Origin of the sequence: Ciceribacter lividus, from assembly GCF_003337715.1 — a bacterium.
Classification (GTDB): Bacteria; Pseudomonadota; Alphaproteobacteria; order Rhizobiales; family Rhizobiaceae; genus Allorhizobium; species Allorhizobium lividum.
Window position 1 is genome coordinate 111,542 of the sequence record NZ_QPIX01000010.1, and the last position, 53,691, is coordinate 165,232.

The 53,691-nt window shown below is 65.5% G+C and carries 57 protein-coding genes, 2 tRNA genes and 1 pseudogene (2 of these 60 only partly in view); 36 read left to right on the forward strand and 24 right to left on the reverse strand.

Features of this window, described 5'->3' with window-relative positions:
• Positions 1-567, forward strand: the final stretch of a protein-coding gene (ppdK, locus tag DFR48_RS17340) for a pyruvate, phosphate dikinase (protein WP_114364472.1). 2,109 nt of this gene lie to the left of the window's left edge; 567 of the gene's 2,676 nt are visible here — the last part of the coding sequence; the start codon falls outside the window, past its left edge; the stop codon is at positions 565-567.
• Between the two features lie 5 nt (positions 568-572).
• Here the strand turns inward: ppdK and DFR48_RS17345 are convergent, their stop codons facing one another.
• Positions 573-899 (reverse strand): hypothetical protein, encoded by a 327-nt coding sequence (locus tag DFR48_RS17345; RefSeq protein ID WP_114364473.1) that lies wholly within the window; start codon positions 897-899, stop codon positions 573-575.
• Between the two features lie 87 nt (positions 900-986).
• Here DFR48_RS17345 and DFR48_RS17350 point away from each other — a divergent pair, with 87 nt between their 5' ends.
• Together DFR48_RS17350 and DFR48_RS17355 are read left to right on the forward strand one after the other, a co-directional pair.
• Positions 987-1,892 (forward strand): hypothetical protein, encoded by a 906-nt coding sequence (locus tag DFR48_RS17350; protein WP_114364474.1) that lies wholly within the window; start codon positions 987-989, stop codon positions 1,890-1,892.
• Positions 1,893-1,969: 77 nt separating this feature from the next.
• Entirely contained in the window at positions 1,970-2,884 is a 915-nt protein-coding gene (locus DFR48_RS17355; protein WP_114364475.1) for a DUF1499 domain-containing protein, read from the forward strand.
• A 15-nt stretch (positions 2,885-2,899) separates the two neighbouring features.
• Here the strand turns inward: DFR48_RS17355 and DFR48_RS17360 are convergent, their stop codons facing one another.
• Both DFR48_RS17360 and DFR48_RS17365 read right to left on the reverse strand, forming a co-directional pair.
• A complete protein-coding gene (locus DFR48_RS17360; protein WP_114364476.1) occupies positions 2,900-3,829 on the reverse strand; it encodes an MBL fold metallo-hydrolase in 930 nt (309 codons plus the stop codon).
• Complete coding sequence (locus tag DFR48_RS17365) at positions 3,826-4,122, reverse strand: cupin domain-containing protein (RefSeq protein ID WP_114364477.1); 297 nt, start codon at positions 4,120-4,122, stop codon at positions 3,826-3,828. The genes DFR48_RS17360 and DFR48_RS17365 overlap by 4 nt, the downstream gene beginning before the upstream one ends.
• A 230-nt stretch (positions 4,123-4,352) precedes the next feature.
• Between DFR48_RS17365 and DFR48_RS17370 the strand changes: the two genes are divergently transcribed.
• Positions 4,353-4,427: transfer RNA gene (locus DFR48_RS17370), tRNA-Gln, on the forward strand.
• A 46-nt stretch (positions 4,428-4,473) separates the two neighbouring features.
• Here the strand turns inward: DFR48_RS17370 and DFR48_RS17375 are convergent.
• From DFR48_RS17375 to DFR48_RS17395, 4 genes are all read right to left on the reverse strand, one after another.
• Positions 4,474-4,890 carry a type II toxin-antitoxin system VapC family toxin gene (locus DFR48_RS17375; protein ID WP_114364478.1) on the reverse strand — a complete coding sequence of 139 codons (417 nt, stop codon included), beginning with the start codon at positions 4,888-4,890 and terminating at the stop codon, positions 4,474-4,476.
• Positions 4,887-5,135: a type II toxin-antitoxin system VapB family antitoxin gene (gene vapB, locus DFR48_RS17380; RefSeq protein WP_114364479.1), complete on the reverse strand. Its 249-nt coding sequence runs from the start codon at positions 5,133-5,135 to the stop codon at positions 4,887-4,889. Before vapB ends, DFR48_RS17375 begins: the two co-directional genes overlap by 4 nt.
• A 71-nt stretch (positions 5,136-5,206) precedes the next feature.
• Positions 5,207-5,461: a hypothetical protein gene (locus DFR48_RS17385; protein WP_114364480.1), complete on the reverse strand. Its 255-nt coding sequence runs from the start codon at positions 5,459-5,461 to the stop codon at positions 5,207-5,209.
• 364 nt (positions 5,462-5,825) lie between these two features.
• Positions 5,826-6,224 carry a hypothetical protein gene (locus DFR48_RS17395; protein WP_114364482.1) on the reverse strand — a complete coding sequence of 133 codons (399 nt, stop codon included), beginning with the start codon at positions 6,222-6,224 and terminating at the stop codon, positions 5,826-5,828.
• A gap of 321 nt (positions 6,225-6,545) precedes the next feature.
• On the opposite strand from DFR48_RS17395, the gene DFR48_RS17400 reads away from it, so the two are divergent.
• Together DFR48_RS17400 and DFR48_RS17405 are read left to right on the forward strand one after the other, a co-directional pair.
• Positions 6,546-6,622: transfer RNA gene (locus tag DFR48_RS17400), tRNA-Pro, on the forward strand.
• 147 nt (positions 6,623-6,769) lie between these two features.
• Entirely contained in the window at positions 6,770-7,198 is a 429-nt protein-coding gene (locus DFR48_RS17405) for an acyl-CoA thioesterase (RefSeq protein ID WP_114364483.1), read from the forward strand.
• A 22-nt stretch (positions 7,199-7,220) separates the two neighbouring features.
• Here the strand turns inward: DFR48_RS17405 and DFR48_RS17410 are convergent, their stop codons facing one another.
• On the reverse strand, positions 7,221-8,177 hold the full coding sequence (locus DFR48_RS17410; protein ID WP_114364484.1) for a LysR family transcriptional regulator: 957 nt from the start codon (positions 8,175-8,177) through the stop codon (positions 7,221-7,223).
• A gap of 127 nt (positions 8,178-8,304) precedes the next feature.
• Here DFR48_RS17410 and DFR48_RS17415 point away from each other — a divergent pair, with 127 nt between their 5' ends.
• From DFR48_RS17415 to DFR48_RS17440, 7 genes are all read left to right on the forward strand, one after another.
• Entirely contained in the window at positions 8,305-9,669 is a 1,365-nt protein-coding gene (locus tag DFR48_RS17415; RefSeq protein WP_114364485.1) for an aminotransferase family protein, read from the forward strand.
• An 11-nt stretch (positions 9,670-9,680) separates the two neighbouring features.
• Positions 9,681-10,631, forward strand: a complete 951-nt coding sequence (kce, locus tag DFR48_RS17420; protein WP_245415641.1) for a 3,5-dioxohexanoate:acetyl-CoA acetone transferase — start codon at positions 9,681-9,683, stop codon at positions 10,629-10,631.
• A 54-nt stretch (positions 10,632-10,685) separates the two neighbouring features.
• Complete coding sequence (locus DFR48_RS17425) at positions 10,686-11,216, forward strand: GNAT family N-acetyltransferase (protein WP_114364486.1); 531 nt, start codon at positions 10,686-10,688, stop codon at positions 11,214-11,216.
• Complete coding sequence (locus DFR48_RS17430; protein WP_114364487.1) at positions 11,213-12,244, forward strand: histone deacetylase family protein; 1,032 nt, start codon at positions 11,213-11,215, stop codon at positions 12,242-12,244. Before DFR48_RS17425 ends, DFR48_RS17430 begins: the two co-directional genes overlap by 4 nt.
• A 249-nt stretch (positions 12,245-12,493) precedes the next feature.
• Entirely contained in the window at positions 12,494-12,670 is a 177-nt protein-coding gene (locus tag DFR48_RS22015) for a hypothetical protein (RefSeq protein ID WP_170141915.1), read from the forward strand.
• 81 nt (positions 12,671-12,751) lie between these two features.
• Entirely contained in the window at positions 12,752-13,009 is a 258-nt protein-coding gene (locus tag DFR48_RS17435) for a DUF4167 domain-containing protein (RefSeq protein WP_114364488.1), read from the forward strand.
• Positions 13,010-13,207: 198 nt separating this feature from the next.
• Entirely contained in the window at positions 13,208-14,452 is a 1,245-nt protein-coding gene (locus DFR48_RS17440; protein ID WP_147273554.1) for a GGDEF domain-containing protein, read from the forward strand.
• 140 nt (positions 14,453-14,592) lie between these two features.
• Here the strand turns inward: DFR48_RS17440 and cysN are convergent, their stop codons facing one another.
• The 3 genes from cysN to DFR48_RS17455 form a co-directional block, all read right to left on the reverse strand.
• Entirely contained in the window at positions 14,593-16,074 is a 1,482-nt protein-coding gene (gene cysN, locus DFR48_RS17445; RefSeq protein WP_114364490.1) for a sulfate adenylyltransferase subunit CysN, read from the reverse strand.
• Between the two features lie 294 nt (positions 16,075-16,368).
• Positions 16,369-17,325, reverse strand: coding sequence for a sulfate adenylyltransferase subunit CysD (gene cysD / locus DFR48_RS17450; RefSeq protein WP_114364491.1), 957 nt, complete (start codon positions 17,323-17,325; stop codon positions 16,369-16,371).
• Positions 17,326-17,528: 203 nt separating this feature from the next.
• Positions 17,529-18,281, reverse strand: a complete 753-nt coding sequence (locus DFR48_RS17455; RefSeq protein WP_114364492.1) for a phosphoadenylyl-sulfate reductase — start codon at positions 18,279-18,281, stop codon at positions 17,529-17,531.
• 289 nt (positions 18,282-18,570) lie between these two features.
• Between DFR48_RS17455 and DFR48_RS17460 the strand changes: the two genes are divergently transcribed.
• The 5 genes from DFR48_RS17460 (at position 18,571) to DFR48_RS17480 (ending at position 23,158) form a co-directional block, all read left to right on the forward strand.
• Positions 18,571-19,005 carry an RrF2 family transcriptional regulator gene (locus tag DFR48_RS17460; protein WP_114364563.1) on the forward strand — a complete coding sequence of 145 codons (435 nt, stop codon included), beginning with the start codon at positions 18,571-18,573 and terminating at the stop codon, positions 19,003-19,005.
• 273 nt (positions 19,006-19,278) lie between these two features.
• The gene (locus DFR48_RS17465; RefSeq protein ID WP_114364493.1) at positions 19,279-20,301 is read left to right on the forward strand and encodes a sulfate ABC transporter substrate-binding protein; all 1,023 of its coding nucleotides are present in this window, start codon (positions 19,279-19,281) and stop codon (positions 20,299-20,301) included.
• Between the two features lie 110 nt (positions 20,302-20,411).
• Positions 20,412-21,248 carry a sulfate ABC transporter permease subunit CysT gene (gene cysT / locus DFR48_RS17470; protein ID WP_170141916.1) on the forward strand — a complete coding sequence of 279 codons (837 nt, stop codon included), beginning with the start codon at positions 20,412-20,414 and terminating at the stop codon, positions 21,246-21,248.
• Positions 21,238-22,110, forward strand: a complete 873-nt coding sequence (cysW, locus tag DFR48_RS17475) for a sulfate ABC transporter permease subunit CysW (RefSeq protein WP_114364495.1) — start codon at positions 21,238-21,240, stop codon at positions 22,108-22,110. Before cysT ends, cysW begins: the two co-directional genes overlap by 11 nt.
• Before the next feature lie 13 nt (positions 22,111-22,123).
• Positions 22,124-23,158, forward strand: coding sequence for a sulfate/molybdate ABC transporter ATP-binding protein (locus DFR48_RS17480; protein WP_114364496.1), 1,035 nt, complete (start codon positions 22,124-22,126; stop codon positions 23,156-23,158).
• Positions 23,159-23,182: 24 nt separating this feature from the next.
• On the opposite strand, the gene DFR48_RS17485 is transcribed toward DFR48_RS17480, so the two are convergent.
• From DFR48_RS17485 to DFR48_RS17500, 4 genes are all read right to left on the reverse strand, one after another.
• On the reverse strand, positions 23,183-24,493 hold the full coding sequence (locus tag DFR48_RS17485) for a TRAP transporter large permease (RefSeq protein ID WP_114364497.1): 1,311 nt from the start codon (positions 24,491-24,493) through the stop codon (positions 23,183-23,185).
• On the reverse strand, positions 24,493-25,032 hold the full coding sequence (locus DFR48_RS17490) for a TRAP transporter small permease (protein WP_114364498.1): 540 nt from the start codon (positions 25,030-25,032) through the stop codon (positions 24,493-24,495). The genes DFR48_RS17485 and DFR48_RS17490 overlap by 1 nt, the downstream gene beginning before the upstream one ends.
• A gap of 91 nt (positions 25,033-25,123) precedes the next feature.
• On the reverse strand, positions 25,124-26,158 hold the full coding sequence (locus tag DFR48_RS17495; RefSeq protein WP_114364564.1) for a TRAP transporter substrate-binding protein: 1,035 nt from the start codon (positions 26,156-26,158) through the stop codon (positions 25,124-25,126).
• A 221-nt stretch (positions 26,159-26,379) separates the two neighbouring features.
• Positions 26,380-27,738: a chloride channel protein gene (locus DFR48_RS17500; protein WP_114364565.1), complete on the reverse strand. Its 1,359-nt coding sequence runs from the start codon at positions 27,736-27,738 to the stop codon at positions 26,380-26,382.
• A gap of 280 nt (positions 27,739-28,018) precedes the next feature.
• Between DFR48_RS17500 and DFR48_RS17505 the strand changes: the two genes are divergently transcribed.
• Entirely contained in the window at positions 28,019-29,098 is a 1,080-nt protein-coding gene (locus DFR48_RS17505) for an endonuclease/exonuclease/phosphatase family protein (protein WP_114364499.1), read from the forward strand.
• A 33-nt stretch (positions 29,099-29,131) separates the two neighbouring features.
• Here DFR48_RS17505 and betA read toward each other — a convergent pair whose 3' ends face one another.
• From betA to betI, 3 genes are all read right to left on the reverse strand, one after another.
• Positions 29,132-30,784 (reverse strand): choline dehydrogenase, encoded by a 1,653-nt coding sequence (gene betA, locus DFR48_RS17510; protein WP_114364500.1) that lies wholly within the window; start codon positions 30,782-30,784, stop codon positions 29,132-29,134.
• A gap of 242 nt (positions 30,785-31,026) precedes the next feature.
• Positions 31,027-32,490 (reverse strand): betaine-aldehyde dehydrogenase, encoded by a 1,464-nt coding sequence (gene betB, locus DFR48_RS17515; protein WP_114364501.1) that lies wholly within the window; start codon positions 32,488-32,490, stop codon positions 31,027-31,029.
• Positions 32,491-32,543: 53 nt separating this feature from the next.
• Positions 32,544-33,248, reverse strand: coding sequence for a transcriptional regulator BetI (gene betI / locus DFR48_RS17520; protein WP_114364502.1), 705 nt, complete (start codon positions 33,246-33,248; stop codon positions 32,544-32,546).
• A 207-nt stretch (positions 33,249-33,455) separates the two neighbouring features.
• On the opposite strand from betI, the gene DFR48_RS17525 reads away from it, so the two are divergent.
• The 7 genes from DFR48_RS17525 (at position 33,456) to DFR48_RS17555 (ending at position 41,490) form a co-directional block, all read left to right on the forward strand.
• Entirely contained in the window at positions 33,456-34,004 is a 549-nt protein-coding gene (locus DFR48_RS17525; RefSeq protein ID WP_114364503.1) for an HdeD family acid-resistance protein, read from the forward strand.
• Positions 34,005-34,110: 106 nt separating this feature from the next.
• Positions 34,111-35,934, forward strand: coding sequence for an EAL domain-containing protein (locus DFR48_RS17530; RefSeq protein WP_114364504.1), 1,824 nt, complete (start codon positions 34,111-34,113; stop codon positions 35,932-35,934).
• 107 nt (positions 35,935-36,041) lie between these two features.
• Positions 36,042-36,455 (forward strand): GNAT family N-acetyltransferase, encoded by a 414-nt coding sequence (locus tag DFR48_RS17535; RefSeq protein ID WP_245415642.1) that lies wholly within the window; start codon positions 36,042-36,044, stop codon positions 36,453-36,455.
• Positions 36,456-36,558: 103 nt separating this feature from the next.
• A complete protein-coding gene (locus DFR48_RS17540) occupies positions 36,559-37,560 on the forward strand; it encodes an NAD(P)H-quinone oxidoreductase (RefSeq protein ID WP_170141917.1) in 1,002 nt (333 codons plus the stop codon).
• Positions 37,561-37,690: 130 nt separating this feature from the next.
• On the forward strand, positions 37,691-39,619 hold the full coding sequence (locus DFR48_RS17545) for an O-linked N-acetylglucosamine transferase, SPINDLY family protein (RefSeq protein WP_114364506.1): 1,929 nt from the start codon (positions 37,691-37,693) through the stop codon (positions 39,617-39,619).
• 341 nt (positions 39,620-39,960) lie between these two features.
• Complete coding sequence (locus tag DFR48_RS17550) at positions 39,961-40,968, forward strand: asparaginase (protein ID WP_114364507.1); 1,008 nt, start codon at positions 39,961-39,963, stop codon at positions 40,966-40,968.
• Between the two features lie 231 nt (positions 40,969-41,199).
• Positions 41,200-41,490, forward strand: coding sequence for a GIY-YIG nuclease family protein (locus DFR48_RS17555; protein WP_114364567.1), 291 nt, complete (start codon positions 41,200-41,202; stop codon positions 41,488-41,490).
• Positions 41,491-41,816: 326 nt separating this feature from the next.
• On the opposite strand, the gene DFR48_RS17560 is transcribed toward DFR48_RS17555, so the two are convergent.
• Complete coding sequence (locus DFR48_RS17560) at positions 41,817-42,236, reverse strand: VOC family protein (protein WP_114364508.1); 420 nt, start codon at positions 42,234-42,236, stop codon at positions 41,817-41,819.
• Positions 42,237-42,315: 79 nt separating this feature from the next.
• Positions 42,316-42,972, reverse strand: coding sequence for a glutathione S-transferase family protein (locus DFR48_RS17565; RefSeq protein ID WP_114364509.1), 657 nt, complete (start codon positions 42,970-42,972; stop codon positions 42,316-42,318).
• Between the two features lie 292 nt (positions 42,973-43,264).
• Between DFR48_RS17565 and DFR48_RS17570 the strand changes: the two genes are divergently transcribed.
• Positions 43,265-43,828, forward strand: a complete 564-nt coding sequence (locus DFR48_RS17570; protein WP_114364510.1) for a DUF2087 domain-containing protein — start codon at positions 43,265-43,267, stop codon at positions 43,826-43,828.
• A gap of 29 nt (positions 43,829-43,857) precedes the next feature.
• Here the strand turns inward: DFR48_RS17570 and DFR48_RS17575 are convergent, their stop codons facing one another.
• Positions 43,858-45,228 carry a TIGR03808 family TAT-translocated repetitive protein gene (locus DFR48_RS17575; RefSeq protein ID WP_114364511.1) on the reverse strand — a complete coding sequence of 457 codons (1,371 nt, stop codon included), beginning with the start codon at positions 45,226-45,228 and terminating at the stop codon, positions 43,858-43,860.
• Positions 45,229-45,417: 189 nt separating this feature from the next.
• Between DFR48_RS17575 and DFR48_RS17580 the strand changes: the two genes are divergently transcribed.
• The 3 genes from DFR48_RS17580 (at position 45,418) to DFR48_RS17590 (ending at position 47,603) form a co-directional block, all read left to right on the forward strand.
• Positions 45,418-45,618 (forward strand): hypothetical protein, encoded by a 201-nt coding sequence (locus tag DFR48_RS17580; protein WP_114364512.1) that lies wholly within the window; start codon positions 45,418-45,420, stop codon positions 45,616-45,618.
• A gap of 346 nt (positions 45,619-45,964) precedes the next feature.
• Positions 45,965-46,705: a L,D-transpeptidase gene (locus DFR48_RS17585; protein ID WP_425359267.1), complete on the forward strand. Its 741-nt coding sequence runs from the start codon at positions 45,965-45,967 to the stop codon at positions 46,703-46,705.
• Positions 46,706-46,880: 175 nt separating this feature from the next.
• Positions 46,881-47,603 carry a L,D-transpeptidase gene (locus tag DFR48_RS17590; RefSeq protein WP_114364513.1) on the forward strand — a complete coding sequence of 241 codons (723 nt, stop codon included), beginning with the start codon at positions 46,881-46,883 and terminating at the stop codon, positions 47,601-47,603.
• Positions 47,604-47,663: 60 nt separating this feature from the next.
• Here the strand turns inward: DFR48_RS17590 and DFR48_RS17595 are convergent, their stop codons facing one another.
• Complete coding sequence (locus DFR48_RS17595) at positions 47,664-48,371, reverse strand: SDR family NAD(P)-dependent oxidoreductase (protein ID WP_114364514.1); 708 nt, start codon at positions 48,369-48,371, stop codon at positions 47,664-47,666.
• Positions 48,372-48,428: 57 nt separating this feature from the next.
• Between DFR48_RS17595 and DFR48_RS17600 the strand changes: the two genes are divergently transcribed.
• From DFR48_RS17600 to DFR48_RS22400, 3 genes and pseudogenes are all read left to right on the forward strand, one after another.
• On the forward strand, positions 48,429-49,058 hold the full coding sequence (locus tag DFR48_RS17600) for a Crp/Fnr family transcriptional regulator (RefSeq protein ID WP_170141918.1): 630 nt from the start codon (positions 48,429-48,431) through the stop codon (positions 49,056-49,058).
• 57 nt (positions 49,059-49,115) lie between these two features.
• On the forward strand, positions 49,116-49,682 hold the full coding sequence (locus DFR48_RS17605) for a class I SAM-dependent methyltransferase (RefSeq protein WP_114364516.1): 567 nt from the start codon (positions 49,116-49,118) through the stop codon (positions 49,680-49,682).
• 15 nt (positions 49,683-49,697) lie between these two features.
• A pseudogene (locus DFR48_RS22400) lies at positions 49,698-49,814 on the forward strand (RES domain-containing protein); the annotation flags it as partial.
• A 397-nt stretch (positions 49,815-50,211) separates the two neighbouring features.
• On the opposite strand, the gene DFR48_RS17620 reads toward DFR48_RS22400, so the two are convergent.
• Together DFR48_RS17620 and DFR48_RS17625 are read right to left on the reverse strand one after the other, a co-directional pair.
• On the reverse strand, positions 50,212-51,330 hold the full coding sequence (locus tag DFR48_RS17620; RefSeq protein WP_114364518.1) for a hypothetical protein: 1,119 nt from the start codon (positions 51,328-51,330) through the stop codon (positions 50,212-50,214).
• 313 nt (positions 51,331-51,643) lie between these two features.
• Entirely contained in the window at positions 51,644-52,093 is a 450-nt protein-coding gene (locus tag DFR48_RS17625) for a MarR family winged helix-turn-helix transcriptional regulator (protein WP_114364519.1), read from the reverse strand.
• A 148-nt stretch (positions 52,094-52,241) separates the two neighbouring features.
• Between DFR48_RS17625 and DFR48_RS17630 the strand changes: the two genes are divergently transcribed.
• From DFR48_RS17630 to DFR48_RS17640, 3 genes are all read left to right on the forward strand, one after another.
• Positions 52,242-52,664, forward strand: coding sequence for an organic hydroperoxide resistance protein (locus DFR48_RS17630; protein ID WP_114364520.1), 423 nt, complete (start codon positions 52,242-52,244; stop codon positions 52,662-52,664).
• A 162-nt stretch (positions 52,665-52,826) separates the two neighbouring features.
• Positions 52,827-53,210 (forward strand): MbcA/ParS/Xre antitoxin family protein, encoded by a 384-nt coding sequence (locus DFR48_RS17635; RefSeq protein WP_114364521.1) that lies wholly within the window; start codon positions 52,827-52,829, stop codon positions 53,208-53,210.
• Positions 53,170-53,691 carry the 5' portion of an RES family NAD+ phosphorylase gene (locus DFR48_RS17640; protein ID WP_114364522.1) on the forward strand. It continues 240 nt past the right edge of the window, so 522 of the gene's 762 nt are visible here — the first part of the coding sequence; the start codon lies at positions 53,170-53,172; the stop codon falls past the right edge of the window. The genes DFR48_RS17635 and DFR48_RS17640 overlap by 41 nt, the downstream gene beginning before the upstream one ends.

The following is a 53,691-nucleotide window of genomic DNA, read 5'->3' on the forward strand; positions in this document are numbered from 1 at the left end:
GCCGCCCGCGAGACGGGTGCCGCCGTCGTGCCGGAGATCATGGTGCCGCTCGTCGGCCTGAAGTCCGAGCTCGACTACGTGAAGGCCTCGATCGACCGCGTCGCCCGGGAGGTGATGACCGAGGCCGGCCTGCAGATCGGCTATCTCGTCGGCACGATGATCGAGCTGCCGCGCGCTGCCCTGCGCGCCCATGTCATCGCCGAGGTGGCGGAGTTCTTTTCCTTCGGCACCAACGACCTGACGCAGACGACCTTCGGGATCTCGCGCGACGACGCCTCGTCCTTCATCGCCACCTACCAGCGCAAGGGCATCATCGAGCACGACCCCTTCATCTCGCTCGATTTCGACGGTGTGGGCGAACTGATCCGGATTGCCGCCGAGCGCGGCCGCCAGACCCGGCCCGACATGAAGCTCGGCATCTGCGGCGAGCACGGCGGCGACCCGGCCTCGATCCACTTCTGCGAAGGCGCCGGCCTCGACTACGTCTCCTGCTCGCCCTTCCGCGTGCCTATCGCCAGACTCTCCGCCGCGCAGGCGGCGATCAAGGCCAACGGCCGAAGGGGCTGATTGCGTCAGCCCGGAACGGCGGGGATTTCGCGCCTCAGATCCGGTTCGTCGTGAACGAAGCTGAGCTGAAGGGTTGCCTTCCTCTCCGTGTGGTCGTCCGGCGCGAACCGCTCGGCCGGGGCGTCGAGGCGGATGCCGTAGTCCGAGAGCGCGGCCAGGAAAGGCTCGATCTCCCTGGCCTCCAGCACGAACCGGATGTTGGTCATCTTGTTGGAATACATGTGAACGTCATCGACCCAGCCACCACGGGCGTTTATGCTGTCGAAGACGAAGCTGGTGGCCGCGTTGCGCTCGCGCCGGGTAACGGCGTTCAGCATCAGGATCGATCTCATCGCTCTCGTCTTTCATCGGTCTTGAATGATGACCTCGGCATCATTTATGGACAATTCTCCACACCGGTCCAAGGGACAAGGCGACGCATGGTCTCGAAAACGCATGGCGCAACGGGCGACGCCAAACCGGCACTGTCGCGTGCCGAGCGCCGCCGCAGGCAGCGCCAGGGTCTTCCCCTCGTCGAGGCGCCGAGCACCGGCCTTGCTGCGATCCGCGCCAGAACCCGCACCGCCGGTTTCCGCTGGTCGCTCGGGCTCGTCCTCCTCGGCTTCGTGGCGCTCGGCCTTTCGCAGGCGATCACTCACGACTACGGCTTCCTGGAGCTCGGCTTCCTCTTCACGCTTTCGGTCTACGATCTCGTGCTGGCGATGCTCGGCCTTGCGGTCGCCGCCGCCGTCGCGCCGAGCGCGCGCGGGATGCGCATCATCTTTCTCACCTTCCTCGCCGTTCTGGTGGTGATGCTCTCCTTCTTCGATCCGATCTTCCGCGGGATCATGGCCTCGCCGCTCGGCGAGGTGCTCTATCTCGTGGCGCCGGCCGCGGTGATCTCCACCGGGGCGGCACTCTGGGTGCCGGGACGATGGGCCGTCCTTGCTGCGGCTGTCGCGGCGGCGATCGTCGCCTTCTCCTTCTCGCTCTTCGTCGGCCTCGACGATCTCGGCATCGGCATTCTCGATTTCACCACCGGCACGGTGCTCTGTGCGCTCTGGCTCGTCGTGGCACCCGCGCTTCTGCTGCGACAGTTCCGCGGCCCCTGGCTCGTGATCCCCTCGCGCATCGTCGGAAGCTGGCTCGTGGTCATCGGCTTCATCGTCCTCGGCTCGCTCTACATGCCGCAACCGGAAAATGCCGCGCCTCCGGCGCCGCCGGGCGACCTGCAACTCATCATCCCCGACGACGGCTCGGCGCCGACCCTGAACGGCGAGGAACTGCCGCTCGACGACGGCAGCCAGATGGACGGGGGCCCAGGGGGTGATACGTCACGGCCCTGACTGCGCTTGTCGCCCGCCGGGCGAGAGGATAAACAGGAAGCACCTGATCCGAACTCGCGAGCGCCGGTGACGCATCGATGACCATTCGCTATGACCGGCCCGTCTCCCGTTCGGCCTTTCTGGCGCGACGGCTCGGGCGTGCGGCCGCCATCCTTCTCGTCCTCGTCGTCCTTCTCCACCGCTTCGGGCCGCTCACCACGCCGGATTTCGTGGCGCTCGTGCTTGCTTCGGCGGTTCCTGCCGCCCTTGCCGTGCCGCTCGCGCTCTTCGGCCTCTGGCGGCTCTGGAAGGTGGGGGCGCTCGGCGGTGTCGCGGCGGCGAAGGCGCTCCTCTATGCCGCGCTGCCGCTCGGCCTCGTCGGCTTTTCCGCCTTCCAGTACATGACGCGGCCGATGCTCTACGACGTCTCGACCGATCCCGTCGACCCACCGGCATGGATCACGGTGCCGGCGGCGAAGCAGCAATGGCTCGAACGCCCGCCGGTCACGCCGGCGATGCGGCAGGCGCAGGCGGGCGCCTATCCCGGCCTCACCGGGCGACGCTACGAAGGCGCGCTCGACCGCGTCCACCAGGCGGTGCTGAAGGTCGCCGAGCTCACCGGCCTCACCGTGACGGCGTCGCGCGGCCACGAGCTTCTCGAGCCGGAGCTCGCGCCGCTGCCGCAGGGCAGGGATGCGCAGGCCACGGCGCCGGCAGAGACGATCCCGGACGTCGGTCCGGTGCCGCTGCCGCGGCCCGCGCCGCAGGAGCTTGCCGTCGCCGAGCCGCCGGAGCCTGTCGGCACTGCGCGCGTCCAGGCGGAGACGCGCACGCTGGTGCTCGGCCTTGCCTTCGACATGATGGTCAGGCTGCGGGAGGAGGCCGAGACGACGCTGGTCGACATCCGCGTCTCCAGCCGCTACGGCCCGCATGATCTCGGCATCGGCGACCTGATCGCCGAACATTACCTCCACGAACTCGATGCCGAGCTTCTGGGGGTGGCCGGCGACTGACGGCGCAGTTTCACCTCAGGCGATCGTGTAGACGCCGGTGAGCCGCGGTGGGCCCTCGGTCGCGACGATTCCCTTCTCGACGAGATCCTCGATATGCGCGAGCACGGAAAGCGCGGCTGCACCGTGAAGCCGCGGATCGGTGTCGCGGTAGATTGCCTTCACCATGTCGGGGATCAGCCGGTCGCCCGCCCGGATGCGTTCGAGCACGGCGCGCTCGCGCATCCTCCGGTGTGTGCGGAGCCCGCGCAGGAAGGCCGACGGGTCCTTCACCGGCCCGCCATGGCCGGGAAAGTAGATGCGGTCGTCGCGCGACAGCAGTCTTTCGAGCGAGGCCATGTAGTCGCCCATGGCGCCGTCGGGCGGCGCGACGATGCTCGTCGCCCAGGCCATCACATGATCGGCGGAAAAGACGATGCCGCTCTCTTCGAGCGCGAAGGCGAGATGGTTGGCGGTGTGGCCGGGGGTCGCGATCGCCGAAAGCGTCCAGCCATCGCCCTCGACCCTGTCGCCGTCGGCGAGCGCGATGTCGGGGGAAAATTCCATGTCGGAACTCTCCGCGAAGGGGTTGGTCTCGCCGGCATGGAGAGGCCGTGCCGCGCGGTGCGGCCCTTCGGCGACGATTGTCGCCCCGGTCGCCGCCTTCAGCCGCCTTGCGAGCGACGAGTGGTCCTTGTGGGTGTGGCTGACGGCGATATGGGTGACCTCGCGGCCCTCGAGCGCCTGCATCAGCGCGGAAAAATGCGCGTCGTCGTCGGGGCCGGGGTCGATCACCGCGACAGAACCACGGCCGACGATGTAGGTATTCGTGCCGTGGAAGGTGAAGGGGCCGGGATTGTTGACGGTGATCCGCTCCACGCCGGCCGCGACTGGCACCGCCCGGCCGTGGGCCGGCTCGAAGGCAAGGTCGAATTCGGGGCTCTTCGGCGCGGTGCGCGGCTCGCTCATTTGTACTCGATCTCGATGAAGGACATCGGCGCATCGCCGCCGTTGACGACATTATGCTCGACGCCCGCCTCGCGGCGATAGACCTCGCCGGCCCGGCTCGTCACCCGCCGCTCGCCGGCGGCGTCCTCGATGAGAAAGTGGCAATCGGTCATCGGCACCACCACATAGCCGAGGCCATGCACGTGATGGCCTGTCGCCGCGCCGGGCTCGAAATCCCAGCGGGTGACGCGCACGACTGCATCGTCGAGAAGGATCGTCGGCAGGGCAGGCGGGCGGGCGGAAAAGCCGGGCATCGGGCACTCCTCGTTCGGATGCGGTGAAGTCTCGATCGGACCCTAAGGGGTGGGAGCGCCGCGTCCAATGAAAAATTCGGATGCGGGCGATGAGGACTGCTGATATGGGAAGCCGCCGGGCCGGGCGATCAGTTTTTTGTCACGAAACCGTTGCCCCGCCATGCCGCTTTTGCTAAGGGGCAACGGCCGGCGACGGAGCCCTCCTCCCCGCCGAGACGATCCGCACGTGTTGGGGCGTAGCCAAGCGGTAAGGCAGCGGTTTTTGGTACCGCCATCCCCTGGTTCGAATCCAGGCGCCCCAGCCAATTCTCTAGTTTCCCTTAAAGCAGCCTGGCATCTCGCGAGACGGCCTCAGACGGCCCAGTCCTCAACACGCAGTCTCGTGACACGCGAAAACTCGCGCATGTTATTCGTCACCAGCACGCATTCCGCGGCGAGCGCATGTCCGGCGATCATCGTGTCGTTGCCGCCGATCGGGGTTCCCCTGCTCTCCAGATCCTTGCGGATGCGCATGGCTTCCTCTGCAGCACCACGTTCCCAGGGCAAAATGGCGGACAGGCGCGAGACAAACGCCTCGACGAGTGGTCCGTGTCTGGCCGAAGCGTTCCGGCCGATCGTGCCGAGCAGCATCTCGTAATAGGTGATGACCGAGATTACGATGCTGTTCTGCGCCTCGACGGCAGCCTGAAGCCGTTCGAGTACCGAGGCCGGGCGCTCGCGCATGATGAACGAGCAGATATTGGTGTCGAGCATATAGACGATGCTCATTTGCCGGACTCGTCTTCATCCAGAGAGAAGCGCCCCTCCTCGATCAGGTCGGGGCGATCGCGTAGGAAGTCGGCGTCCGCCGGCGGCTCGTTACGGAAGGAGGTCCAGCTCGGACGGACGGGACGCAGCACGATCGTGTCGCCCTGTTTTTCTATGGTGAGTTCACTCACCCCCGGAAACTCGAAATCCTTCGGCAGGCGGATTGCCTGGTTCCGGTTGTTGCGGAATACGGAAACGGTACGCATGGAAGGTCTCCTGCCAACAATTTAATAATAACATATGTCAGGCATATGTCAAAATTGTGCTGTGATTGTCCCTACCTCCGCCCCTTCGTCGGCCGCCAGATGATGGTGTCGGGCTTGCGGTCGAAGGGCAGGCCCATCAGCCGGACTTCGCAGTCCTTGGCATCGCAGGTGGTGCATTTGAAGGGCAGGGTGTGCGGGTCTCGGCCACTGCCGTAGACGCGGGCGAGGTCTTCGGCGACAAATTTCGCTTGGCGACCGCAGCGCCGGCAGGTTGCGGTGACGAGCATCTGGTGGAGGGCGGCCTTGCCGAGGGTGTCGAACGTCATGGTCATTGCATGGAAAACATGGAACATAGCATGAACAAAGTCAAGAAAATCCCCGACTTTTGGGGGTGAGAGCCCGCGGATTCCCAGAAGTCGGCGGTCTTTGCCGCCATGCGCGTCGCTCCGGCGGCCGTCGCATTCTTGACGATAAGCATTTGCTGAATAAGGCAAAAATTAACCTTGGCGCGGCTATAAGGACCTTGCCTCGCGATTGGTAGTGCGTAGCGAGGCTCTTCGATCTTCCCTGATCGCCCGTTCGGCCCACATTCTTCCCGCCCAGCCGACGTCCTCCTTGCAAACACAGGCCGAAAACGAAAACGGGCCCCGCGAAGGAGCCCGTTCCGGATCATATCCATCGACGCCGCCGTCATTCGGCGCCCAGGAATTCCTCGCAATAGCTCTTGCCGTCGGCGCCGCGCTTGTCGACCACGGTACGGATGCCACGGATGACGTAATCCGGGGAGACCGTGAGCTGCACTTCGCAGCGCAGGTATTCAGTGCGGGCGCTCTGCAGCAGCTTGCCCTTCTTGCCGTTGAGGTCTTCATAGACCGCCGGCACCACGCGGGTCTTGTAGCCACCGCGCCAGCTGTAGAGCGTGTTGCCGCCGGCGGCCGTGTCGCTGATCGGCGGGCCGAACTTGGCGAAGAAGGCGCCGGCCTGCTTCCCGTTCCAGCGCGCCTCGACGCTGTTTCTGGCGACCCCTGTTGTCGTGCATGCGGCAAGGGCCAGCGCGAGGCCAGCCACTGTAATCACGCGGAAATTCATCTGTCCCGTCCTTCGCTTCGATCGGTGGGGCCGGCGGCCGCGCCTCTGCGCAGCCCCCGCACCGGCAGACCTCACCTCTGGCGGCTTTATCTCCAATTGCCTGCGGAGAAAATCGGTTCCATGCGCCGGCCGGTTTATTTTCTCGTCTGTATCTCTCCTGCCACGCTCCCCCTGCAAAACAAGGGCTCCGGGCGCCTGCCGCCGCGCGTCGTTCCGGAAGTCGCGGCGGGCCGTCACAATTTTTTCGCATTGCCCCGGCGCTTTTTTCAAAACACTGCTTGTGCAACAAAAACGGCTGGTCTATAGAGGCGCCGCTGGTCACGGAGTGTAGCGCAGTCTGGTAGCGCACCACGTTCGGGACGTGGGGGTCGCGTGTTCGAATCACGCCACTCCGACCAGCCGAAAAGCCCGCGGAAGCGGGCTTTTTTCATTTCCGGGGCCGGTTTTCCTCCCGTCCTCACCATCCGCCGCACCTTGCCGCTTTACAGCCGCGCCCTTGCTCCGCTAAGCGCGGGGGAGGCCAAGGCACCGGGGGAGAGACAATCATGACCGAGCGTTCCATCGTCACTTTCGTCGGCGTTGCGCATCCGTGGATGTGCGACACCATGGGCCACATGAACGTCCGCCATTATGCGGCGATGTTCGACGATGCGAGCTTCCAGCTTCTCGGCCATATCGCCGGGGCGGAAGCGGCCGATGATACGGGCAAGGGCTGGGCGGATGTCCGCACCGAGATCGAATACAAGCACGAGACGACGCCCGGCGCGCTTCTGACCATCCGCTCGCACGTGGTGAAGGTCGGCCGTTCCTCGATCACCTTCGTGCAGGAGATGCGGGGCAGCCTCGACGGCGTGCTCCATGCCCGTGCCCGCACCGTCAGCGCCCGCTTCGACCTCGTCGCCCGCGCTGCGATCGCGCTCGATCCGGCCGCCCGCGCCCGTGCTGAGGCGCTCATGGTGGAGGATGCCGGCTGACCTCCGGCAGGGTTTCGGCCATTCACGGTCCGTAGATGCGCGCCTCGACCGGCGTCGCGGCGATCTCGGCCTCCAGTGCGTCGACGAGCGCCTTTTCCGCCCGGTTCATCCGCTTTTCCGGATTGGTGACGAGATAGATGTCGACAGCCGGCGGATTGTCGTAGGGCGGCAGCCGCCAGAGAAAACCATCGTCGACGTCGCGGCGCGCGACATGCAGCGGCAGCGGCCCGATGCCGAGGCCCGCGACGATCATCCGGCGCACCTCTTCGAGGCTCGAGGAGGTGCCGACGACGTTGCCGCGCAGCTTCGCCTCGCTGCGCAGCAGCGCCACGGGCCGCAGCGCATCGGAGATGTTGTCGGTCTGGAAGGACACCGAGGATTCCTCGCGCAGGTCGGCGAGCGTCAGCTCCTCGCGGCCGTAGAGCCGGTGGCCGGGGCCGCAGAAGAAGCCGAAATGCTCGCGATAGACCATGGTGTAGGAAAGCGCCGGATCGCGCTCGCGCATGAGGCAGATGCCGAAGGAGGCGCGCCGCTCGCGCACCCGCTGCACCACCTCCAGGCTCTCGGCGACCGAGATGGTGAGGTTCGCCCGCGGATGGGCCCTGTGGAAGCCCGAAAGTGCCCGGTCGAAGATCGGCGAGACGACGTGGCTCGCAAGCGCGATCGACACGTGCCCGGTTACCGCCCCGGTCATGCCGTGCATCAGGTCGGGAAGCTGCGAGATCGTGCCGAACACCTCCACCGCCTGCTCGTAGAGCATCAGGCCTGCCTCGGTGAGTTCGAAGCGGGTGGCGTCGCGGTCGACGAGCCGCGTCCCGATCCGGTCTTCGAGTCGCTTCAGCGCGTTGCTGACGCTCGGCTGCTTCAGCGCCAGCCGCTCGGCCGCACGGGTGATGCTCTTGCCCTCGGCAATCACGACGAAGGTGCGCAGCAGGTTCCAGTCGAGGTCGAAGACCAGCTTGTCGGCGCGGGGCGGCATACATTCTCCAGAGCTATAATGTTCATTTGCATTATCTATTTGCGGAATACATCGGCAAGGACAATCATGCGTGCCTGCCGACCGTGGCTCTGCCGGCCGCCGGTCCCGCCCACCGACAGGAACGCCCATGCCGAACCAGCCCGCCGCCGGACGCCCGGCCTCTCACCTCTTCTACCAGAGCCGCCTGCGCCGGCCGCTCGCGAGCCACGCCGAGGGCATCTACATCTGGGATGAGACCGGCCGGAAGGTCATCGACGGGTCGAGCGGCGCGATGGTCGTCAACATCGGCCATGGCAATCCCCGCGTCCTCGAGGCGATGAAGCGGCAGATGGACAAGGTGACCTTCGCCTACCGCCTGCATTTCGAGAACGAGCCGGCCGAGGAACTGGCCCGCCGCCTCGCCGGCCTGATGCCGGAGGGCATGGACAAGGTCTTCTTCGTCTCCGGCGGATCGGAGGCGGTGGAATCCTGCCTGAAGCTCGCCCGCCAGTGGGCCGTGGCCGTCGGGCAGGCGAGCCGCTACAAGGTGATCTCGCGCTTCCCCTCCTATCACGGCTCGACGCTCGGGGCGCTCGCCGTCACTGGCTATGATGCACTGACCGCCCCCTTCCTGCCGATGATGCAGGCGATGCCGAAGATCAAGGCGCCGACCGCCTATCTCGACCGCGACAACCTCTCGATGGAGGAGCGCGGGCTGAAATATGCCGACATGCTGGAGGAGAAGGTCCTCGCCGAAGGCCCGGAAAGCGTGCTCGCCTTCATCATGGAGCCGATCGGCGGCGCCTCGACCGGCGCGCTCACCGCGCCCGACAGCTACTATCCGCGCATCCGCGAGATCTGCGACCGCTACGGCATCCTGCTGATCCACGACGAGGTGATGAGCGGGGCGGGCCGCACGGGCAAATATCTCGGCGGCGACCACTGGAACTGCAACCCGGACCTGATCGCCCTCTCCAAGGGGCTCGGCGCCGGCTATTGCCCGCTCGGCGCGATGATCGCCCCCTCGCGCCTCGTCCAACCGGTACTCGATGCCGGCGGCTTCGCCCACGGCTATACCTATGCCGGCAATCCGCTCGCCTGTGCGGCCGGGCTCGCCGTCCTCGACGAGATCGAGAACCACGACCTGCTCGGCAATGCGACACGCGTCGGCAATCTCCTGCGGCAGGAACTCGAAGGGCTTGCGGAACGCTTCCCCTTCATCGGTGACGTGCGCGGCAAGGGCCTGCTGCTCGCCGCCGAATTCATTGCCGACCGCGAGACGATGGCGCCGCTGCCGAAGGAAATGAACGCCTACCAGCGGGTGGTCGACATCGCTTATGAGCGCGGCCTCATCATCTATTCGCGGCGCACCCGTGGCGGCACCGAGGGCGACCATTTCCTCGTCTGCCCGCCGATGATCATCACGCCGGAAGAGATCGCCGAGACGGTCGGCATCCTCGAAAGCACGCTCGCCGAGCTCGCCGCCGAACTCGGCCTGCCCGTGAACCGCTGAAGGAGAGGCCGATGACCACGAAGACCGACCCCATGCGCAACAAGGTGATCATCACCTGCGCCGTCACCGGTTCGGTGCACACGCCGACCATGTCGCCCTACCTGCCGGTGACGCCGGACGAGATCGCCTCCGAGGCGATCGCCGCTGCCGAGGCCGGTGCCGCGATCCTGCACCTGCACGCCCGTGATCCGGAGAACGGTCGCCCGAGCGCCGATCCGGCGGTCTTCCGACAGTTCCTGCCGCGCATCAAGCAGGCGACCGACGCGGTGGTCAACATCTCGACCGGAGGCTCCTCGCTGATGGCGCTCGAAGCGCGTCTCGCTCCCGCGCTCGATGCGCGCCCCGAGATGGCTTCCTTCAACATGGGTTCGATGAATTTCGCGCTCTTTCCCGCCCTCGACAAACCGATGGAATGGAAGCACGCCTGGGAGCCACAGCTTCTGGAGGCGACCCGCGGCACGATCTTCAAGAACACCTTCGAGGACATGGAGTTCATCCTCGACAGGCTCGGTCGGGGATGCGGCACCCGCTTTGAGTTCGAGTGCTACGATGTCGGGCATCTCTACTCGCTCGCCCATCTGCGCGACCGCGGCCTCGTCTCGGGCCGGTTGTTCATCCAGTTCGTCTTCGGCGTGCTCGGCGGCATCGGCGCCGACCCGGAAAACCTCACCCATATGAAGCGCATCGCCGACAAGCTCTTCGGCGCGGACTACAGCTTCTCGGTGCTGGCCGCCGGCCGCCACCAGATGCCGATGATCACCATGGCCGCCGCCATGGGCGGCCATGTCCGCGTCGGGCTGGAGGACAGCCTCTACAGCGGCCGCGGCCGTCTCGCGCGCAGCAATGCCGAACAAGTCGAGCGCATCCGCACCGTTCTCGACGCCCTGTCGCTCGAGGTCGCCACCCCCGCCGAGGCGCGCGCCCATCTCGGGCTCAAGGGCGCCGATGCGGTGGCCTTTTGACGGATGGCGGCTATCATCCGGCGGCGACGGCATCATGAAGAGGACGGGCAGGCCATGAGCGACGAAGGAAACGAGGCGGCGGCACTGCGCATCCGCCCGGCGGAGCCGCAGGATGCCGAAGCGATGCACGCGGCGATCCTGAGCCTGGCCGGTCATCTCGGCCAGCAGGCGAAGATCCGGAGCACGGCCGAGGATTTTCGCCGCTACGGCTTCGGCCCGGAGGCGGCCTTTTCCGGCTTGATCGCCGAGGTGGACGGCGAGTTCGCCGGGCTCTGCCTGTTCTTCCCGATCTTCTCGACTTGGCTCGGCCGGCCGGGCGTCTACGTGCAGGACCTTTTCGTCGACGAGCGTTTCCGCGGCCGGCGGATCGGCGAAAGCCTCCTGCGCGCGGTCGCCTCCTGGTCGCGAAAACGCGGCGGCGTCTACCTGCGACTTGCCGTCGACACCGAAAACGTCTCCGCTCACGGCTTCTACGAGCGCGTGGGTCTCGCCTGGCTCCAGACCGACCGCGAGCACGGCGCCTATGGCGAGGCCTTCCTGGCGCTCGCCGGTCCCGACGAAACCCGACACGAGGAAATGCGATGAAAGCCTTCTACGCCGACGAGCAGAAGCGGCACGACCCGAAGATGTTCCTGTCGAGCGGCGCGCCGCACCCCAATCCGGAACAGCCCGAACGGGTTGAACGCCTGCTCCTTGGCGCGAAGGCCGCCGGCTGCGAGATCGTCCGGCCGCGCGCCCACGGGCTCGGCCCGATCGCCGCCGTTCACACGCCCGAGTACCTCGAATTCCTGGAGCATATCTTCGAGCGCTGGCAACGCATTGCCGGCGCCTCGGAGGAGGTGATCCCGAACATCCATCCGCTTGCCCGCACCGGGCGCTATCCCGCATCCGCCGTCGGGCAGGCCGGCTACCACATGGCCGATACCGCCTGTCCGATCTCCGCGGAAACGTGGCAGAGCGTGTGCTGGAGCGCCTGGAGCGCGGTGGAGGCGGCAGAGGCGGTGCTCGCCGGCGCGCCGGCGGCCTATGCGCTCTGCCGGCCGCCGGGCCACCACGCTTTCGCCGATGTCGCCGGCGGCTTCTGCTTCGTCAACAATTCGGCGGTCGCCGCGCAGCATTTGCGCGGGACGGCGGCACGCGTCGTGATCCTCGACGTCGACCTCCATCACGGCAACGGCACGCAAGGCATCTTCTATGCCCGCTCCGACGTGCTGACGATCTCGCTCCATGCCGATCCGGTGCGCTTCTATCCGTTCTTCTGGGGGCATGCGGACGAACGCGGGGAGGGTGCCGGGCTCGGCTATAACCTCAATCTGCCGCTGCCGCGCCAGTCCGGCGACGAGGAGTTCCTGCTCGCGCTCGGCGCCGCCTTCCGCCGCATCCGCGCCTTTTCTCCCGATGCGCTCGTCGTGGCGCTCGGGCTCGACGCCTTCGAGGGCGATCCCTTCGGCGGGCTTTCGGTGACGACGCCCGGCTTTTCGAGGATCGGCGAGGCGATCGCCGGCCTCGGCCTGCCGACCGTCATCGTCCAGGAGGGCGGTTATCTCTGCGACGCGCTTTCCGACAATCTTACCGCCTTCCTCACCGCCTTCGGGACAGGCGCCGGCGGTTGATCAGCACGCGGCCGGACGCTTCTCGCATCGTTGCGTCCGACTGCATCTTGAAACCGACACAATGCATAGTCATCTATAGGTTCGGTATCGGGCTTGATGCGGCTGGCGCTCCAGGGAGAGCGCCTCTTGAATGCACGCATCGGACATCGGCTCTCAACACGAGCCTTGAGCTTTCCCCTGCAGCCTGAAGACTCTTCCCAAGAAATAATCGCGGCCGGTCCGATCTGAGGACCGCCGCTTAGGAAACCTATGCAAAAGATACAAAAACTGACAACCAAGAACCTGAATGCCGTCTCGCCGCCGCGGCGCATGCCGATCGCGACAGCAGCCGCAAGGCGCATCGCCGGACCCGCACTGTGGCGACCGGCAGTCGTGCGCTTCAGCCGCGAGGAAATGCGCGCGATCGTCGCCGAACAGATCGACTGACGGCGCGGCACTTCCTGCCGATCCATTCATAACCAATCTTCCACCAAGGAGAGGCCGGCGAGACCGGCCTGAACACCAAGAATGAGCAAACGACAGACCCGCGCGCCTCGCCAGAAGAGCCAGGCAAGCAACCGCGCCCGCAATAGCGGCGCGCGCGGCCCGGCGACTTCGCCCAAGGCCGCGATGGACCGCTACGAGCACTATCTTGCGCTTGCGCAGGAGACGGCGCGCTCCGGCGACCGCATCGAAGCGGAAAACTACTACCAGCACGCCGAACACTATTTCCGCAGCGCCGCGGCCATCGCCGCCGCAGCCGCCGAGAAGTCCCACCACGCCTGAGGCGTGGACATCCCGGTCCGGGGTATTCCAGATCGTGAATTGATCGGAATACCCCGAAGTGCGTGACCGTTCCGCTTCTTCTTCCTGGTCAGGACCATATTTTCGAGGCCGTTACCCGTGTCATAGGCGAGGATTTAACGGAATTTCCATTCATCATGTGCAAAATGTCGCTTATTTGCATAAGTGCGGATTGCAGTATTGGAGCAATTTCTACATCTTCCGACCATCATGATCGTCTATGCCCTGGGCACGCTCGTCGTCGCCGTCATATCGCTGGGCATCTGGTGGCATGACCGCAGCAACAAGGCTTCTGCCTTGCTCGGGTTTGCCTGCGTCGCGGGAATCGTCGGCGCAATCCTGCACGGGCTCCGCCTCGTCCTGCCCTTCTGGCTCTCCACCGGGCTTGGTTTTCCGATCGCCTTCGTCGGCATAGGCTTGTTCTGGAGCGCCTTTGCGGCCTTCGACAACCGCCGGCCGAACTACCTCATGGTCTTCGCCGGTGCGCTCCTGAGCCTTGCCATCTATCCGCTGTCGCTCTTCCAGGACTCGACGGTGTTCCGCGCGGTCATTGCCGCCATGGTCTTCGGCGTCTACAACGGGCTTGCCGCCTGGGAGGTCTATCGCGGCGGGCTCCGCGAGCCGCTGCCGTCCCGCCCGCTCGCCTGTGCGATCAATCTCGGCCACGCGCTGCTCTGGCTCGCGCGCATTCCCTTCGCCCTTTTCGTGGCGCCTCCGGTCGATGCGCAGGAACACTACGCAGCCTGGTTCGTAACCCTGTCGCTGCTGTCGGCGCTCTCCAACATGTTCGGCATGTTCTCGGTCGCCATGCTCGCCAAGGACCGCTCCGAGCGCCGCTACAAGATCGCGGCGGAAACCGATGCGCTGACGGGACTCGACAACCGCCGCTCCTTCATCGCGAAGACGGAGGAGATGCTTGCGCGACCGGCTGAAGCGGCCGCGATGCTGGTCTGCGATCTCGATTACTTCAAGCAGGTCAACGATACCGACGGACATCTGGCCGGCGACCGCGTACTGGTGACGTTCGCGGAACTGTTGCGGCGGCACATGCCGGAAAACGCCGCCGTCGCACGGTTCGGCGGCGAGGAGTTCGCCTGCCTCCTCCCGGGAGCGAGGCTCGAACAGGCACGCGCCGTCGCCGATGCCTTCCGACAGGCGGTCGAGCGGCAGGCGATCCCCTTCGAAGGGCGAACGCTCTCCGTCACCGTCAGCATCGGCGTGGCGGTGAAGGGCGAGGGGCGCGCGCCGCTCGATCTTCTTCTCGCCTCGGCCGACACCATGCTCTATCTGGCCAAGGCCGAGGGGCGCAATTGCGTCCGCGCCATGCAACTGCCGGCTGCCCTGGCCGCATCCGCAGGGCGGGGCGGTGCCAGCGACCAGGCGGGCGCCGTCGCCGGCCGCACCCTGAATTCCCGTCCCGCCTGAGCCGGAACCGCCGCCTGCCGGAGGCGGAGCGTAGCCGCGCGCATTTTCACTCAGTTGTTACTTCCGCGTCGTGCAGAGTGCCGCCATGTCGGGCGGGCAAGTCCGATCGGAGCGGGAACCCCGATCGGCAAGTGCGGCTGTCAGCCGTCGATGCCGTCGATGAGATCGCGGGCGGCGGCGGTCGTCAGCCGGCGGCTTTCGACCTCGTCGCGGCGGCTTGCGAGAAGCTCGGTCGCCATCAGCTGGTCGGCGAGGTCGGCCGGCAGCGACAGGATCACCCGCGCCTCGCCGGCATTGAGGCCGGAGAGATCCGCGCGCTTTGCCGTGATCATGCCGCCGGCCACCGTGTTGTTGGTGTCCGGATCGATCAGGATGAAGGCGCCGGTGGCACGGTTCTGCTCGTAGGGGTCGAACATCGCCAGCTCGTCGAAGGCGAGATGCACCTTGCCGATGGCGTTCATCGAGAGGCTTTCGACCGGGTTCCACTTGCCGCTGTGGAGGTCGAGCTGGCTCACCGGCTGCACCTGCACGCGCTGGCGGCGCGCGCCCGCCTTCAGCCAGTAGCGCTTGCCGGGCTGGATGCCTTCCGGCTGCAGCGCCACGAGCTGGGCATCGAAGGCAAGCCCCGTCTGCGGCTGCGCATCGACCGAGACGATCAGGTCGCCGCGCGAGACGTCGACCTGCCGGTCGAGCACCAGCGTAATCGCATCGCCCGAGACCGCAGCATTGCGCACGAGGTCGAAGGTGACGATCTGCTTGACGTTGGCGACCTGGCCGGAGGGCAGGATCGCCACGCTGTCGCCGGGCTTCACCGAACCGCCGGCGACCGTGCCCTGATAGCCGCGGAAGCTCTCGCCGGGGCGGCAGACGCGCTGCACCGGAAGGCGGAAGCCGGTCGTCTGGTTGGAGCGCTGGGTCGCAAGCTCGAGCGTTTCGATCAGCGTCGGGCCGTCATACCAGGGCATTACCGCCTGGCCGGAATAGACGACGTTCTCGCCCTTCAGCGCCGACATCGGGATCGCCGTCACCTGGCGCACGCCGAGCGAGAGCGCCAGCGCCTTGAAGTCGTGGGCGATTTGCTCGAAGCCGGCCTTGTCGTAGTCGGTGAGGTCGATCTTGTTGACTGCCAGCACGAACTGTTTGATGCCCATCAGCGAGGCGATGGTGGCGTGCCGGCGGGTCTGTTCGAGAAGGCCGGCGCGCGCGTCGACGAGCAGCACGGCGAGATCGGCGGTCGAGGCGCCGGTCGCCATGTTGCGGGTATACTGTTCGTGGCCGGGGGTGTCGGCGACGATGAAGGAGCGCTTCTCCGAGGAGAAGTAGCGATAGGCGACGTCGATGGTGATCCCCTGTTCGCGCTCGGCCTGAAGGCCGTCGAGAAGCAGCGCGAAGTCGGGCAGGCCGAGGTCGTTCTGCTTGCCGGAGTCGCGGTGGAGCGTCGCCGCCTGGTCTTCCTTGACCGCTTTGGTATCCCAGAGAAGCCGGCCGATCAGCGTCGACTTGCCGTCGTCCACCGAGCCGCAGGTGATGAGGCGCAGCGGGCGCGTGTCCCGCCGGACGGCCGGGGCGGCGTCTGCGAGCGGGGCCTCGGTTATGACGGCAAGGGTAGCGGTCTGGGTCATGTCAGATACCTTCGGGCAGTGGCAGCAGGCGCTGTGCGGCTGGTGCATAAACGGTGTGCAGGGCGGCAGCGGCGAACCCGCTCTCCCCCCTTGTGGGGGAGATGTCACGAAGTGACAAAGGGGGGTAAGCCGGCGACGAAAGTCGGCGGCGGAGCGATAGGTTTGACCCCCTCTGGCTGCCGCCATCTCCCCCACAAGGGGGGAGACGGAATGCGGCGAGCGCTGCGGGCTCCTCTCCCTCCCCCTTGTGGGGAGAGTTGGGGAGGGGTCTTCGCGTAAGCGAAGAAAAAGCCATCAGAAATATCCTTCGCGTTTCTTCTTTTCCATCGATCCCGACTGGTCGCGGTCGATGGCCCGGCCCTGACGCTCGGACACGGTTGCGATTTCAAGCTCGGCGATCACGTCTTCGAGGGTGGTCGCGTGGCTGCGGATGGCACCCGTCAGCGGGAAGCAGCCGAGCGTGCGGAAACGGATCATGCCTTCCTGGCGGACTTCGCCGGGCAGCAGTTCGAGGCGCGGGTCCTCGGCGAGGATCATCATGCCGTCGCGCTCGACGAAGGGGCGCTTCTTGGCAAAGTAGAGCGGCACCAGCGGAATGTTCTCCGCCTGGATGTAGCGCCAGATGTCGACCTCGGTCCAGTTGGAGAGCGGGAAGGCGCGCACGCTCTCGCCGCGGCGGATCATGCCGTTGTAGAGGTTCCAGAGCTCCGGCCGCTGGTTGCGCGGGTCCCAGCGATGGTCCGGCGTGCGGAAGGAATAGATGCGTTCCTTGGCGCGCGAGGCTTCCTCGTCGCGCCGCGCGCCGCCGAAGGCGGCGTCATACTTGCCGGCGTCGAGCGCCTGGCGCAGCGCCTCGGTCTTCATGATGTCGGTGTAGAGCGCCGAGCCGTGGGCGAAGGGCGAGATGCCTTCGGCCGCGCCACGCGGATTGATGTGCTCGATCAAGTCGAGGTCGTAGCGCTCCACCATCTCGTCGCGGAAGGCGATCATTTCCGCGAACTTCCAGCCGGTGTTGACGTGCAGCAGCGGGAAGGGCACGCGGCCGGGATAGAAGGCCTTGCGGGCGAGATGCAGCAGGACAGAGGAATCCTTGCCGATCGAATAGAGCATGACCGGCTTTTCGAACTCTGCCGCGACCTCGCGGAAGATGTGGATCGCCTCGTTCTCCAGCGCCTTCAGATGCGGATCGAGCGGCGGCTTGGTGACGGGGTCCTTCGAATGCGGATCGAACTCGGATGTATGTACGTGCATTGCCTATCTGCCTTTATGGCCGCTGACGGCGGCATTTTCTGGCACCCCCCTCTGCCCTGCCGGGCATCTCTCCCTCAAGGGGGGAGATCGCTTCCCGCTGCCGTTTCCAGATTGCGGTACGGCGGTGGTCTGGCGCCCCGATCTCCCCCCTTGAGGGGGAGATGTCACAAAGTGACAGAGGGGGGTGAATTCCTTGTTTCGGTTCAGGCCTGTGTCTGCGCGAGCGGGGAGGCCTCCGCCGCTTCCGGCACATGCAGCCCGCATTCGCGCTTCTCGTCGTTTTCCCACCACCAGCGGCCGGCGCGCTCCGGCTCGCCGGGCTTGATCGCCCGGGTGCACGGCTCGCAGCCGATCGAGGGATAACCGCGGGCGTGCAGCGGATTGACCGGCACCGCCTGTTCCTCGACGAAGGCCTTGATCTCCTCGATCGACCAGTCGGCGAGCGGGTTCACCTTGATGAGGTTGCGCTCGGCGTCGTATTCGGCAAAGGCCGTCGCGGCGCGGTTGCCGGACTGGCCGCGGCGAAGCCCGGTCACCCAGACGGCGGCCCCTTCGAGCGCACGGGCGAGCGGCTTCAGCTTGCGCACGTGACAGCAGGCATGGCGCGCCTCGACGCTCTCGTAGAAGCCGTTCAGGCCGTATTTTTCCGCATAGGCGTCGATGTCGTCCTGTTCGGGATGGAAGCGCCTGATCTCGATGCCAAAGCGCTCTTCCGTCTCGGCGATCAGCGCCACCGTCTCGGGAAAGAGACGGCCGGTCTCGAGCGTCGAAACCTCGATCGGCAGGCGCTCGGCGCCGATCACGGCGGTGATCACCTGATCCTCGATGCCGAGGCTGGTGGTGAAGACGGCGCGGCCGCCCAGCTGCCCGACGAGTGCAAGCCGCCCGGCGAGATCGAGGGCGGCGAGTTCCTGGTCGAGGCTGCGGGCCTGGTCTTCCTGGTGGCGGGTCGTCATCTCGCAATCCTGCTGTTCTAATTGCCGGCAGTATCTCAGGAATTCACGGGCGCGGACAGAAACATGCATTTCGAATGATGCGCAGGCGGGAGCAAATATCTCTCTGCGCGGCACGATCCGCAGAAAAGCCGCCGCTCGGCGTGATCATGCGCCCGTTCGCCCGGTCTGACAAATCTTGATGGCGAAATTGTATTTTACGCCATTGTGGTTTAGTGACCGCGAGGACCGTAAGGCCGGCGTTTCGAAAGGCGGCGCGCCGCCGGATGCGGATGACGGGAAGCGGCATGCGATGATCTCGCAAAGGGCGAAATATGCGTTGAGGGCGCTATCGATGCTGGCGCATGCGCCGGCCGGTGAGCCCGTGCAGATTTCCGAGATCGCCGAACAGCAGAACATTCCGAAGAAGTTCCTCGAGCAGATCCTGCTCGAGCTGAAGCGCAGCGGCATCGTCATCAGCCGCCGGGGCAAGCAGGGCGGCTACCTGCTCCTGAAGCCCGCGGGCGAGGTGACCTACGGCGAGGTCCTGCGACTGGTCGACGGGCCGATCGCGCCGCTGCCGTGCCTGTCGATCACCGCCTACCGCAAGTGTGAGGATTGCAACGGCGAGGCCGATTGCGAGATCCGCCGCGTCTTCGCCCGCGTCGCCGACGCCACCCGCCGCATCCTGTTCGAGGCGACGCTCGCCGATGGCGTGAGCGTGGACGAGATCGCCGAAGCCGTCTGACGGTCGACGGCCCGCGCCGACGTGCCGGCGCGCACATCGGTATCCCTCTTGATCCCCGTCATTGCCTCCCCCGAACACCGGTGGCATCGTTCGTTCATTTCACCGGAAGCGCTTGCGGCAGACGATTTGCCGTTCGCGAGCGGCTTTCGGCAGCACGGCTTTTGCGTCGGAAATGGCGGGAGGGAAAGACTTTTGCGAGTCTCTCCGGACATGTTGACTAAGTCTACTGACTAAGTAGTCTTAAACCGCAATCACATGAGAGGGACAGCTGTGATGACCACATTCCTGAAGCATTTGAGCGGTTTTCTGATCGGCCTGTCGTTGACGGCCGGCTTGGCCGCCCCGGCCTTTGCCGACACGAAGCTGCTGAATGTCTCCTATGATCCGACGCGGGAGTTCTACAAGGAATACAACGCCGCCTTCGCCAGGCACTGGAAGGCCGAGACCGGCGAAGACGTCACCGTCCAGCAGTCCCACGGTGGTTCGGGCAAGCAGGCCCGCTCGGTCATCGACGGCCTCGACGCCGACGTCGTGACGCTGGCGCTCGAAGGCGACATCGACGCGATCGCCAAGGCGACGGGCAAGATCCCGTCCGACTGGCGCAAGCGCCTGCCGAACAATTCCTCGCCCTATACCTCGACGATCGTCTTCCTGGTCCGCAAGGGCAATCCGAAGGGCATCCACGACTGGGGTGATCTCGTAAAGGGGGATGTCCAGATCGTCACCCCGAACCCGAAGACCTCGGGCGGCGCCCGCTGGAACTATCTCGCCGCCTGGGCCTGGGCCCACAAGGAATTCGGCGGCGACGAAGCCAAAATCCGCGAATACGTCGGCGAGATCTTCCGCCGCACACCGGTCCTCGACACCGGCGCCCGTGGTTCGACCGTGACTTTCGCCCAGCGCGAGATCGGTGACGTGCTGATTGCCTGGGAAAACGAGGCCTATCTCGCCGGCAAGGAATTCGGTGACGATGCCTTCGACATCGTCGTGCCGAAGCTCTCGATCCTCGCCGAGCCGCCGGTCACCGTCGTCGACGGAAACGTCGACGCCAAGGGCACCCGCAAGGTCGCCGAGGCCTATCTCGAATACCTCTATTCGCCCGAAGGCCAGGCGCTCGCCGCCAAGCACTTCTACCGTCCCGCCAAGCCCGAGCTCGTGCCCGCCGACCAGCCGACGCTGCCGAAGCTCGACCTGGTCACGATCGACGACCCGATCTTCGGCGGCTGGGCCAAGGCGCAGCCGACCCACTTCGGCGATGGCGGCATCTTCGACCAGATCTACAAGCCCGCCAGATAACCGGCGATCCTCCCCAATCGGCAAGCCCCGGCCTTCCGAAGGCCGGGGCTTGCCGCGGAATGATTTGAAGGCATGATAGAAGACGCGACGGGGCGATGACGGGAACATTCATGAAGAACTGGCGACAGCCGAGCATTCTGCCGGGCTTCGGCCTGACGCTCGGCTATACGATCTTTTACCTGACGGCGATCATCCTGATCCCGCTCGCCGCTCTCGTCTGGCGCTCGGCCTCGCTCGGCTGGGACGAGTTCGTCGCGATCGCGCTCGACGAGCGCACGCTGCAGGCGCTGAAGGTGAGCTTCGGCTGCTCGCTCATCGCCGCGTCGATCAACGCCGTCTTCGGCGTCGTCACCGCCTGGGTGCTGGTCCGCTATCATTTTCCGGGCCGCCGCCTGCTCGACGCGATCATCGACCTGCCGTTCGCACTGCCGACGGCGGTCGCCGGCATCTCGCTCGCCGCGCTCTACGCGCCGAAGGGCTGGATCGGTTCGCTGTTTGCGCCGCTCGGCATCAAGATCGCCTTCACGCCCCTCGGCATCGTCGTGGCGCTCGTCTTCGTCGGCCTGCCGTTCGTCGTGCGCACGGTCCAGCCCGTCATGCAGGAGATCGACCGCGAGGTCGAGGAGGTCGCAGCAACCCTCGGGGCGAACCGCTTCCAGACGATCGTCCATGTCATCCTGCCGGGCCTCGTGCCGGCGATCCTCACCGGCTTCGCGCTCGCCTTCGCGCGTGCCGTCGGCGAATACGGTTCCGTCATCTTCATTGCCGGCAACATTCCCTATGTGTCGGAAATCGCGCCGCTCCTGATCGTCATCCGGCTGGAGGAGTTCAACTATGCCGGAGCCACCTCGATCGCCTGCATTATGCTGATCATCTCCTTCGCAATGCTGCTGCTGATCAATCTTCTGCAGATGTGGAGCCGCCGGAGGTACACCAATGTCCGCTAAGCCCGCCGACACCCGCACCGCCTTCCACGAGGCCGCCGAGGAGACCGCCGGCTGGCGCGTCGTGCTCACCGCCGTCGCCGTCCTGTTCATGGCGCTCGTCGTGCTGCTGCCGCTCGTTCTCGTCTTCGTCGAGGCCTTCCGCAAGGGCGCGTCCGCGTTCGTCGCCGCCCTTGCCGAGCCCGACGCGCTCTCGGCGATCCGGCTGACGCTCACCGTCGCGGCGATCGCCGTGCCGCTGAACCTCGTCTTCGGGATTGCCGCCGCCTGGGCGATCGCCAAGTTCGAATTTCGCGGCAAGGCCTTCCTGACGACGCTCATCGACCTGCCGTTCTCGATCTCGCCGGTCATCTCCGGCCTGGTCTATGTGCTCCTCTTCGGTTCCCTGAGCCTCATGGGGCCCTGGCTGAAGAGCCACGGCGTCGAGATCATCTTCGCCGTGCCGGGCATCGTGCTCGCCACCGTCTTCGTCACCTTCCCCTTCATCGCCCGCGAGCTGATCCCGCTGATGGAACAGCAGGGCTCGGGCGACGAGGAGGCGGCAATCTCGCTCGGCGCCACCGGCTGGCAGACCTTCCGCTATGTGACGCTCCCGAACATCAAGTGGGGGCTGCTCTACGGCGTGCTGCTCTGCAACGCCCGCGCGATGGGCGAGTTCGGCGCCGTCTCGGTGGTCTCCGGCCATGTCCGCGGCCTGACCGAGACCATGCCGCTCCACATCGAGGTCCTCTACAACGAATACAATTTCGTCGCGGCCTTCGCCGTCTCGACCCTTCTCGCTCTGCTCGCCCTCGTCACGCTCGCGCTCAAGACCGTTCTGGAGCTGCACTACGGCGAGGAAATCGCAGCCAGCCGCAAACATTGAAAGGCCTGAGTGCATGGATGTCACCATCACCAATATCCGCAAGGAATTCGGACAGTTTCCGGCGCTGCACGACGTTTCGCTCTCCGTCGGCTCCGGTGAGCTGATCGCGCTCCTCGGCCCCTCCGGCTCCGGCAAGACGACGCTTTTGCGCCTGATCGCCGGGCTCGAACAGCCGACCGCGGGCCAGATCTTCTTCGGCGACGAGGATGCCTCGCTGAAGAGCGTGCAGGAGCGCCATATCGGTTTCGTCTTCCAGCACTACGCGCTCTTCCGCCACATGACGGTTGCCGAAAACGTCGCCTTCGGCCTCAAGGTGCGCCCGGGCGCCACCCGCCCGCCGGCCGCCGAAATCCGCCGCCGCGTCTCCGACCTTATCGACATGGTCCACCTGACCGGGCTTGAAAAGCGCTATCCCGCCCAGCTTTCCGGCGGCCAGCGCCAGCGCGTGGCGCTCGCCCGCGCGATGGCGATCGAACCCACCGTCCTGCTGCTCGACGAGCCCTTCGGCGCGCTCGACGCCAAGGTGCGCAAGGAGCTTCGCCGCTGGCTGAAGGAGTTCCACGAGCGCACCGGCCACACGACGTTCTTCGTGACCCACGACCAGGAGGAGGCGCTCGAACTCGCCGACCGCGTGGTGGTGATGAGCCAGGGGAAGATCGAGCAGGTCGGCACCGCGGACGACGTCTACGACCGCCCGAACAGCCCCTTCGTCTTCTCCTTCATCGGGGATTCCTCCAGCCTGCCGGTTTCGGTCAAGGATGGCGCCGTGCTCTTCGAGGGCAAGAGGATCGGCATCGGCGACGCTGGTCCGGATGGTGACGGCAGCATCTTCTTCCGCCCGCAGGACGTCGAGGCCGTCGCGGACGGTGACGCGCTTCGGGGGCGGGTGATCGCGAGCCGGCGTCTCGCCGGCACCCGGATCGCCGAGGTCGACATCTCGACCGACGGCACCGGTCACCACATCGAGATCGAGGTGCCGCTGGAGGCCCAGGTTGTGGTGGGCGGCGATATCCGCTTCCGCCTGCAGCACTGGAAGCTGTTCCGGTAGGGCAGGGTGAGGCGCACGTTCTCCTTACACCAGGAAGATCGAGATGATCGGAAAGGCTGTCAGGATGACGATGCGCAGGAGGTCGGCCGTCACGAAGGGAACGATCCCGCGGTAGGTCTCGCGGATTTCGACGTCCCGCGACATCCCGGAGATGATGAACAGGTTGAGGCCGACCGGCGGGGTGATCATGCCGATCTCGGCCACCATCAGCACGAGGATGCCGAACCAGATCGCGAAATGCTCGGGGCTGAGCCCGAAGTCCATCGCGGTGACGATCGGAAAGAAGATCGGCACCGTGAGTACGATCATCGACAGCGAATCCATGATGCAGCCGAAGACGATGTAGAGCAGCAGGATGATGACGAGCACCGTCATCGGGGCAAACCCCTGCGTCGTCACCCATTCGGCGCCCACCTGCGGCAGCCGTGAGAAGGCGAGAAAGGAGTTGAACACCGAGGCGCCGAGCACGATGAAGAAGATCATGCCGGTCGAGACCGCCGTATCCTTGAAGCAGGCGAGCAGCGACCTGCGGTCGAGACCACCCTTCGCCCAGGCGACGAGGCCCGCGCCGCCGGCGCCGATCGCTGCAGCTTGCGTCGGCGTGAACCAGCCGAGATAGATGCCGCCGACGACGAGGAAGAAGATCGCAGCAACCGGCCAGACGGCGACGAGTGCCGGCACACGCTCGGCCCACGGAATGCGCGCGGCGTGGCCGGCACTCTCCGGCTTCACCCGCACGTAGATTGCGATCACGACCAGATAGGAAAAGGCGGCCAGCAGTCCGGGCACGAAGGCGGCGAGGAAGAGCTTGGCGATGTTCTGCTCGGCGAGGATCGCATAGATGACGAGCACGACCGAGGGCGGAATGAGGATGCCGAGCGTGCCGCCGGCGGCAAGCGCCGCGCTGGCAAGTCCGCCGGAATAGCCGTTGCGCTTCAGTTCCGGCAGCGCCACCTGCGCCATGGTCGCGGCGGTCGCGAGCGACGAGCCGCAGATCGAGCCGAAGCCGGCGCAGGCGCCGACCGCCGCCATGGCGACGCCGCCCTTGCGGTGCCCGAGGAAGGCGGCGGCGGCGTTGAAGAGCGCCTGGCTCATGCCGCCGCGGGCGGCGAATTGCCCCATCAGCAGGAAGAGCGGGATGATCGACAGCGAATAGTTGGCGTTCGTCGCCCAGGAGATCGCCTTCATCTGCGAGAGGATCGGCGTCCACTTGCCGAGCACGATATAGGTTCCGACCACGCCCGTGCCGAGCATGGCCGCGGCGATCGGCACGCGCATGAAGATCAGGAGAATGAGGACCGGAAAGGACCAGAGACCGATTTCGACGCTGCTCATCAGTGGCTACCCATGGAGACGACGATGGAGTTGCCGTGGCGGAGCGCCCGAAGATCGGCGGCGACGACGAAGAGACAGACGAGAAGATTGGCGAGCATCAGCACGAAGGCGGCGGCAAAGCCCCACCAGACCGGAAGCAGCAGCAGCGGGGTCGTTTCGCCGTTGGCATACTTGTCGAGAAGCCCGATGCCGTGCCGCCAGGTGAGCACCGCAAAGAGGATGGCGACGATGAGGTCGCCGGCAAGTTGCGCGTAGTCCATCGCCTTGCCGCCGAAGGCGCTCATCACGAGATCGACGCCGACATGGCCGCGCTTCAGCTGGCAATAGGGCAGGAAGGCGAAGACCGCCAGCCCGCAGAGCGCCTCGACGAGTTCGATTTCGCCGGGAAGCGGGCGGATGGTCACGCTGCCGACGATCGAAACGCCGGTGAGGAGGCAGGCGAGAACGAGGCAGGCGCCGCCGAAGACGACGAGCGTGGTGGCGAGCCGTGCGGCCCGGCGCTCCCAGCGCCCGAATGCGGAAATAGTCTCGATCGCCATGTCTTCCTCGATGTCTCCTCGATCAGGGATGGCACCCGTGGTGCGGAACGGAAGGGCCGGGCGCCTCGTGGCGATCCCGGCCCGCCGGGGCTTACTTGCTGTACTGGTCGATCAGTGCGACGGCGTCGTTGTAGAGCGTCGTCCCGTCGAGGCCCTTGGCGTCCATGTCGGCGATCCACGCCTTGGTTACGTTTTCGCCGGCAGCCCGCCAGCGGGCGGTCTCCGTCTCGTCGAGCATGATCGTCGTGTTGCCGGCCTTGTCGGCGATTTCCTTGCCGCGGATGTCGCCCTGGTCCATCGCGACGCCGAACTTGCGGGCGAGTTCACGACCGGAATTGTCGTCGATCACCTTCTTGAGGTCGTCGGGGAGGGCGTCGTAGCTGTCCTTGTTCATGGCGAACAGGAAGGTGCCGGTATAGAGGCCGTTCTTGCCGGAGAAGCCGGTGTGGTTCGGCGCGAGTTCGGCGATCTTGATCGCTGGCGTCACTTCCCACGGCACGACGGTGCCGTCGATGACGCTCTTCGACAGGCTCTCCGGCACCGCCGTCACCGGCATGCCGATCGCCGAGGCGCCCATCGCCTCCAGCATCTGGTTGACGACCTTTGAGGTGCCGCGCACCTTCAGCCCGTTCATGTCCTCGAGCGATTTCACCGGCTTGGAGCCGATCGTGTGGATGAGGCCGGGGCCGTGGGTATGCACAGCAAGCACGTGGTAGTCCTGCAATTCGTCCTTCAGGTGCTTCTCGTAGTAGTCGTAGAAGGCGAGCGAGGTCGCTTCGCCCGTCGTCACCATGAAGGGCAGTTCGAACGCTTCCGATTTCGGGAAGCGGCCGGGCGTGTAGCCGATGACGGTCCAGATCAGGTCGACGACGCCGTCCTTAACCTGGTCGACGAGTTCGGCCGGCTTGCCGCCGAGCTGCATGGCCGGATAGAGCTCGACCTCGATGCGTCCGCCCGAATCGGCCTTGACCTTCTCCGCCCAGGGCGTGAGCACCTTGGCCGGAATGGTCGCCTGCGGCGGCAACATCTGGTGTAGTCTGAGAACGACGTCCGCCGCAAAGGATGCGGTGGCGGACAGCGCGAGTGCGAGGCCGGCGAGCCCCGTCATGACGGTCTTGTGAAGCATGTTCTCCTCCCAAAGCATGCGGACATGGCGCGAAGCGGATGCCGGTTTTCTCCCCGTCGCCGGCCCGTGCTGCACGCTGTGCCCGCACGGCCGCCGTCGTATCGCCGACAGTCCTCCTCTTGACTGTCATGCTTGCAGAAGTCCGCCGCGTCATCAAATAACGTTATGATCCGAAATCATAACCATTCTGATATGGAAAACCGCACTTCTGGGTGGTTTTCCTATTGTTGTGCTTCTGGCTTCTCCTGCCGGACCTCGTTGCGGCTGCGGCGGATGCCCTCGGCGACGAAGGCGCGCGAGAGGCCGTGGTAGAGTGGCTCGCGGGCGATCATCCGCGAGGTGACGTATCCGAGCATGGCGCAGGCCATCAGGCCGATGACGCCTTCGTGGTTGTCAGTCATCTCGAGGATGATGACGAAGGCCGTCATCGGCGCCTGCACCACGCCGGCGAAATAGCCGGCCATGCCGAGCACGGAGGCGAGCGCGATGCTGGTGCCGAGAAGATGTCCGACCGTGCTGCCGAAGCCCGCGCCGACGGAAAGCGAGGGTGCGAAGATGCCGCCGGGAATCCCCGACATCATCGACAGGAATGTCGAGAGCAGCTTTTCGAGGAAGAAGAGGAGGGGCAGTGCGTCCCCTTCGACGGCGCTGCGGGCCTGATCGTAGCCGGTTCCGAAGGTCGCGCCGCCTGCTACGACGCCGATGATCGCGACCGCGGCGCCGCATCCGGCGGCGAGCACCAGTGAACGTCGCAGCGGGTCCGGCTGCGCCCAGCGCTTGATGCGCCGGGAGAGCCGGAGTGCGGAGGCGCTGAAGGCCGCGCCGAGTGCGCCGCCGCCCACGCCGCAGATCACCACGAGCAGCCATTCCAGGGGGTCGTTCGCCGCCTCCGGGGCCGAACCGAAATAGGTGTAGCTTCCGACGAGGCCCAGTGCCGCGAGACCGGAAAGGATGACCGCCGTGAGCACCAGGCCGTTCGCCCGTGATTGGTACGTCCGGCTCATTTCCTCGATGGCGAAGACGATGCCGGCGAGCGGGGTGTTGAAGGCTGCCGCGATCCCTGCGGCGGAGCCGGCAAGGATCAGCCCCTTGGCCTGTGCCATGCCGCCGAGCCGGGCGGCCTGCAGCATGATCGAGGCGCCGACCTGCACCGTCGGTCCCTCGCGGCCGATCGACGCGCCAAAGAAGAGTCCGGTCACGGTGAGCAGGATCTTGCCGAAGGCGAGCTTCAGCGAGAGTAGCCGGTCGCGGTCCTCCGGCTGGCGCAGGTGCCGGGCGGCGATCGCCTGGGGAATGCCCGACCCCTGGGAGCCGGGAAAAACCCTGGTCGCGAGATAGGCGCAGAGGGTGAAACCGACCGGGGTCATGAGGAGCGGCAGCAGGAAGTTCCAGTCTCCCCCGCTTGTCAGGTCGTGAAAGCGCAGCTGCGCGGCGTCCGCGAGTTTCGCAAAGACGACACTGATGACGCCGATGGCCAGCGCACCGATCCAGAACACCATTCTCGGTTTCCAGACGCGCCAGGAACCCCACATCGCACGGGAGCGTCGGAGCATCTTCAGCTTCTTGTAGTCGGTCGGCATCATCGGACTCATTGCACGGAGCGGGACATTCGGCTGCAGGAAGGGCAGGAGCCGGTTGGCGAAAGTCGATCAGTCAGGCCTACTTCGGAATGTGTCTGCGAGGCAAGGAGATATCCCCGACGGTCCGCTTTTCCGGCCCGAACGCAGTGCTTCGGAACCCCGGAGACCTGCCGGAGGGATGTGACAACCACTACCGGAATCTTGGGGTTATATTTCCGCGTTAGTTGTGCTCTGCTAGACGCACATGGGGTTTCCGGTGCAACGGTAGGGGAAGCGCACGATGGTCGTCGTCAGTACGTTCAATGTCGAAAATCTGTTCTCGCGTCCGAAGGTTCTCAACATGGCGGACCACGCGCAGGCGGCGGAGATATTGCGGCGCGTCAACCGGTTTTCCGAACTCCTCGACATGCGCAACTACCGTCCTTATGCCGACGAAATCCGGACGCTCTACGTCGCGCTCAAGGACTATCTGGCGATCAATATCCGCTCCTCGCGGGTCGGCCGCAACATCCTGACGGCCGACGGCGACCTGATCGCCAAGGGGCGGGAGGACTGGGACGGCTTCGTCGACCTCAAGCGCGAACGCTTCAGCGAGGAGCAGATCCAGTTCACCGGCAAGGTGATCAAGGAGGTTAAGCCGGACATCCAGTGCTTCGTCGAGGTCGAGAGCGCCGGCACGCTGGCCAGGTTCAACACCGACATCCTGAATTCGTGGTTCAAGGACAAGATCGTCGTCGACGGCAACGATCCGCGCGGCATCGACGTGGCGCTCGCGAGCCGCGCCCTCTACCCGATCAGGACGGTGAAGACCAATGTCTTCGCGCGGGATTCCGAAGGGATCATCTTCTCCCGCGACTGCCTCGAAGTGGAGATCGACATCGACGGGCGGTCGCTCTTCGTCCTGGTCAACCATTTCAAGGCGAAGGATGCGACGCCGGCGGTATCGGACCACAAGCGCATGCGCCAGGCGAAGGCGGTCGCGCAGATCCTCAGGACCCGCTACGACCTTTCGAAGGACCTCGTGCTGGTCGCCGGTGACTTCAACGACGAGCCGGACAGCGGGCCGCTGGAGCCGCTCCTCGCGGCCCCGGAACTCACCAACGTGCTTGATGTCCTCGACTGGCCGCAGGATGACCGCTGGACCTATTATTACGGCAAGAAGCACGAGCGCAACGCGATCGACTACATCCTCGTCTCGGATGCGCTGAAGCCCCTCGTGAAGCGGGCGGGCTTCGAGCGTCGCGGCATCGCAGGCCTCGACGAGATCACCGGCGGCGCCGAGAGCTCCTTCCCCGGCATCACCAGCTGGAAGCTCGCCGCCTCCGATCACGCCGCGCTCTGGGTCGAACTCGACCTTTGAGACCCGGAGCGCCTCGCAGCGCTCCGCGACCGGTCAGCGGTCGCTTGTTTCCCAGCGCGGATTGATCCACGGCTCCTGGTTCGACCGCGGCAGCGGCTGCTTGCCGAGAATGTGGTCGGACGCCTTCTCGCCGGTCATGATCGACGGACCGTTGAGGTTGCCGTAGGTAATGTCGGGGAAGATCGACGAGTCCGCGACGCGCAGACCCTCGACGCCGATCACCCGGCATTCCGGGTCGACCACCGACATCGGATCGTCCTTCGATCCCATCTTGTTCGTGCCGCAGGGGTGATAGGCGCTTTCCAGGTGCTCGCGCAGGAAGGCGTCGATCTCATCGTCCGTCTGCACATGCTCGCCCGGCTGGATTTCCGGACCGCGATAATCGTCGAACGCCTTCTGCCCGAAGATCTCGCGGGTGAGGCGCACGCAGTGGCGGAATTTCACCCAGTCTTCCTCGGTGCTCATGTAATTGAAGCGGATCACCGGATCGGCCATCGGGTCGGGCGAGTGCAGCGTCACCGCGCCGCGCGACTTCGAGTGGTTGTATCCGACATGCACCTGGAAGCCGTGGCTCTTGGCCGCCGCCTTGCCGTCGTAGGAAATGGCGACGGGGAGGAAGTGGAACTGGATATCCGGCTGCTTCACGCCCGGTGCCGAGCGCACGAAGGCGCAGCTCTCGAACTGATTGGAAGCGCCAAGCCCCGTGCCGGAGAAGAGCCATTGCGCGCCCGCAACCCCCTGCCAGAACCAGGGCAACCAGGAATAGAGCGTGACCGGCTTCGTCGAGACCTGCTGGAAATAGAACTCCATATGGTCCATCAGGTTGGCGCCGACGCCCGGACGATCGGCCACGACCTCGATCCCCATCTCCTTCAGATGCGCCGCCGGGCCGATGCCGGAGAGCATCAGCAGCTTCGGCGAATTGAAGGCCGAGGCCGAGACGATCACCTCGCGGTTGGCGCGCACCACCTCGATCTTGCCGGCGCGCTCGATCTCGACGCCGACCGCGCGGCCGTTCTCGATGACGACCCTGCGGGCGAAGCAGCGCACGAGCTCGACGTTCGGCCGTTTCAGCGCGGGCTTCAGATAGGCGTTGGCGGCGGACCAGCGGCGCGACTTCCAGATGGTCTGCTCCATCAGGCCGAAGCCTTCCTGCTTCTCGCCGTTGTAGTCGTCCGTCACCTCGAAGCCCGCCTGCCGGCCCGCCTCGACGAACGCCTTGAACAGCGGGTTCTTCACCGGCCCGCGCTGGACGTGCAGCGGTCCGTTGGTGCCGCGCCAGCCCTCCTGGCCGCCGTGAGAATGCTCCATGCGCTTGAAGTAGGGCAGCACGTCCGCATAGCCCCAGCCCTTGGCGCCGGCCTCTTCCCAGCGGGTATAGTCTTCCGCCGACCCACGCACATAGACCATGCCGTTGATCGACGACGAGCCGCCGATCACCTTGCCGCGCGGCGCGGTGATGCGCCGGTTGTTGAGGTTCGGCTCGGGCTCGGAGAGATAGCCCCAGTTGTAGCGCTTCATGCTCATCGGCCAGGCGAGTGCCGCCGGCATCTGGATGAACGGCCCGGCATCCGACCCGCCGTATTCGAGGACCATGACAGTGTGCTTGCCGTCTTCCGACAGGCGATAGGCCATGGCCGATCCGGCCGAGCCGGAACCGATGATGATGTAGTCTGCGCTGTTCATCTCAGTTGGCTCCAAACGTTCTCTTGATGTTGTACCCTGTCAGCCCCCCTCTGGCCTGCCGGCCATCTCCCCCACAGGTGGGGAGATCACAAGGGGCACGACCTTCGCGTCCCATGAACGGCATGGCGCTTGGTGAGGCTGTTTGTTTGGGGAGGATGGTGCGGCCAGCCGATCTCCCCCCTTGTGGGGGAGATGCCCGGCAGGGCAGAGGGGGGCGAACTTGCGCTACGGCTAGCATCATCTCAATACGGCGCCTCGCATTTGCCCATGCCGACATAGACCGTCTTCAGCTCGGTATAGTGCTCCAGCGCGGCGGCCGAATTCTCGCGGCCGAAGCCGGATTGCTTCGATCCGCCGAACGGCATCTCGACCGGGCAGAGATTGTAGGTGTTGATCCAGAGCGTGCCGGCTTCGAGTTCGTCGACCACCCGGTGTGCACGGGAGATGTCGGCGGTGAAGACGCCGCCGGCGAGCCCGAATTCGGTGGCGTTGGCCCGCGCGATCACGTCCGCCTCGTCGTCGAAGTCGAGCACGCACATCACCGGCCCAAAGATCTCTTCCCGCGCGATGGTCATCTCGTCGGTCACGTCGGCAAACACGGTCGGCTGCACGTAGTAGCCTTCGCCGGAGACGTTGTTCGGGATGCCGCCGCCGGTGACGAGGGTTGCACCTTCCGCCTTGCCCTTCTCGATATAGCCGAGAACCTTCTCGCGCTGCGCCCAGGAGACGAGCGGACCCATCTGGGTCGCCTCGTCCTGCGGATCGCCGATCAGGATGGCCTCGGTCCGTTCCTTCAGGCGGGCGAGGAACTTGTCCTTGATGCCCGTGTGCACGAAGACGCGGGTGCCGTTCGAGCAGACCTGGCCGGTCGAATAGAAATTGGCGAGCATGGCGCCGGAGATCGCGCTTTCGACATCGGCATCGTCGAAGATGATCAGCGGCGACTTGCCGCCGAGCTCCATGGTGACGTGCTTCAACTGCGAGGCGGCGGCGCCCGCGACCTTGCGGCCGGTCGGCACCGAGCCGGTGAGCGAGACCTTGGCGACGTCCGGATGGGATACGAGCAGCGGACCGGTGTCGCGGTCGCCCTGGATGACGTTGTAGACGCCCTTCGGAAGTCCGGCCTCGATCAGGATCTCGGCGATCTTCAGCGCCCCGAGCGGGGTCACTTCCGACGGCTTGAACACCATGGCGTTTCCGGCGGCGAGTGCCGGCGCGCCCTTCCAGCAGGCGATCTGCTGCGGATAGTTCCAGGCGCCGATACCGACCACGACGCCGAGCGGCACGCGCTTGGTATAGGCCCAGTCACCACCCAATGGGATCTGGCTGCCGTTCATCGCGGTCGCGGCGATGCCGCCGAAGAATTCGAAACTGTCCGCCCCCGAGGTCGGGTCGGCGACGATCGTCTCCTGGATCGGCTTGCCGGTATCTAGCGTCTCGAGTTCGGAAAGCTCGCGATTGCGCTCGCGCATGATCTCGGCCGCCTTCTTCAAGACGCGGCCGCGCGCCGTCGGGCTCCAGGACGCCCATTCCTTCTGCGCGCGCTTGGCCGAGGCGATCGCCTTCTCGACGATCGCCGGGGTCGCGGCGTGAAGCCTTGCGATCACCTCGCCGGTCGCCGGATAGATGCTCTCGATGACGGTGCCGCCGGTGTCCTCGACGTATTCCCCGTCGATGAAGTGGGAGGCTTTCGGTTGGGCTTTCATGGGTTCGTCTCCGGACGGGGTGGTGTCGTTTGTATGCGTGCGAGGTTTGCCCCTCATCCGCCCTGCCGGGCACCTTCTCCCCGTAGGGACGGGGAGAAGGTATCGTGCGGTGAGGCTCCGGTCCCCCTCTCCCCGCGTGCGGGGAGAGGGCCGGGGTGAGGGGCAAACACTATAGATTCTCGAGCTTCGAGCTGCCCCGTCACATAATCCTCGACCAATGCGACAGATGCATCAATCGACAGCGGCGCGGCCTTCAGAGATTGCCGGATGTAGAGCCCGTCGATCATCGCGGCCGCGCCGTCGGCGATGCGGCTTGCGTCATCGACGGGGCAGAGCGGCAGAAGGCCGGACATCAGGTTGGAGTGCAGCCGCCGCGCGTAGAGCGCAAGCAGCCGCCGCACCTCTTCCGAACGCTGCGCTTCGGAATAGAAGGCGAGCCAGGCGGCGACCGTCTCGGGGGCGAACTGGTCGGCGTGGAAGCTGACCCGGAGTACCGCCGAGACCCGCTCGCGCGGCGTTTGCGCGCGCCGGAGTGCCTCGGCCGCATCGTGGCGAAGCGCCTGCAGCAGGTTGCGGATGGTGGCGATCAGCAGCTGGTCCTTGCTGCCGAAATAGTGGTGCGCAAGCGCCGGCGACACGCCGGCCTCGCGGGCGATCTCCGACATGGTCACGGCAAGCGATCCATGATGGCCGATCGCCCGGAGGGCCGCGTCGACGAGCGCCTTGCGGCGCACCGGCTCCATTCCGACCTTGGGCATTGCTCTCTCCAGCGTTTCAGCCATTTTATTTTTGATTGACTGATCAATCAATAAAAATCTGGCCGGCAACACGTGGCTCGACGGGAGCCGGGAATGGCAGCGCGCCGCGCCCGCCCTCCCGGTTGTCCTCAGCTCGGTCCTGCAACTATTTCAATGACTTTGCGCGCGCCGGGTGCTATCGTCGGTTCGACACAGGAGGGTGCTGCCATGATTGACGATCTCGGGCCTGTCCGTTTCCCTGAACTGCGCGCCAAGTGGGGCTGGCTTCTTGCCTTCGGCGTGATCACGCTGATCCTCGGGGGCCTTGCGCTCGCCAACCTCTTCCTCGCGACCGTCGCCTCGGTCTATTACATCGGCGCGCTGATGCTGGTCGCCGGTGTCATGCACCTCATCCACGCCTTCCAGGTGAAGGGCTGGGAGGCGGTGCTCTTCTGGGCGCTGAGCGGCATCCTTTATACGCTCGCCGGCATCATGACCTTCCAGAACCCGCTTCTGGCGTCGGCCGTGCTCACCCTGCTGATCGGCATCGCACTGATCGCCGCCGGCATCTTCCGCCTCTGGGCAGGCCTCAAGCTCAAGGGTACGAGCGGCTGGGGCTGGCTTGCCTTCAGCGGTGCGGTGACCATCCTCGCCGGCTTCGTCATCGCCATGGGCTGGCCCGTGAACAGCCTCTGGGTGCTCGGCCTCTTCCTCGCCATCGACCTTCTGATGCAGGGCTGGTCGATGATTGCGCTGGCGTTCGCGCTGAAGCCCTGACCGTCACGAAACTTTCATCCAAACGTCATGTTTGGGAAAGGGTTTCTTGACGATTTTCCCCGAGCCTTCCGGTCAAAAGACAAGGCCTTGCTCGGAGAAAACTCACATGATCGCCAGCGTTGCCACGGAAGCGGGAAATGTGCGCCGCTTCGCCAAGGATCAATTGCTGACGCTTGCGAAACTCGTCGTTGAAAACGCCCTGCAGCCGATCGTCGAGATCGGCACCGGCGAGGTCTTCGGCTACGAGAGCCTGATGCGCGGCCACGAGCGCCTCGGCTTCAATTCGCCGCTCGAAATGCTCGACCAGGCGGAAAGCGCCGGCGACCTCCTCGCCTTCGAGCAGATGGTCGCGAGCAGGGCGCTCGCGAAATTCTCGGCGGTGCCGAATTTCGCCGGTCACACGCTGTTCCTCAATCTCGACGTCCGGCTGATTCCGCACGGCGACCAGTTGCTCGACACGCTGCTGGAACACCTGCGCAAGGCCAACATTCCGCCGTCCTCGGTCTGCTTCGAGCTTTCCGAACGCTTCGACAATACCAGCGTCCCGGAATTCGCCGAACTCGTCGCGCGCATGCGCCGCTCCGGCTTCAAGCTCGCGATCGACGATTTCGGCGTCGGCCACGGCGAGATGAAGCTTCTCTGCGATTTCCCGATCGATTACGTCAAGATCGACCGTCACTTCATCGCCGGCCTCGACGAGAACCCGCGCAAGCGCCACCTCGTCCGCAACATCGTCAGCTTCTCCCACGTGCTCGGCGTGCGGGTAATCGCCGAAGGCATCGAGACGGAAGGCGAGTTCCTCGCCTGCCGCGAATTCGGCGTCGACCTCGTCCAGGGCTGGTACATCGCCCGGCCGTCGACCCTGATTGCGGAGCTCAAGCCCTCCTTCCACCACCTGCAGGACGTCGGCAAGGCCCGCCGCAGCAGCCAGTCGCTCGACGAAATCCTGATCCGCAGGCAGATCGAGCTTCTGCCGACGGTCTACGAGCATGAAGGTATCGACAGCGTCTTCGATCTCTTCCGGCGCAATCCGCAGCAGTCGTTCTTTCCGGTGCTGAACGCCAACAACGAGCCGCGCGGCATCATCTGCGAGGCGCCGCTCAAGGAGTTCATCTACCGGCCCTTCGGCCGCGACCTCCTGAAGAACAAGGTCTACGAGCGCTCCGTCGCCAATTTCGTCGAGCGCGCACCGATCGTCGGCCTCGACGCCGACGCCGAGCGGCTGATGTCGATCTTCGCCAACATGGAAGGGTCGGACTGCGTCATCCTCACCGAGAACATGCGCTATGCCGGCGTCGTCTCGGCCGCCTCGCTGATCCGCGTCATCAACGAGAAGCAGCTGCAGATCGCCCAGGACCAGAACCCGCTGACCGGGCTTCCCGGCAACCGTGCGATCCGCGATTTCATGCAGGACGCCGCCCGCGACGGCGATGATGTCCGGCACCTGTGCTACTGCGACTTCGACAACTTCAAGCCCTTCAACGATCATTACGGCTTCCACCTCGGCGATCACGCGATCACGCTCTTCGCCGCATTGCTGCGCCGCTATTTCTTCTCGGAGGGCGATTTCCTCGGCCATGTCGGCGGCGACGATTTCTTCATCGGCGTCCGCGACTGGACGCGCGAGGAGTTGACGGAGATCCTCGACCGCCTGCTCTCGGATTTCCATGGCGATGCCGCCGAACTCTATTCGGCGGAGGACCGGGCGGCCGGCATGATCCGCGGCCACGACCGGCAGGGCAGGGAGCGCGAGTTTCCGCTGATGCGCTGCTCGATCGGCGTGCTCGAACTGCCGGCGGACCTCGTCATCGAGGATATCCAGCGCGTCAGCGCCGAGATCGCCGGCATCAAGAAGAAGGCCAAGGAGAGCGAAAGCGGCCTTGCTCTGGAGGTTTTCGGCGGCCGCACTTCTCCTCCCGTCTCCATTTGATAGTATTGCCCTTCAAAGTCGGACATGTCGGGCGCTGACTGGAGACATGCATGGCAATCCTATCGATCTGCGTGGAACCGGCAGATCAGCCGGATATCGATAAGCTCATGCAGCTTTCGGATGCGGTTGCCGAACGCCTCTATCCCGGAGAGTTTCGCCGACCGCTAAACGGCCGCGCCTTGGACCGTCCCGACGTCGAATTGTTCGTGGCTCGCTCGGGAAATGGGAACGCCCTTGGCTGCGCCGCCCTCTTTTACCTGGGTGAAGGAACGGCGGAGTTGAAGCGCATGATCGTCGCGCCGGAGCACGCGGGCAGAGGTGTCGGCAGGTCAATTCTGGTCGCGCTTCTTGCCGAAGCCGTGCGGCGTGGCCTCACGACGATTTTGCTGGAGGTCGGAACCCGCAATGTTGAGGCACGGCGCCTCTACGCCAGCCTCGGCTTCCGGGAACGAGGGCCCTTCGGGACGTACCAGGCGACGTCTGTCGCCGGCTTCATGGAAATTTGCTTGCCCGCGACGTAAGGTTTGCGCGCCGACCGTCGCCCGCCGCGGCAATGAGCCTCCTTTTCACCACAGGCATGCTACTCTATGCCATGTCCAGTGAGTGCAAAGAGGAGTTGCCGCCATGACGCTGCCCGCATCGATGTGCTTTGTCGATCTCGAGTCCTACGGCCCGCCGGAGGTGATGGTGCTCGGTTCCTCGGCGCTGCCGAGCCTCGGGTCGGGCGATATCCTGGTCCGCGTCGAGGCTGCGGGCGTCAACCGGCCGGACGTCGCCCAGCGGCAGGGCATCTATCCGCCGCCGAAGGGCGCAAGCCCCGTGCTCGGCCTCGAGGTCGCCGGCGAGGTCGTGGCGCTCGGTCACGGGGTCGAGGAGTTCGAGATCGGCGACAAGGTCTGCGCGCTCGCCAATGGCGGCGGCTATGCCGAATATTGCGCCGTGCCCGCCGGCCAGGCGCTTCCCTGGCCTACGGGCCTTGATGCCGTGCAGGCCGCGGCACTGCCGGAAACCTTCTTCACCGTATGGGCCAACCTCTTCCAGATGGCCGGCCTCACCGAAGGCGAGACGGTGCTCGTCCACGGCGGCACCAGCGGCATCGGCACGACGGCGATCCAGCTCGCCAAGGCCTTCGGCGCCGAGGTCTTCGCGACCGCCGGCTCGGCGGAGAAATGCGAGGCCTGCGTGAGGCTCGGCGCCCGGCGCGCCATCAACTACCGCGAGGAGGATTTCGTCGAGGTGATCCGGGCCGAGACCGGCAAGCGTGGCGTGGATACGATCCTCGACATGATCGGGGCGCGCTACTTCGAGAAGAACCTCGCCTGCCTCGCCAAGGACGGGTGCCTGTCGATCATCGCCTTCCTCGGCGGTTCGGTGGTCGAAAAGCTGGACCTGACCCCGATCATGGTGAAGCGGCTGACGATCACCGGCTCGACCATGCGGCCGCGCACGGCCGAGGAGAAGCGCGGCATCCGCGACGAGCTCGTCGCCGAGGTCTGGCCGTTTATCGAGGCCGGCACCGTCGCCCCGGTCATCCACAGCGTCCTGCCGTTCGCCGACGTGGTCGAGGCGCACCGGCTGATGGAATCGAGCCGGCACATCGGCAAGATCATCCTCAAGCTTCCCTGACCCGGCTCGAAATCGGGTGTCTTCCGGCAAAGCTGCAACGATACCGTTTTCGACAGGCGCTTGACGCCTTCCCGCTTGCGGGGGAGTGTCGGAATGACACCGGGGGGCTTGGCATCGGGAGCGGTGAAACATGACGGAGGCATTCTCACAGGCGGTTCGCGAGTTCGAGGCGGGGCGGTTCCGCTCGGCCTTGGCGAAAGCCGGTGAGGCGCTCGCCGCATCCGCAGGCGAGGAAGATGCGTCGTTGCTCCGTCTGATCGGCGATATCCGCCTGAAGATGGGCGAGCGCATCGAGGCGGCCGACGCTTTCGTCCGGGCCGCGGATGCGTCGGACACCCCGGCCGCGGCGCAATGCCTGAAACGCGCGGTTACGCTCTATGCTGCGGAGGGGGCGACGGACCGCATCCTCCCGGTCGGCGCGCGGGCGGCCAGCCTCAATCCGGACGACAGCGAGCTCGCCTTCGCGGTGGCAAGCGCCTTCTTCAGCCGTGGCCGGCTTCACGACATGGAGCCGCTTCTCGACCGCCTCGACCGCAGGATCGACCGCCATCTCGCCCTCGTCGTCAACCATCACCGGCTGACCGGCCGCTTCGAGGAACTCTGCCGCGAGCTCGACGAGGGCCTGAAGGCGAGCCCGTGGAACTGGTTCCTCAACACCTCCCGTTTCGCCGTTGCCCACGAGGCGCTGGATTTCGCCGCCATGGCCCGCCACGAGGCGCTGATGAAGGAGCCGGACGCGCCGTTCTCGGCGGGTCTGCTTGCCCGCGAACGGGCGCTCACCCGGCTGATCTGGAGCGAGGACGAGGCGCTCAATGCGCGTCCCTCGCTGGAGACGGCGGGCTATGCCGTGACGCTCCCGACCGCCGGGCACGGAAAGCGCCGACCCTTCTCCCCGCCCGGCGAGAAGATCCGCATCGGCTATCTCTCCAACGATTTCTATTGTCATCCGATGATGACGCTCTTCCTGCGGACCATGGCGTCGCACGACCCGGAGCGTTTCGAACTGCGCCTGTTCTCCTATACGGAACCCCATGCCGCCGCCAAACAGGAGGAGTGGCCGGAGCATCTGCGCCGCGCGGTGATTCCGGTCGGCGAGCTCAGCGACGCCGCGGCTGCCAAACGCATCGACGCCGAGCGGATCGACATCCTCGTCGACCTGAAGGGGCACACGATGGGTGCCCGCCTCGGCATCGTCAATCTCTGCGGCGCCCCGGTGAAGGCGACCTATCTCGGCTATCCGGGCAGTGTCACCGGCGTCGATCTCGACTACGCGATCACCGATCCGGTGGTGACGCCGGATACGAGCAAGCCCTTCTACGGCGAGAAGCTCTGCCGCCTGCCGGAGACCTACCAGGCGAACGACTGGCAGGCGCGTCCGCTGCCGGCCTTCATGGAGCGCGAGGATGCCGGCCTGCCGGAGGATGCCTTCGTCTTCGGCGCCTTCAACGCCCCCTACAAGATCACCCCGCGCACGCTCTCCCTCTGGGCCGAGGTGCTGCGGGCCGTTCCGGACGCGGTCCTCTGGGTTCTCTGCCCGCTGCCGCTCGCCCGGCGCAACCTGCTCGCCGCGCTGGAGACCTCGGGCGTCGCGCGTCACCGCGTCTTCTTCGCCGAGCGCAAGGCGGGCGCCGCCCATATCGACCGCCTGCCGCTCGCCGATCTCGGCCTCGACACGCTTCCCTTCAACGGCGGCGCGACGACGGCCGACCTGCTCTGGGCCGGGCTGCCGCTCCTCACCGTCCGCGGGCGGTCCTTCGCGGCGCGGACGTCCGCAAGCCTTCTTCTCGCCGCCGGACTGCCGGAACTCGTCGCCGAAGACGACGGCGTCTTCGTCGATACGGCCGTGATGCTCGCCCGCGATCCCTTTGCACTGACCGGGCTTCGTCAGCGCCTCGATGCCAGCCGCTTCGTGCGCCCGCTCTTCGACGGTGTGCGCTTCACCCGCCATCTCGAGCACGCCTACGAGATGATGGCGGCGCGGGCGAGGGCGGGACTTCCGCCCGACCATATCGACGTGCCGGCCGACCCGCCGCGCACCACCCCGTTCCGCGCTCCGTGACGGCGGGCCGTCTATTTTAGCATTTGCGCTTGCAACGCGACAGCGCCCTTCCTATCTTCAGTCCAACGTCAACGAAACGAAGGGAGGTGATCCGATGTCTAGTGAGATTTCGGTTTGCGTGAAGGGCTTGGTCAAGGTGTCGGTCTCGACGGGGCGGCCCTCGGCCTGAACTGACCTTTGATCGGAGCGGCGATACGCCGATCCGGGTCCTTCGCCGGACCAGACTCATGGAAGGACCGCCTCGTGCGGTCCTTTTTTCGTTCGGGGGTATGCCTCCCCGGTGCATCGCGCGGCCGGATGGTCTATCAACGACGGCAGTCGAAACAGGATCGAGATCTGCCATGTCGAACCCCGTCACCGTCGAAGTCACCCGCGGCAACCGTGTCGAAAGCCGCCATCGCGGCATCGCCGTCGTGGTCGACGGCCAGGGAGACGTAATCACGGCTGCAGGCGACATCGAGGCGCCGACCTTCCCGCGCTCGGCCTGCAAGGCCATGCAGGCGCTGCCGCTGGTCGAGAGCGGCGCGGCCGACGCCTACGGCTTCGGCAACCGCGAACTGGCGCTCGCCTGCTCCTCCCATTCCGGCGAGGACGCCCATGTCGAGACGGCCGCCGCCATGCTCGCGCGGGCCGGGCGCAGCGTCGAGACGCTCGAATGCGGCGGCCACTGGTCCTTCGACCAGGCGACCCTCATCCATCAGGCCCGCACGCTGGACAAGCCCACGGCACTTCACAACAACTGCTCCGGCAAGCACTCCGGCTTCGTCTGCGCCTGCTGCCACATGGGCTTCGATCCGAAGGGCTATGTCGGCTACGACCATCCGCTGCAGGCGGAAATCCGCGCCGTCATGGCGGACCTGACCGGCGCGCCGCTCGGCCGCGACAATTGCGGCACTGACGGCTGCTCGATCCCGACCTATGCCGTCCCGCTCGTCTCGCTCGCCCGCGGGTTTTCGAAAATGGCGACGGGCAGGGGGCTCGGTGCCCACCGCGCCGCCGCCTCCCGCCGACTGATCGAGGCCTGCATGGCCGAACCCTTCTTCGTCGCCGGCACGAAGCGCTTCTGCACGAAGCTGATGGAGGTCGCGCCGGGTAAGATTTTCGCCAAGACCGGGGCCGAGGGCGTCTTCTGCGCGCTGATCCCGGAAACCGGCGTCTCGATTGCCGTCAAGTGCGAGGACGGCACGAGCCGCGCCGCCGAGGCCATGGTCACGGCGCTCCTTGCCCGCCAGTTCGAAAAGGACAGCACGGAGGCGACGGCTCTGTTGGGCATGGCCAACCACGCCATGCACAACTGGAACGGCATTGCCGTCGGCGACGTGCGGGTGACGGACGCGCTGTTTTCGTGAGGCTTGATCACCTCGCTCCGTCATCCCGGCCCTGAGCCGGGATCCAGCCGGCGAGCGTCCGCGAGCCGAAGAGACTCTTCTCCTACGCGTCGCGTCCAAAGGGTCTCCCGCGCGATGGACATCGCGCGACTGGATGCCGGGTCAAGCCCGGCATGACGGTAAAGTGTTCGCATCACGGGAAAATGCAACTCAAGCTTGAGTTTGCCGATTCCGGGTGCCCATAATGCGGCGATGAAGGGGTATGTTTATATTCTCGCCTCGCAACGTAACGGGACGCTCTATACCGGCGTGACCAGCGACCTGGCGCGCCGCCTCTACGAACACCAGCATGAGCTTATCCCTGGCTTTACCGGTCGCTACGGTGTCAAGACACTGGTCTGGTTCGAGGAACATGACCTCGTGACCGATGCAATTGTGCGCGAGAAGACGATCAAGAAATGGCCGCGCAAATGGAAGCTCGACCTGATCGAGAGCCTCAATCCCGACTGGCAGGACATCAGCCATTATCTCCATGGTCTCTGAAGAGCCGGAGCGGAAGTGATCTCGGGGGCACGTTCTTCTCAGTCACTTCGGCAGCACCTCACCCCGTCACTCGGCGCCTGCCTCCTTCTCCGTCATCCCGGCCTTGAGCCGGGATCCAGCCGGCGAGCGTCCGCGAGCCGAAAAGACGCGTCTCCTACGCGTCGCGTCCAAAGGGTCTCCCGCGCGATGGACATCGCGCCGCTGGATGCCGGATCAAGTCCGGCATGACGGTAAAGTGTTTGCATCACGGGAGAGACTCTTCCCTTGCCGATAGAATCGTCCGGGCAATGGTCATCGCCCCGTCGAGCGCCGCCGTCCCATCCCCCTCACACGGCAAAGATCGCGAGGTCGTCGGTGAAGGCCTTGAATTCCAGCGCATTGCCGGAGGGGTCGAAGACGAACATGGTGCGCTGCTCGCCCGCCTGTCCCTCGAAGCGGAGCTTGGGTTTCAGCCCCCAGCGGGTCTCGGGATCGGCCTCCAACCGGCGCGCCAGCCCGAGGAAATCGTCGGTGCCGAGGATCACCCCGAAATGCGGGATCGGCACCACGTCGCCGTCGACCGAACCGGTCGCCGTGTCCTTCGGCATTTCGGAGCGCAGATGCGCCGACATCTGGTGCCCGAAGAGATCGAAGTCGATCCACTTGCCGGGGCTTTCGCGGCCGATCCGGCAGCCGAGCACGGTGCCGTAGAAATGCCGCGTCGCCTCGAGGTCGGTGACGGGAAAAGCCAGATGAAACGGGCGCATGGATCCTCCTCCGAAGTCTGTTCCGCCCGCAAGCCTAGCGTCTTCCCGCCACCATGCAAGCGGGGCAGGGGCGTGGCCGTCAGGGCGTCGGCTCGGAAAGACGCATTTCCCACATCGCCTTGAAGGCGGCACGCGACTGGCAGCGCGCAAGCCAGGCCTTGAGCTTCGGATGTGCGTCGAAGAGCGGCGTGTGCGCCTGCGCGTAGCGGACGATCTCGGCGAGGTTGATGTCGGCGACGGTAAAGCGGCCGCCGACCAGATAGTCGTTGTCGGCAAAATGCCGTTCGAGCACGGCGAAGGGCCGTTTGAGGAGCCGTGCCACGGCCTCCACCTCGTCCTTGCTGCTTTCGAGCCGGCCCTCGGCGGCGGCCGTCGAAATCTTCAGCGCATTGGTCTCGATCTCGGTGGCCCCGAAGAAGGACCACTGCGTCATCAGCGCGTCTTCGCCGAGATCGGCGGGCGCCAGCGGCCCGCCGTGCTTCTTGGCGAGGTAGAGATTGATCGCCATGCTTTCGAAGAGCACCAGCCCGTCATCCTCGATCGCCGGGATGACGCCCATCGGGCAGAGTTCGAGAAAGGCGGGCGTGCGGGTGTTGATCTGCGCGTCTTCGGCAAGCGGGTCGTCGAGCTTGCGGGCCTGGAGAACGGGCACGTGCTCGAAGGCGAGGCCGAGTTCGCCGGCGAGCCAGAGCGGGCGCGTCGCCCTCGATTTGTAGACGCCGTAGATCTTGAGCATAGGGGGGAATCTCCTGTGGGGATGGGCGGCAAGGCCGTCGGACTGACTCGCGACACTAGCGGGAAAGCGGCAGCGCTTGAAGCCGGCCACCGTGCCTGACATTGACAGGCGAGGCCCGAACGGCGTATTTCATCGGCCAGGGTCCGCAGTTCACCCAGGCGTCACCGCTCCTTGACGAGTGCTAAACCTGCTCGATAGACAATCACGACGGACACTTTTCCCGTGCCGTGTCGGAAAGACGGTGACCTCCGGCATAATCAGTTTCTGACGGCACGATATCGAGGAAAAGACGATGTCGCGAATATCGCTCCCCTATCAGGCGCCGGATGTTTCGGCGCTCGCCCGCCTGCTGAAGCGGGAAATCCACGCCCGCGAAGACAAGCCGGGCCATGTCGAATTGCTGAACATCCTTGCGAAGGCCGCCGGCTACCGCAATTTCCAGCATCTGAAGGCCTCTGACGCCGCCCGTGACCGCCTCGCGGCGCCGCAACCGGAGCCGGAAGCGGTCGATTTTCGCCGCGTCGAGGATGCCGCCCGCTGCTTCGGTGCGGACGGCGTGCTGACGCGCTGGCCGGCGCGCACGGTGATCCAGCAGCTCTGCCTCTGGCGGCTCTGGGCGCGCTTCCCCGCCGACCGCGACCTCTCCGAGCGCGAGGTCAACGAGATCCTGAAGACGGCGCATGCCTTCGGCGATCATGTGCTGCTGCGCCGGGAGATGTTCAACCAGAAGCTCCTCGACCGCACGGCCGACTGCCGCGTCTACCGCCGCATCGAGCAACGCCCGCCGCCGGAGGCGCTTGCGCTGATCCGCGGCGTCCGCGCGCCCGCCACGACAAGGGCGCCGGCTGCGGGCTGACGGAAGGCGAGGGCACCTGCCGTCCTCTGTCAGAGTGCGCGGTTGCCCTCGATCACCAGAGGGGCGGGGGCGTCGTCGCCGGCGACGAGGTCGCCGGTCGCCCGGTCCTTCCAGCGGTAGCCGACGATTGCGCCGTCCTTCGCGCCGGAGATCAGGTTGCCGGAAAGCATCGCCGTGCCGACCCCCTCGACCACCGAGACGGCGATGCCGACCGGCGCGTTGCGGATGATGTTGCCGCTCGCCACCACGTCGCGCAGATAGGGGCCCCAGCCGATCATCAACCCGGCGCGCGGGGCGTTCTCGATCACGTTGCCGGAGATCGCCGTATCCGCCTCGGCCGAGATGCCGGTGCCGAAGCCCGCCTCGTCGTTCGGATAGGGACCGTTGAGCGACAGATTGCGGATGACGTTGCCGCTGACGCTCGCCAGCCGCCCGCCCTCGTTGAAGTTGACGACCACAATGCCGTTCGCCGCGCCGTCGACGAGGTTGGACGAGATGATCGCCCCCTCGAAGGCGAACTCGGCGAAGATCGCCGTCTCGCCCGAGCGCAGGCACTGGTTGCCGGTGATCTGCATGTCCGAGGAGGAGTTGGCGCGGATCGCCGAGAAGGCGCAGTCGGAGACGTGGTTGTCGGAAACGATCACATTGTCGGCGCGGAAGAGATTGATGCCGTTGCCGTTCTGCCCGGTGCCGCCGTCATTGGCGGCGATCCGCGCGATGCGGTTGCCGGAGATCACGCTCTCGTCGGCGCCCTTCGTCCAGCGGTGCACGAGGATGCCGCCGTTGCCGCAGTCGGAGATGTGGTTGCCGCTGACGGAGAGCGCCTTGCCCTCGTGCGAGATCACCGCGGCGAGTGCCGCCCCGGTGACGCGGTTGTCCTCGAAGCGTCCGCCGCAGCGCTCCAGCGAGACGGCGTGCTTGCGGCTGCCGGCGATCTCGCAATTGACAATCCGGAGGTCCGCGACGTTGCGGAAGGAAAGAAGCGCCTCGGTATGGTCGCCGAGCCAGCGGTTGGCGCCGTCGAGCACGATGTCGGCGATGTCGATGCGCGCCGCGTCGGCGGCGGCAATCAGGTGGCCGTCGCCGCTGTAGGAGAGCCGGGTGGCGCCGGGTACGCCGGAAAGCCGGGTGCCGTTCGGCAGGCTGAGGTTGGAAACGCTGTAATTGCCGGGCGGCAGGAAGACCTCCAGCCCCTTGTCCGCCGCCTCGTCGAGGAGCACCTGCATGCGCCGGCTCAAGTTGTCGGAGGCGCCGGGCAGGATGCCGGCCTTGGCCGCATCGATCGAACCGCGCAGCTCGGTGCCCGCCACGCCGGAGGCGGCGACCGCCGGCCGGCTGCCGATCGCGGCGGCAAGCGCTCCGCCCATGAGCCCGGTGATCACCTCGCGTCTCGTCGCCATCGCGCCCCGCCCGTCTCTCGTCTTTTCCCGCCCCATGCGGCGGCGCGATCATGCGCGAACTTGCCGCAGGGCGACAAGGGCGATTTGCGCGGTCGCGTGTTCTCCGCGCCGGCATCGTTTGTTCTAGATCAATGCGCCTCATCCTTGCAGTAATAGTCTCGGAGGCGTGATATTTGACGGAGGTCATAAATGTTTCGTCTTTCTGCGGTCCTCTATATTCTTGTCGCGACGGTGCTGGCGGGTGCCGCGGTGACGGCTGTTCTTTCGCTCGGCATGATGCAGCGCTGGCAGATCGCCGGTGCCTTTGCGGTCGGCTGCGTGCTGGCACTGCCGGTTGCGGCGGTTCTCGGCAAGAAGATCTACACGGCGCTGAAGCCGCCGTTGGCCTGATCCCTCTGGGGGAAGCAAGGCGCGCCTGCCAACGCCGGGCGGCGGCGAGGCGTTGGTTGACCCTTGGGTGCGCCACTGCTGGCTCCGGCTGGCCGCGACACAATGTCGGCGGCCGGCCGGAGTTTTTTTGTCGTTCCTGCAAAGTATAGGCAAGTACAGGAAGCTGTTCCCGTCCTCTCACTTCCCGCTCTCTCTCGGCCGTTCGCGACGACAGCTTCGCGCCAGCCGCGTCTGGCAGGGTGTCGCAAGTTTGAGCGGCATGAAGCGGTGGACGATGGTGGCAAAGGCTATTTCTTCGAAGGTCGGGACCTTGCGGCGCGTGGGTGGCCTTGTCGCCGGCGCGGCGATGCTGTCGGCGCTGGGCGGCTGCCTCTTCGTTACCGACACCAGTCGCATGAACATCGAAGTCTTCCAGGACGAGGTGGCGCCGGTCTGGAACGAGCCGGCCCGCGTGCCCCCGGCCGAAAGGCAGCCGGTGCCGCATCAGAAGCTCTATAGCACCCAGTTCCACCAGACCTACGGGCTTCCCGTCACCAATCCGGTGCACCGCACGATGTACGGGATCATGCGCGACGAGGGGCATACGCTGCCGCCGATCCCCCTCGACCGCGTCGACCGGCGCTACCTGCGCGAGGAGGTCGATTATCCGACCTCGGAGACGCCGGGCACCATCGTCGTCGATACCAGGGCGCACTTCCTCTATTTCGTCGAGCCGGGCGGCAAGGCGATCCGCTACGGCGTCGGGCTCGGCCGCGCCGGCTTCTCCTGGTCGGGGCGCGGCGTCATCGCGCTGAAGCAGAAATGGCCGCGCTGGACCCCGAGCGGCGAAATGGTGTCGCGCCAGCCGGACCTGCGTCCCTTCTCCGCCGCCGAGGGCGGACTGGAGGCCGGCCTCAACAATCCCCTCGGCGCGCGTGCGCTCTACATCTACCAGGACGGCAAGGACACGCTCTACCGCGTCCACGGCACGCCGGACTGGCAGTCCGTCGGCAAGGCGACCTCGTCCGGCTGCGTGCGCATGTTCAACCAGGACATTATCGATCTCTACGATCGCGTCGGCGCAAAAGCCCCGATCGTCGTCCTCTGACGACACGGCGAAATCTCTTCGCCATCGCGCAAAAGTGAACGCTTCCTGCGGCATCAATGTGTATGTCTTTTAGCGACTCGTCATGTCACAACATGGTGCGTAAGGGGAACGTTTAGGGTTTCACAGCTTTAATCCTTCCCCGAACCCGAAACTGCACAGGAAGCCCGATTCCCCCATGACACTTCCCGGTTCTCTCTCTCGGCGCGCCTTTCTCTCCCTTTCCGGCGTCGGTGCCGCAAGCCTGCTTGCCGGCTGCGCCTCTTCCGGCACCTACAACAGGCCTTACGCCCCGGCGCCCGCCTATGGCGGGCCGATGACCATCGCCCGTCCGCCCGCCCGCGGTTCGGCCGAGGTTGCTGCGATGTACAGCGAGGTGGTCGACGGCGGCTTCGTCATCCCGGCCGTGCCCTACGAGCGGATCGATCCGCGCTATTATCGCCAGCGGGTCATCGACCCGACCGGCCAGCCGCCGGGCACCATTGTCGTCGATACGCCCTCGCGCTTCCTCTATCTGGTCGAATCGGGCGGAACCGCGATGCGCTACGGCGTCGGCATCGGCCGCGAGGGCTTTGCCTGGCAGGGCACGGGCGTCATCCAGTGGCGCCAGAGATGGCCGAAATGGACGCCACCGGGGGAAATGATCGCCCGCCAGCCGGAACTCGCGAAATACTCGGCCGACAACGGCGGCATGCCGCCCGGCCTCAAGAACCCGCTCGGCGCCCGCGCGCTCTACATCTTCCAGAACGGCGAGGACACGCTCTACCGCCTGCACGGCTCGCCCGAATGGCAGTCGATCGGCAAGGCGGTGTCCTCCGGCTGCGTGCGCCTGATGAACCAGGACATCATCGACCTCTACGACCGCGTACCGAACAAGGCCCGCATCGTCGTCTGGCAGTGACGGAAATGCTCTAACGAAAACGGCGGTCCATGGGACCGTCGGTTTCGTTGCGGCCAGCCGTCACATCCGTCGCATGATCCGCGCCGCGATCGACGGTGCGATCCGTGCAAGGATGCGTAGCGCCTTCGCCTTGCCGACGAAGACCTCCCGCCGCCGGCCATCGAGCGCCGCGACGATCGCCTCCGCCGCCACCTGCGGCGCGATCTTGCCCTTGCCCCGGCCGGCCGTCATTGCCGTGTCCACGAGCGGCAGGATGACATCGACCACCCGGATCTGCAGGCCCGCCTGCGCCGCCATCGCCTCTGCGAACATCCTGAGCCCCGCCTTGGTCGCCGAATAGACGGCGGAGGTCGACTTCGGGAACAATGCCAGCCCGGAATTGACGTCGATCACGGTCAGCGGCCGGCGGCTATTCCGCGCGACGAGATGGGTGAGCAGGATCGGTGCCGTCAGGTTGGTGGTGATCTCCGCGCGGACCGCATCGGGTCCATAGGTGTCGGCATCGAAGCGGACGTTCTCCTGGATCGCGGCATTGTTGATCAGCCCGTCGATGTCGTATCCGGAGAATTCCTCTGAAAGTCGCGTGATCGCGTCAGGATCGGAGAGGTCGATCGGAACCGGCACGATGAGACTGTCGTTGGCCGCGAGCGCCTCCAGCCGGCTCTCGGACCGTGCCAGAGCCAGCACGCGATGCCGGCGCGCCGCCAGCTGCAGGGTGATCTCGCGGCCGATTCCGGCACTCGCCCCCGTGACGATATAGGTTCCCATGCTATCTTCCCCGTGTGAATGAGATGTCCACCCGCAGGATGCGGCAGGAGCGGTGCCATGGCATTAACCCGGGTTAAGCCCGAAGACTGTGTGAGCCTCACCCTTTTCGAGCGCATCGCCGGCGCGTCCCTGCCGGAGCGCGACCGGGTGCTGGCGAGCATCGACCGCATCGACGTCGGAGCAGGTGAGGCGGTCTTTCGGCAGGACGATCCGCATCCCCTCGTCTACGTGGTCCGGCAGGGCCTGCTGAAATTCACCTATCTGCGGGCTGACGGTGAGGAATGGATCAAGTCGTTCGTCGCCGAAGGCCAGTTCTTCGGCAGCCTGTCGGCGCTGGTCGCCGGACGGGCGAGCTTCACCGTCACCGCAATCGAGGCGTCCAGCCTCGAGCGGTTGCCCTTTTTTCTGCTGGAAGACTTGGCCGACCGGGACCTCGCCTGGTCGCGCATGCTGCGTAACGCGCTCATTATCCTCGCCGAACGCAAGGAGCGGCGCGAGCGTGAGTTCCTCACCCTGACGGCGGAGGAGCGCTACCGTCTGCTGGTGCGCGAGCAGGTCGCTCTCCTGGGGCGGATCCCGCAGAAGGACCTTGCCGCCTATCTCGGCATTACGCCCGTCGGCCTGTCGCGCATCGCCCGCCGGGTGCGTGAGGAGCAGGAGAGCCGGGCCGCGCTTAACCCGGGTTAATGCGGCTTCGGCCGAAGCGGATGAGAAGGTTTCCGTCATTCGAGACGGAGCTGCCCGATGAACCGCCCCTTGCACCCTTCCGATCACCTGCTGTTCTTCAAGTCCTGGCTGGCGAAGCCCTTCGAGACTGCCGCCATCGCGCCGTCGAGCCGCCGTCTGGCGGAGGCCATGACGGCGCAAATCGAGCCCCGATCCCGGGTGCTTGAACTCGGCCCCGGCACCGGAGTCTTCACCCGGGCACTCGTGGAAAGGGGTGTAGCCGAGAGGGATCTGGTGCTGGTGGAGCGCAATCCGGTTTTCGCCCGGCTGCTGGCGGATCGGTTCCCCGACGCGCTGATCCTGACCCGTGACGCGGCCGCGCTGCCGGCGGAAGCGGGAGCCTGCGATGCGGCGGTGAGCGGCCTGCCGCTTCTCTCGATGCCGGTACCGCAGGTAACCCGTATCCTGAAGGGGGCCTTCCGCACTCTGAAGCCGGATGGGCCTCTCTGGCAGTTCACCTATGGGCCGCGCTGCCCGGTCCCGCAACCGCTCCTCCGCCGCCTGGGGCTCAGGGCCTGCCACACCCGCTTCGTGCTATTGAACCTGCCGCCGGCCAGCGTCTATCGCATCGAACGCGTGGGGTAATACCAGGTCTCGACGATGAAGCTCGTCGACACGGTCGAGGAACAATCGCTGCTCGAAAGCCTGCTCGAAGAAACCAAGCCGGCGCTGCCGCCGGAATGCGCCGGCCTCGATTATCTCCTCGCGACCGCATTCTCGAAGGCCTGCGGGGTTTTCCCTATCGCGGGAGGTGCATCTATTTTCGCACCTACCCCGATCGCGTGATGATCCTCCGCGTGATGCACGGGGCGCAAGACGTCAAGGCGCAGGATTTCGACGGCTGAGGGGAGATGTCCGAAATCAGGCAGCAAATGCCGCCGAGCGATACCGGCGCGGCGTTGGAAGCGTTGTACCCCCTTTCCAGTCCTTCTTTCTACTTTCCTGAGTTCCCAAAAGCTGCCACTGCCTTTGGTTGCGCATGTACCGCTCGATTTTGCTGATATAGTCGGCTGGCTTGGGGGGCGGGTCCGAACCAAGATTGACCGGGGCAAAGTCCGCAGCAGTTGCTCGTCAGCTTGCTACCCCGCAGCAACACGTCCCTGCCGTTTGGCACTTAGCTCTGTTCTTGGACGGAAACGATGTCATCATCGGTCAACGTGCGAATGCTGGCGTCGTATCCCGCAACTCCGGCCGCGGTGAAGAACAGCTCGTTGACATTAGCATAGTGCTCGAGGATCGCATCAAGCGTATCATCCGCGGGGTAAGAGCCGCCTAGTGGTCGTACGTATCGATACAAGCCATCGTCCAAATCCACGGCGGTCAGGTGCCCCCTACGTTCCGAAAAAAGATCGCCGAAGGTGCGCCTGTGGGTCAGCTCGTTGCGTTGATCAGTTGCCTGCCAGAGCCACCCGGCCTGCTCGAATTTTGAGGAATTATTTCGACGCGGTGCGATGCAGCCCCTTGACGAAAGCAGCTCCAGTAAGGGCTCCCCCGTCACATCGGCTGCGCCTATCACTTTGAGCAATTTGGTCAGAGAATCTACATTGTGTGGGTCGTGCCCAAGGCGAAATGCTATCAACGCCGCCAGATAGTCCCGAGCCGATCCGAGATGCAGAAAGAAGGCATGTATATGCGCGAACAGCACCTGGTCGCGCATGCTTGCCGAGCTTGTGCCGTCGGTTTGGCCGTGCGCCAGCAGATTGGTGAGTTCCTCGTGGTAAAACTCGAAGATCCCGCGGACACTGGTATCTACATTGCGCAGACTGAGGGCGATTGACTGCGCAAGCCGCTCAGGCTCCGTGCGGGCGTCAAGGATTTCGGCCAGCTGTTCCAGGGTGGGATTGCTCAGTGCGGCCAGTTGGGGCTTGCCGCGCACTTGGCCAATATTGGATGACATGCTGTGCCAGAGATCCGCCGGTCCACGGAAAAAATTAGTCTGTCCGGGTATCCGCGGCGACCAAAACGACGTGTAGGCGCCGTCGATCCAGTTCATTCTTTCGAAGGCCACAAACTGTAGCCCCCGTTCGAGCAGAAATTGCTGCATGGCTGACTTTGAATAGAATCCGTTCACACAGGGACGCCCGCCAGTGAGTACCGGCAGGATACGCCACCGGTGCTCGTCGGCTTGGGTGGCCTGAACACCACCGGACCAGTTGGCCGAAAAGCCTGAAGCATTCGCTACCCGCTGGACGGGCTGCATTTCATCGAGCCGAAGCGACACTTTTTTGATCATCGGAGTCTCACGAATTGCTGGCAGCCTATTTGTTGGCACTCTGTTGTCGCCACTTGCTCGAACGCCTCCTTAAGTTAATTGCCATCCAGTCCGAGCGGCAGCTACAGGGGCCGATTGCCTATACCGACGCAAGAGATTGTTGAATTCTTACAGGCAATATCGGCGCGGCTAAGGTCGGGGCGAGCCACAACAAAGCGGCAGCAATCTATTATCTATCACCGAAAGCCGCCCGTCCCCCTCCTTGCCCCAAAGCCGCCGTTCACAGCATCCGCTCCATAGCTCCGGAGACAATACCCGCCGCGACCTCGGCCCTCTATTCCTCCGGCGCAAGCTGACGGCGCAGCGCATGCAGCCGCTCGCGCATGCTGTCGATCTCCTCGATGCTGCAGCCGGTCGCGATGCCGATCGACTGCATGACGTTCGCCGCTCTCTGCTGCAGGGCGGCGCCGGTCTCGGTCAGCGAGATGATGACCTGCCGCTCGTCGCCGGAGGAGCGCTCGCGCGCCACGTAGCCCGCCTGCTGCAGGCGTTTCAGCAGCGGTGACAGCGTGCCGGAATCGAGGCCGAGGCGCTCGCCGATCGCCTTGACGGGCTGGCCGTCCTCTTCCCAGAGCACCATCATCACGAGATATTGCGGATAGGTGAGTCCGAGCGGCTCGAGTAGCGGTTTGTAGGCACGGTTGAACGCATGTGCGGCGCCGTAGATGGCGAAGCACAGCTGGTTGTCGAGACGCGGTCCTTTTACGGCCTTCTTGTTCGGCATGATTCTTCCGATCCGTCGATCGGTCCCAGTGTTCCCCGGCGCATTCTCTCAATTCTGCGTCGCGGTCGCAACGTGCAAAAATCAATTGCACACAATTCAATTGCTCGGTATGTAAATGCGCATAGACCCAACGACAAGGAGCAAGGACATGAGCATTCTCTATACCGCCCAGGCTTCCGCAACCGGCGGCCGCGCAGGCCGCGCGGTTTCCGACAACGGCGTTCTCGACGTGAAGCTGACGGTGCCGAAGGAGCTCGGCGGCGACGGCGCCACCGGCACCAATCCGGAACAGATGTTCGCCGCCGGCTATTCCGCCTGCTTCCTCGGCGCGCTGAAGGCCGTCGCCGGCAAGGAGAAGATGAAGCTTTCGGAAGACACGACTGTGACGGCGCGCGTCGGCATCGGCCCGCGCGACGACGGCACCGGTTTCGGCATCGAAGTGGCGATCTCCGTCAATATTCCGGGCGTCGAACGCGCGGTCGCCGAACGCCTGGTGGCCGCCGCCCACATCGTCTGCCCCTACAGCCACGCCATGCGGACCTCGACCGAGGTTCCGGTCAGCGTCGAATAAGGCGTCGGCGGCAACTGGTCGATCAAGGGCAGGGCGGCCCGTGCGGGCCGTCCGATGCCTGACGTGATGGTTTTGAAAAGGGTGTTTCCCGCCGGAAATGCCCTTTCTCCTTGTCTCGGGAAAGAAATTGATTATATTTCTTCCAAGGAAAGGAATGTGGCCATGCTGGAAGCTCTGGAAAAGCCATCCGCACCCGCCTCCGAGGCCACGGTCGTCACCAAGGCCGTGGTCAATGCTGCCGATCGCCTCGGCCTCAGCGCCCGCTCGCTCGCCGCCGTGCTCGGCCTCTCCGAGGCGAGCGTCTCGCGCATGAAGCGGCTCGACTTTCGGCTGGAGCGCGGCAGCAAGCCCTTCGAACTCGCGCTCCTCTTCATCCGCGTCTTCCGTTCGCTCGATGCGATCGCCGGCGGCGACGAGGCCGTGGCGCGCAACTGGCTGCGCAACGAGAATACCGCGCTCGGCGGTGTACCGGCGCAGAAGATCCTCACCGTTTCCGGGCTCGTCGATGTCCTTGCCTATCTGGACGCCCGCCGCGCTCTCGTCTGAGTTCCGCACCGTCTCGGGCGCGTGGTGGCGGCTCGTCGAGGCGCAGCACCAGGTCTCGACGATGAAGCTCGTCGACACGGTCGAGGAGCAATCGTTGCTCGAAAGCCTGCTCGAAGAAACCAAGCCGGCGCTGCCGCCGGAATGCGCCGGCCTCGACTATCTCCTCGCGACACCGTTCCGCTATGGCGCGGTCTACCCGAAGGGTTCGCGCTTTCGCAGGGCCGGCCGCACGCCGGGCGTCTTCTACGCCGCCGAAAGCGTCACGACGGCCCTTGCCGAAATGGCCTTCTACCGGCTGCTCTTCTTCGCCGAATCGCCCGACACGCCGCTGCCCGCCAACGCCGCGGAATACACCGCCTTTTCCGCGCCCGTCGCGACCACGCGCGCGCTCGACCTCACCGCGCCGCCGCTCTCGCGCGACGCTGCTGCCTGGAGCGATCCGGTCTCCTACGAGGCCTGCCAGGCGCTGGCCGATGCCGCG

Bases quoted from the DNA above. Each gene is read 5' to 3' on its own strand.
- DFR48_RS17345 (WP_114364473.1), bottom strand. From the start codon at position 899: ATGAGATCGATCCTGATGCTGAACGCCGTTACCCGGCGCGAGCGCAAC.
- DFR48_RS17350 (WP_114364474.1), top strand. From the start codon at position 987: ATGGTCTCGAAAACGCATGGCGCAACGGGCGACGCCAAACCGGCACTG.
- DFR48_RS17355 (WP_114364475.1), top strand. From the start codon at position 1,970: ATGACCATTCGCTATGACCGGCCCGTCTCCCGTTCGGCCTTTCTGGCG.
- DFR48_RS17360 (WP_114364476.1), bottom strand. From the start codon at position 3,829: ATGAGCGAGCCGCGCACCGCGCCGAAGAGCCCCGAATTCGACCTTGCC.
- DFR48_RS17365 (WP_114364477.1), bottom strand. From the start codon at position 4,122: ATGCCCGGCTTTTCCGCCCGCCCGCCTGCCCTGCCGACGATCCTTCTC.
- DFR48_RS17375 (WP_114364478.1), bottom strand. From the start codon at position 4,890: ATGAGCATCGTCTATATGCTCGACACCAATATCTGCTCGTTCATCATG.
- vapB (WP_114364479.1), bottom strand. From the start codon at position 5,135: ATGCGTACCGTTTCCGTATTCCGCAACAACCGGAACCAGGCAATCCGC.
- DFR48_RS17385 (WP_114364480.1), bottom strand. From the start codon at position 5,461: ATGACGTTCGACACCCTCGGCAAGGCCGCCCTCCACCAGATGCTCGTC.
- DFR48_RS17395 (WP_114364482.1), bottom strand. From the start codon at position 6,224: ATGAATTTCCGCGTGATTACAGTGGCTGGCCTCGCGCTGGCCCTTGCC.
- DFR48_RS17405 (WP_114364483.1), top strand. From the start codon at position 6,770: ATGACCGAGCGTTCCATCGTCACTTTCGTCGGCGTTGCGCATCCGTGG.
- DFR48_RS17410 (WP_114364484.1), bottom strand. From the start codon at position 8,177: ATGCCGCCCCGCGCCGACAAGCTGGTCTTCGACCTCGACTGGAACCTG.
- DFR48_RS17415 (WP_114364485.1), top strand. From the start codon at position 8,305: ATGCCGAACCAGCCCGCCGCCGGACGCCCGGCCTCTCACCTCTTCTAC.
- kce (WP_245415641.1), top strand. From the start codon at position 9,681: ATGACCACGAAGACCGACCCCATGCGCAACAAGGTGATCATCACCTGC.
- DFR48_RS17425 (WP_114364486.1), top strand. From the start codon at position 10,686: ATGAGCGACGAAGGAAACGAGGCGGCGGCACTGCGCATCCGCCCGGCG.
- DFR48_RS17430 (WP_114364487.1), top strand. From the start codon at position 11,213: ATGAAAGCCTTCTACGCCGACGAGCAGAAGCGGCACGACCCGAAGATG.
- DFR48_RS22015 (WP_170141915.1), top strand. From the start codon at position 12,494: ATGCAAAAGATACAAAAACTGACAACCAAGAACCTGAATGCCGTCTCG.
- DFR48_RS17435 (WP_114364488.1), top strand. From the start codon at position 12,752: ATGAGCAAACGACAGACCCGCGCGCCTCGCCAGAAGAGCCAGGCAAGC.
- cysN (WP_114364490.1), bottom strand. From the start codon at position 16,074: ATGACCCAGACCGCTACCCTTGCCGTCATAACCGAGGCCCCGCTCGCA.
- cysD (WP_114364491.1), bottom strand. From the start codon at position 17,325: ATGCACGTACATACATCCGAGTTCGATCCGCATTCGAAGGACCCCGTC.
- DFR48_RS17455 (WP_114364492.1), bottom strand. From the start codon at position 18,281: ATGACGACCCGCCACCAGGAAGACCAGGCCCGCAGCCTCGACCAGGAA.
- DFR48_RS17460 (WP_114364563.1), top strand. From the start codon at position 18,571: ATGATCTCGCAAAGGGCGAAATATGCGTTGAGGGCGCTATCGATGCTG.
- DFR48_RS17465 (WP_114364493.1), top strand. From the start codon at position 19,279: ATGACCACATTCCTGAAGCATTTGAGCGGTTTTCTGATCGGCCTGTCG.
- cysT (WP_170141916.1), top strand. From the start codon at position 20,412: ATGAAGAACTGGCGACAGCCGAGCATTCTGCCGGGCTTCGGCCTGACG.
- cysW (WP_114364495.1), top strand. From the start codon at position 21,238: ATGTCCGCTAAGCCCGCCGACACCCGCACCGCCTTCCACGAGGCCGCC.
- DFR48_RS17480 (WP_114364496.1), top strand. From the start codon at position 22,124: ATGGATGTCACCATCACCAATATCCGCAAGGAATTCGGACAGTTTCCG.
- DFR48_RS17485 (WP_114364497.1), bottom strand. From the start codon at position 24,493: ATGAGCAGCGTCGAAATCGGTCTCTGGTCCTTTCCGGTCCTCATTCTC.
- DFR48_RS17490 (WP_114364498.1), bottom strand. From the start codon at position 25,032: ATGGCGATCGAGACTATTTCCGCATTCGGGCGCTGGGAGCGCCGGGCC.
- DFR48_RS17495 (WP_114364564.1), bottom strand. From the start codon at position 26,158: ATGCTTCACAAGACCGTCATGACGGGGCTCGCCGGCCTCGCACTCGCG.
- DFR48_RS17500 (WP_114364565.1), bottom strand. From the start codon at position 27,738: ATGCCGACCGACTACAAGAAGCTGAAGATGCTCCGACGCTCCCGTGCG.
- DFR48_RS17505 (WP_114364499.1), top strand. From the start codon at position 28,019: ATGGTCGTCGTCAGTACGTTCAATGTCGAAAATCTGTTCTCGCGTCCG.
- betA (WP_114364500.1), bottom strand. From the start codon at position 30,784: ATGAACAGCGCAGACTACATCATCATCGGTTCCGGCTCGGCCGGATCG.
- betB (WP_114364501.1), bottom strand. From the start codon at position 32,490: ATGAAAGCCCAACCGAAAGCCTCCCACTTCATCGACGGGGAATACGTC.
- betI (WP_114364502.1), bottom strand. From the start codon at position 33,248: ATGCCCAAGGTCGGAATGGAGCCGGTGCGCCGCAAGGCGCTCGTCGAC.
- DFR48_RS17525 (WP_114364503.1), top strand. From the start codon at position 33,456: ATGATTGACGATCTCGGGCCTGTCCGTTTCCCTGAACTGCGCGCCAAG.
- DFR48_RS17530 (WP_114364504.1), top strand. From the start codon at position 34,111: ATGATCGCCAGCGTTGCCACGGAAGCGGGAAATGTGCGCCGCTTCGCC.
- DFR48_RS17535 (WP_245415642.1), top strand. From the start codon at position 36,042: ATGCAGCTTTCGGATGCGGTTGCCGAACGCCTCTATCCCGGAGAGTTT.
- DFR48_RS17540 (WP_170141917.1), top strand. From the start codon at position 36,559: ATGACGCTGCCCGCATCGATGTGCTTTGTCGATCTCGAGTCCTACGGC.
- DFR48_RS17545 (WP_114364506.1), top strand. From the start codon at position 37,691: ATGACGGAGGCATTCTCACAGGCGGTTCGCGAGTTCGAGGCGGGGCGG.
- DFR48_RS17550 (WP_114364507.1), top strand. From the start codon at position 39,961: ATGTCGAACCCCGTCACCGTCGAAGTCACCCGCGGCAACCGTGTCGAA.
- DFR48_RS17555 (WP_114364567.1), top strand. From the start codon at position 41,200: ATGAAGGGGTATGTTTATATTCTCGCCTCGCAACGTAACGGGACGCTC.
- DFR48_RS17560 (WP_114364508.1), bottom strand. From the start codon at position 42,236: ATGCGCCCGTTTCATCTGGCTTTTCCCGTCACCGACCTCGAGGCGACG.
- DFR48_RS17565 (WP_114364509.1), bottom strand. From the start codon at position 42,972: ATGCTCAAGATCTACGGCGTCTACAAATCGAGGGCGACGCGCCCGCTC.
- DFR48_RS17570 (WP_114364510.1), top strand. From the start codon at position 43,265: ATGTCGCGAATATCGCTCCCCTATCAGGCGCCGGATGTTTCGGCGCTC.
- DFR48_RS17575 (WP_114364511.1), bottom strand. From the start codon at position 45,228: ATGGCGACGAGACGCGAGGTGATCACCGGGCTCATGGGCGGAGCGCTT.
- DFR48_RS17580 (WP_114364512.1), top strand. From the start codon at position 45,418: ATGTTTCGTCTTTCTGCGGTCCTCTATATTCTTGTCGCGACGGTGCTG.
- DFR48_RS17585 (WP_425359267.1), top strand. From the start codon at position 45,965: ATGCTGTCGGCGCTGGGCGGCTGCCTCTTCGTTACCGACACCAGTCGC.
- DFR48_RS17590 (WP_114364513.1), top strand. From the start codon at position 46,881: ATGACACTTCCCGGTTCTCTCTCTCGGCGCGCCTTTCTCTCCCTTTCC.
- DFR48_RS17595 (WP_114364514.1), bottom strand. From the start codon at position 48,371: ATGGGAACCTATATCGTCACGGGGGCGAGTGCCGGAATCGGCCGCGAG.
- DFR48_RS17600 (WP_170141918.1), top strand. From the start codon at position 48,429: ATGGCATTAACCCGGGTTAAGCCCGAAGACTGTGTGAGCCTCACCCTT.
- DFR48_RS17605 (WP_114364516.1), top strand. From the start codon at position 49,116: ATGAACCGCCCCTTGCACCCTTCCGATCACCTGCTGTTCTTCAAGTCC.
- DFR48_RS17620 (WP_114364518.1), bottom strand. From the start codon at position 51,330: ATGATCAAAAAAGTGTCGCTTCGGCTCGATGAAATGCAGCCCGTCCAG.
- DFR48_RS17625 (WP_114364519.1), bottom strand. From the start codon at position 52,093: ATGCCGAACAAGAAGGCCGTAAAAGGACCGCGTCTCGACAACCAGCTG.
- DFR48_RS17630 (WP_114364520.1), top strand. From the start codon at position 52,242: ATGAGCATTCTCTATACCGCCCAGGCTTCCGCAACCGGCGGCCGCGCA.
- DFR48_RS17635 (WP_114364521.1), top strand. From the start codon at position 52,827: ATGCTGGAAGCTCTGGAAAAGCCATCCGCACCCGCCTCCGAGGCCACG.